This window comes from Aliivibrio sp. S2TY2, assembly GCF_028765525.1.
Classification (GTDB): domain Bacteria; phylum Pseudomonadota; class Gammaproteobacteria; order Enterobacterales; family Vibrionaceae; genus Aliivibrio; species Aliivibrio finisterrensis_A.
Genome location: NZ_JARACS010000005.1, coordinates 230,685 through 288,338 on the forward strand (window position 1 = coordinate 230,685; position 57,654 = coordinate 288,338).

Consider the following 57,654-nt stretch of genomic DNA (forward strand, 5'->3'; position numbering starts at 1 on the left):
ACGGGTTTAACCGCTTCTCGTACTTGTTTGCGAAATAACCCAGTACGAAAAACGTAATCTTTTTTAAGATCAGTGACCTCAAGAAGCGCAGTCATTCTTCTTCTCCTCAAAGTTTAGTGGGAAATGGCAGCTAAATTTGTGATCTTTCACTTTACGACCTTCAGGGACTTGCACGCATTTTCTTTGAGCATAAGGACAACGAGGACCTAAACGACAGCCAATAGGTAAATGCTGTAATGGTGGAATTGTTCCAGGCAATGATTCTAACTTGGCCTTATGGGGGATCCCATCTTTGCTAAAATCAGGCATGGCCCGTAGAAGCGCATTAGTATAAGGATGTTTTGGTGCTTCTAAAATATCTTTACGACAAGCAGACTCAACCGATTGACCGCAGTACATTACGGTGATTCTATCTACCCATTGCGTTAAAGTGATTAAGTCATGACTGATTAGCAGAATCGTGGTGTTATTAACTTGATTCATGCGGCTTAATAAACGGAATATTTGTGACTGGGTCACAGCATCCAATTCATCGGTTGGTTCATCAGCAATTAAGATACGAGGCTTATTGGCAATAGCCATAGCGATCATTACTTTTTGACATTCACCATCCGTTAACTCATATGGATAACATTTCATGATGCGTTTATGATCTTTGATCCCTACTTTATGAAGTAGAGCAATAGCGCCTTTCGTACGCCAATTCCAACGCTGCCACCAACTGCCAGTAAAGTACTTTGATGGAATTGCTTCTTTTAATTGGTTACCTACTTGCTCTGATGGATCGAGACAGGTCGACGGTTCTTGAAAGATCATCGCCATTTCACGCCCAATCACTCGGCGGCGTTCTTTTGGAGACAATGCAAGAAGGTCAATATTACCTAATCGCATTCTATCAGCACTGATCTTCCAGTTATCTTTGGTGATCCCTAAAATTGCTTTAGCGACAAGAGACTTACCTGAACCTGATTCACCTACCAACCCACGAATTTCACCTTCATTAAGTGTTAGGCTCATACGGTCGACAGCTTTTACCATACCTTGGGGCGTTTCAAGCTCAATGGTTAAGTGACGAATATCTAATAAAGGCATTACTCAGTCCCCGCATTTAGTGCACGCTGAATACCATCACCAACTAAGTTAATGATAATAACCGTAAAGGTAATGACGATACCAGGTAACGTTACTGTCCACGGAGCGGTATAAATTAACTCAATAGAGTCACCTAACATTACTCCCCATTCAGGACTTGGTGCTTGTGCGCCTAAACCGAGAAAACCCAGAGCGGTAATATCTAAAATAGCCACTGAAATCGCTAATGTCATTTCTGCGACGATAACAATGAGAATATTTGGAAGTACAGAATTCCATAAAAGGTAGAAGTCGTTCGCACCATCAAGTCGGGCAGCAAGGACATAATCTTTTTCTACCTCATTATGAACCGCAGTGTATACAGCGCGAATAAAACGAGGAATGAGAGCTAACCAGATTGCCAACAAAATATTAAATTCCCCAAACCCTAAGAAAGCAACAAAAATAATAGCGAGCAATAGGGAAGGAATAGAGAGAATGGTATCTAATAGGTGATTTAAAGCACTTGATAATAACCCTTTAGTCATACCAGCAAAAATACCAATGGTGCAGCCAACAAAGCCAGAAAATAGCGCCACAATTACAGCATAGCCAAAAGTTAATTGTGATCCCATTAATAAACGAGAGAGAATATCTCGACCTAAATCATCGGTACCCAAGAAGAACGCAACATCGCCTTCAGAACTCCATGATGGCGGCATTAATAGATTCTCTGATTGCCATTGAGGATCATAAGGACTCAGCCATGGTGAAGTGATGGTTATTATAATAATTAATAATAAACACCAAAATCCAAACATAGCTAAGGAATTCGTTCGAAAACTTAACCAAAAACGTTCCATTTGCGTTGGAATATGTTCTTCTTGATAAACACTATTTGAGAGCATAGAACTCTTTCCTTACTAATGGATTTACTGCGGCACCTAATAAATCAGACAGAATATTTGCGAATAAAATAAATGAAGCAACAGTAATTACCCCTGCTTGAACAGCAACAAAATCTTGATTAATAATAGCATCCAAAAGCCAGCGGCCAATACCTGGCCAGTTAAAAATAGATTCAGTTAAAATAGCCGCAGTAAATAGACCTGATAGTTGTATGCCTAGTTTCGGGATAATAGGCGGGAGCGCATTACGAATAATATGCTTAATCATAATTTGAAATTTAGACAGCCCTTTTGTATGAGCGACTTTAATGTAATTTTGAGTAATTACCGTAGAAACAGAAGAGCGCATCAAGCGAATGACCTCTGTCATTGGTGCAATTGAAAGTACCAACGTAGGCAATATTAAGTGCTGAATAATGTTTTCGAGCATTTCTGCACGGTACGGAGAGTTAGAAGCTAATACATCGATAAAGGCAAACCCTGTTTTAGTATCAAATTCATACAACAAACTGTAACGACCAGAAACAGGAGTAATACCAAGCTGCAAGCTAAAAAACATGAGTAAAATTAATGCTATCCAAAACAAAGGCATAGCGTAGCCAAGTAAAGCAATGGATGAAATAAAGGTATCCATTGGTTTACCTTGACGCATACCTGCAATGGTCCCAACAGGGGTCCCTATGATAAGGGCGATAAAAAAGGCAAAGAAGCACAATTCAATGGTAGCAGGGAAAACACGCAGAATTTCATCTAGCATATTTACACCGTATTCGTTCACACCAAGGTTTCCGCTAGTTAGCTGACCCAAGTAGGTGAACCACCCTGAGAAGAAAGAGGTTTGCGCCCATGCAGAGCTATCGTCAAGACGTAGAATATTGAAACCGATTAAGGTTAGGATCAATAGCGTAATAATGAATAAATTAAAACGTCGTATCGTGTAAATCCACATTATATCTCCTCCTTAATTCTGATAATTTTATGGAATGGATAGGTATTGAATGGACTTAATGTAAAACCGTGTAACGAAGATTGGTTCGCTTGATATTTTACGCCATGTGCTAATGGTATTATTGGCATTTCTTCGCTCAATAGATTTTGGATCTGACGATATAAGTTAATACGATAGCGAGGTTGATTCGTTTCTTTTGCTAAATCAAGCAAGAAATCAAACTCCTCATTACACCAATTGGCAACACCAAATCCCGCTTGTTTTGCGTCACATGAAAGCAATGGTCGAAGCATAGTATCAGGGTCTGAGCTGTTAGCATTCCAGCCTGTTAATACTAAATCGATGTTATTCTCTGCGAGTTCATTACGGTTTAACAAATCGCTAGTAATTAATTTAAGCTTAATCCCGATGTCTGAAAAATTGCTCTGAATAATTTCAGCTGACTTTTTAGGGCTTGGATTATAAGAGTTATTATCAAGAGGCACCCACATCGTCAGTTCAATTTCATCTTCTATACCAGCTTCACGTAATAATCCTTTTGCGTAATTTAGGTTATAGCGAATAAAAGAGCTGTCATTACCATAAGCCCAAGAAGCTGGAGGTAAGATCGACTTTGCCTCAATACCTGAATTATAGTAAACCGAGTTAATTAAGCTTGAACGGTCAATCGCAAAATTGAGCGCTTTACGCACGCGTTGATCTTGTAATAATGGGTTTTCTGTATTGATAGCAATAAAAGCAACGTTAGTTGCCGTTTGTGAATACAAAGTCAATTCGTCATTTTCAATAATAATAGGCAATTGACTGGATATAGGGTTTGCTACCACATCGCACTCTTGGCGCAGTAGTTTTGCTAATGAACCTGTCCCTCTACTTGATATATCAAATACCACTTGCGACATCTTAGCTTTACCTTGCCAGTAGTTGTCGTGTCGTTTTAAACGCACCATTTCACTTTTTTGAAATTGCGACAGTTTAAAAGGACCAGTACCGACAGGTAGTGAATCAATTAGGTTTTTATCGTCAGAGGCCGCAAGTTGCTGGGCATATTCTTTTGAGAGAATAACTGCGTAAGAGGTTGCTAAAGAAGATAAAAAGGTATTATCAGGTGAAGAAAGCGTGAATTGAACCTGATGCGGGTTAATGGCTTCTATTGAGGTCACTGTTTGAGGGAAATTGATACTATCAAACCATGGGTAATGCCCTGAATTGACATTGTGATATGAATTATCAGAGTTTATGATGCGCTCAAAACTAAAAACAACGTCATTTGCATTTAAAAAGCGTGTTGGTGTAAATAAGTCAGTAGTATGAAATGCAACGTTAGGTTGCAAAGTAAAAGTGTAAACCGTTCCTGTATTATCAACTTGCCATTCGCTGGCTAAATTTGGCGATGGCTTTTGCGTAACGGGATCAATAATAAGCAGGCGATCATAGATCTGAGCGCTAACGGCTTCCAGAATGCTGTTTTCATCAGAGATTTGTGGATTAAAAGAATCCAGATTTCCTGACTCACAGTAAACGAACCCTGTTTCATGGATTGTTTGTTTAATCCCCGCATCATAGCAACCAACAAGGCTAAATAATCCTGTTGCAGTTATGAGTATGCGCGCAATAATTTTCATAATGACCGCAGCTTTTTATCGATTTTAATTAATGAACCTGCCATTTTATACCCAAGTGACTGGTTCTGCACTTAAATATCTAAGATTATCCCTTGATTGTGGTCAAGAGTTGGTGCTTTTTCAATAATCCACGAAATTGATGGTAAGTAATGCCTAATTCTTCAGCGGCTTTTCGTTGATGATGTTGTGATTTTAATAGCGCTTGTTCAAGTAGTGCTTTCTCTTGCTCTATTTGAAATTGTTTTAAATTCAATGGTAGCGATATCGCTTGTTCTTCTCTTTCTTGAGCATTGAGTATAGCTGAAGGAGAAGAGGTTAACTGAGAATCTGCCCATGGAGAAACAAAAGGGTTGAGCTGAATTGACTCGATTTGAGCCTCTTCATGATTATGCTTAAACACGGCTCTTTCAATACAGTTTCTTAACTCACGGACGTTACCGGGCCAGTCATAACCTAAGATTTGATGCTGAGCATAACGTGAAAACCCTGCAAAATACGTTAAGTTCATTTCTTGGCACATTTTTATGGCAAAATGTTCAGCAAGTAACAGTACGTCTTGCTCTCGGTATCGTAGCGGGGGTAAATGAATCACATCAAAAGATAATCGATCTAATAAATCAGCTCTAAATTTATTTTCTGCTATTAAGTCTTGTGGGTTTTGGTTGGTCGCACAAATCAAGCGAACGTCTGCTTTTAGGGTTCGAGAACCACCAACGCGTTCATATTCACCATACTCAATCACTCGAAGCAACTTTTCTTGTACGGTTAAAGGCGCGGTTCCTAGTTCATCTAAAAAGAGGGAACCACCATCAGCACGTTCGAATCGACCTTGATGACGCTGCTTTGCTCCCGTAAATGAGCCAGCGTCATGACCAAAAAGCTCCGAATCTAATGTGCCAGAGCTTAAGGCGGCACAGTTTAAACTCACTAATGGCTCATCCCATCGCTTTGATAGAAAGTGAAGTCGTTGAGCAATTAACTCTTTCCCGGTTCCGCGTTCACCAAGAATGAGGATTGGTCTATCTATCGTCGCCAATTGAGATGCCTGGTCTAACGCAGATAAAAACGCATCCGATTCGCCGATTAAGCTGTCTTTTCTCATGCTTTACCTTAACTTAATTGGTCAATATTACTAAATAATGGTTATTTTAATCATAGCTTAAAATGGCATGCTCGTCGATTTGTTGTAAGCTGTTGATTTTTAATGAATGAAAACTTGGCATGTATTGTGTAATAGTCATAGTAGATTTAAAAATAGTTATCTAAATTGATATTAATTGAGAGGAATAAATTATGGGTATTTTTTCACGCTTTGCAGACATCGTTAATGCCAATGTAACTTCTTTACTGGATAAAGCCGAGAATCCAGAAAAAATGATCCGTTTAATTATTCAAGAGATGGAAGACACATTAGTTGAGGTTCGAACTGCATCCGCAAAAGCAATCGCAGATAAAAAAGAGCTGACACGCAAAATTGGTTCAATTGAAGCGCAAGTGATCGATTGGCAAGAAAAGGCAAGTTTAGCCTTAGTTAAACAACGTGAAGACTTAGCGCGTTCAGCATTGATTGAAAAACAAAAAGTACAAGACGTACTATCAAGCCTAAAAACAGAATTCATCCTTGTAGAAGAAAGCATTGAGAAGTTGACCACAGAATTAACTGAGTTAGAGACTAAACTGACAGAAACTCGTGCGCGTCAACAAGCATTAGTGATCCGTCAACAAACAGCGCAGCATCGTAACGACATTAAAGCGCATACGCATTCAGGTAAAACAGAACGTGCAATGGCAAAGTTTGAACAATATGAGCGTCGTATTGACGAATTGGACGCAAAGGCAGACACTTACTCAATGGGTAAAGCAAACTCACTAGAACAAGAATTTGCAGAGCTGCAAGCGCAAGATGAAATTGAAAAAGAATTAGAGCGCCTAAAAGAACAAATGAAGAAAGACGCATAATAGATTACAAGAATTGATCGAATTTGAATTACTAAGGAGAAAACAATGAGCGGCTTTTTTGCTTTCCCATTGGTCATATTTTTTATTTTTGTTGCACCGTTATGGCTGTTTTTACATTACCGAAGTAAAGGAAAAACAGCGCAAGGTTTGTCACAAGAAGATACACAGTTATTAAAAGCGATGACAGAGCGTGCGGATAAAATGCAACGTCGTGTTGAAACATTAGAGAAAATTCTGGATGCAGAATCCCCAAGTTGGAGGGAGCGCTAATGTCAAAAGAACTGTATAGAGATACTCGAAACGGAAAAATTGGTGGTGTTTGTGCAGGTATTGCACAGTACTTTGGTATTGAGCCGTGGATAGTACGTATTTTAGTAGTATCTGCCGCGTTATTCAGTGCGGGTTTTCTTGTTATGCTGGCGTACTTTGCAGCCATGTTGTTTTTAGATAAAGCACCAGTTGAAATGTACTACCGCACAGAAGAAAAACGTGAGCACACAGTAAAAAGTAAACCATGGCAAGCGGGTCAATCAGCATCAGAAGTGATTAAGCGTGTTGATAAAGACATGGCCAGAATGGAAGAGAAGATCCGCCGAATGGAAGGGTATGTTACTTCTTCGGAATACAAGGTTCGCCGCGAATTTCGTAACCTTTAATTAAGCAATAACTAAGACCTTGTTCATGGGGTGTTCAGATTCAGTTCTGTACACTCCATTTGTTGTTTGTAGAAAGAGAGAAATATGAATGAGTAGATTAACCAAAGAAATGAATAAATTAGTCAGCCGCAGTATGGATCGTCACGTCAAATTGGCGGTTACAGGGTTGTCGCGCGCAGGTAAGACGGCGTTTATTACCTCTTTGGTTAATCAGTGCTTACATGCCGCTTCAAGCGATAAATTACCTTTATTATCAGTGACCCGTGAAGGGCGAATGATTGGTGCGAAACGCATACCGCAATCAAATCTTTCTATTCCTAGTTTTACATATGATGAAGGGATGGATTCATTACTTGCTGAGCCGCCAACCTGGCCTGAACCTACACGGGATGTGAGTGAATTACGTTTAGCTATTAAATTTAAACCTAAATCGGGTGTGTTAAAACATTTGCAAGACAGCGCGACTTTATACGTTGATATTGTCGATTATCCGGGAGAGTGGCTATTAGATCTTCCATTACTGGATATGGATTATCTTAAATGGTCAAAGCAACAGCAGGTTAACTTAACTGGGCATAGAAAAATACTCTCTGAAGCATGGCTAAAAGAGGCGAAAAAGTTAGATCCTTTAGCGCCTGTCGATGAAAAACAAATCAGTCATATTGCAGAGTTATTTACTCAGTATCTTCATAGCTGTAAAGATTCTCAGGGTCTGCACTGGGTACAACCGGGGCGTTTTGTATTACCTGGAGAACTAGCGGGTGCACCGGTCTTGCAGTTTTTCCCATTTATGTTTTTGCATAAATACACAGAAGAAGAGCTAGCAAAAGTGAAGAAAGATTCGAATATTTCGATACTAAAAAAACGCTATAAACATTATCAACAGCACGTTGTGAAGAAGTTTTATAACGAGCATTTTAGACATTTTGATCGTCAAATTGTCTTGGTCGACTGTTTACAGCCATTAAATGCAGGTGAACAGTCATTTAATGATATGCGCCAAGCGGTTGATCAACTGATGCACAGCTTTCAATATGGTAAAAGTTCGATGTTAAAACGTCTGTTTTCGCCAAAAATTGATAAGGTACTATTTGCGGCAACCAAGGCTGATCATGTGACACCAGAGCAACACCCAAACATGGTTTTGTTACTGCAACAGATGATCCATCAAACATGGCAAGAAACGGCGTACGAAGGCATTAAAATGGAGTGCATGAGCATTGCGTCCATTCAGGCGACAACGGCCGGTATGATTGAAGATAATGGTGAGTTATGTGCTGCAATTTCTGGGATTAACAGTGAACAAAAACCATTAATGATGTTCCCGGGAGAGGTGCCAAAACGCATCCCGAGTAAAGCCTACTGGGAAACAGAGCCATTTAACTTTATGAGCTTTCAACCGTTGCACAATGAGAATGACAAACCGCTGCAACACATCCGAATGGATAAGGCGATGCAATTCTTGTTAGGGGATAAATTAGTATGAGTGAGTTAAAAAAACAGCGTATCTTTCAAGCCTCGTCTCAAGAGTTAGAGCAAGATATCGAAACCCTTGATAACCTTCAAACTCAAAAGCTATTTGAAGAGAATGTTAAATTTGTTCCTCAAGCTATCGAAGAAGAGGAATTGGATGGTGTGGATATTGAAACGCCATTAATCAAAAAGAAAACCCATTGGAGTATTAAAACATTAATTGGTGGTTTCCTTGGTTTAACGGTATGGCAAAGTGTTGATCATGTGATTACTGCCATTCAATCGGCTGATTTCTTATCGCTGGGCTGGGCTGGGTTAATTAGTCTGGCGGCTGTTATGGGAGTGACAGCGATTGGTCGTGAATTATGGATATTACATAAGCTTAAAAACCGAGCAGAAGTTCAACAGCAAGTGACTGAATTAGTCGAAGGTAATGGTATTGGGCAAGCCAAATCGTTTTGTGAAGATTTAGCGAACAAGGGCTCAACAGCAAAAACAGCTGAGTATACTCGTTGGCAAAACAGCATTGAATCTCATCACAATAACGCTGAAGTATTTGAAATGTATGACAGCATGGTGGTAGCTGAGCAAGATAAACGCGCAAGAGCTTTAATCAGTAGACACGCAGGTGAGTCAGCATTAATGGTGGCATTAAGCCCATTAGCTGTCGTTGATATGTTACTGGTTGCATGGCGTAACATTCGATTAATCGAGCAAGTTTCTCAAGTGTACGGAGTAGAGCTTGGTTACTGGGGACGTTTACGTTTGTTTAAAATGGTTTTGCAAAACATGGCTTTTGCCGGGGCAACAGAAATGGCGACCGATGTTGGTGTGGATATGTTATCAACGGGGTTGGCAGGCAAGCTCTCTACTCGTGCAGCACAAGGATTGGGGATTGGTTTATTAACGGCTCGTTTTGGATTAAGAACCATGAGTTTAATGCGTCCATTACCGTGGCAAATCGGTGAAGCTCCAAAGCTCTCGGATATGCGTAAAACTATCGTTAGTCAATTAGCGTCTAAATTGGGTTCTCAGCATAAAAATTAACCCATACAGATAACATTATTATAAAAATCATATTATCTCAAAATTAATTAGTGATAGTATGACCTCATTAGTCGGGGAGCCAATAGGCTGAGATCGCAATAGCGAACCCGTTGAACCTGATTCAGTTAGTACTGACGTAGGGAACTAATGGTCCTCTTGACTCGATCGCCTCTGATCCGTTTCTTTAGGTGAGATCTTGCGTACCAACGTAGAGATATTCTCATTCGACTGTTTTTCCTGAGCGTTAGTTAGGGAAAATAATTATGTCTACATTCGTTACTACAGCACCTTTGGCATCACCTGTTTTAAATAAGTTATCTACTATTACTCCTATTGTATTAACTATTGCAGGGTCTGATAGTGGTGGTGGCGCAGGGATCCAAGCTGATATTAAAGCCATCTCAGCAACTGGAGGCTATGCGTGCTCTGTTATTACCGCATTAACGGCTCAAAACACCCAAGGCGTTACGGGCATTTATTCAATCAGCAGTGAATTTGTAGAACAGCAGCTTGATGCCGTTTTCTCTGATCTAAATGTGATTGCCGTTAAAGTCGGAATGTTAAGTGATTCTGATGTTATTCATTCTGTCGCAAAAAAAATCAAACAATATTCTCCTCAATACGTGGTGGTTGATCCTGTAATGGTAGCCACCAGTGGCGATTTGCTACTTCAGGCATCTGCTATTGATAGCCTTAAATCTGAACTTCTTCCTCTTGCTGATGTGATCACACCAAATCTTCCTGAAGCTTCGGCATTAATTGGGGTTAAAGTTCCTAAAAATGAAGGTGAAATGACAGCCATCATTGATGAACTTCGTCAATTAGGTGCAAAATCAGTGTTACTAAAAGGAGGGCATTTAGAGGAAAGTACCAATAGTACGGATTTATTTATTGGTGCCGATTCCGTTGAGCGTTTGTCGACGGCACGTATTAATACTCATAATACACACGGGACAGGTTGCACTCTATCTTCAGCTATTGCATCTTATTTAGCTCAAGGTTATACGCTGGATGCTGCGGTTAGGCTAGGTAAGCAATATATCACCCAAGCAATTGTTCATGCAGATGAGTTAACTATTGGGAAAGGGTATGGACCAGTTAATCATTTCTTTGATAGAAATAAAGCAATTTAAATTATATAAATTCAATAGGTTGTCTGCTGTTGTACGAGGTGCTGTTGGCGGTTTTTCTTCTGTTGGGCTTTCATCTCATACATACGTTTATCTGAGTTTATAAGTGCTTCTTCTAGTCCTTCTCTTGTTGTTGATTCTATGCCATACGCAAAGGAAATTTGTTCATTCTCTAGCTGTTTACAAACACTGTTAATAAACGGCATTGAGCGATCTTTATGAGTGATGACAACAAATTCATCTCCTCCAACTCGAAGAGCCATTTCTTGCTTAATGCATGAGTTTCTCAGCACCTGAGCAAATCGAATAATCATTAGATCTCCTACTTGATGCCCTTTTAAATCATTAACTTTTTTCAAGTCATTTAGATCAAAATAAATAAGATCAAATGCATCTAATTCGATTTCAGAGAGTTTTCTTCTGTTATATAAATTAGTCAGTTCATCTTTCATGTTTTGTTTAGCCAATCTTTTCATCATATGAGTAATGCCAATAGCGATGAGTAGAAAAGCAATAAATAGAGAACCGTCGTCCAATAAAGTATCGATGATTTCGAACTTATCAGCGTGATATTCTATTTGAGGGAATTCTGTTAGTAGGTCATAAGCTTTATTAAATAGTAAAAGTGCGCCACCAGCAGTCAGAAAAGCATAAGGTGTTAAAAACTGGTAGGCCGTTAGATAGATATAGACTAATAAAATAAGTGTTAAACCTTCAAACCAAAGATCAGAAGCTGACTCAAAACCGATAACGTCATAGAGAAATGCGCAGAGAGCAAGAAGCGAAGAAAGAATAGCAACCGCAATTCGTGGCGTTGTTTTGTTCTGCATTATATTCATCCAGAGTTAATGGGACGTCATTCAGATAAGGTACTTAATTTTCAGATAAAAATAAATAGCCCTAAAGAAATAAATTAGAAGCATACGACTAAAATATAAGCAATTATGTATTAATAAGCCACTATCTCTAATATTAGATAGCAGCTTTTTATTAATATATCTTTATTGCGATTTATAACGGTTTATCAATGATCGCCTTTAAGTATTCAGTCAGTATAAAACCAAGGATTATGTTATTACCAATTACAAATTTGGCGTCATTCTTAAACCTAGTTGAGTATCAGTCAGTTCTGCTATTGTCATTAGTTTGCTCTCCCTGCATATTCAATTGCTTGCATTACATCATCACTTGTAAGAAGTACAGATAAAGGCAACCCTTGCGGTGCATTCGGCCCATAAACAACGTTAAGTGGAACCCCAAAACGTTGATGGCTTTTTAGATAATTAGTTACTTTCTCATTTGGGTGAGTCCAGTCTCCTTTCATCGCAATAACGTTTTCTTGATGCAGTGTTGAATACACAGGATCTTGTAAAATCACACCTACCTTGTTGGTTTTACAGGCAATACACCAGTCAGCAGTAACATCGACAAAGACTGTTTTCCCTTGAGCAACATATTCATTTATAGAGGGTTGATCCAAAGATTGCCAAGGGATATCGTCGACAATAGGTGTAACCCAATGCTTTGTTGTCATACTGCCAATAATCAGTAATGCGCTACTAGAGAAAACGATAATAGCTAAGATAGCAATAACGGTATTCTTGCCGTGTTTCTTACCTACTTTATATAATAAGAAAATAATTAGTAATGCAGTAATAATCCAAACAGTAGTGCTACCGAGAAAGGGAGAAAGTAAGCTAAGTAACCATAAAGTTGTTACTAGCATCATCAAACCAAAAATAATTTTGACCTTGTTCATCCACATTCCAGGCTTTGGCATAAATGAAACGAGTTCCGGAAATGAAGCGAACAGTATCCAAGGAAGAGCCATTCCAAGCCCTAGCGAAGTAAATATCCCCCACATTTCAAAAACATTAGCACCTAATGCGAAAGCAACCGCGGTACCTAAGAAAGGTGCACTACATGGAGTCGCAAGTAGTGTTGCAAACATACCCTGAACGAAGTGTCCAAGTGTTGTGTTATTGCCTTTACTCGCAATAGAGGTTGAGAATCGGCTTGGTAATTGGATCTCGAATATGCCAAATAAATTAGCGGTAAACAAGGCGGTAATGATAACCATAAAGCCAATGAATATAGGGCTTTGGAACTGGATCCCCCAACCAATGGCACTGCCTGTAAATTTTAAAATAAGCAAACCAGTCGCAAGTAACCAGAAAGACGTTAAGATCCCTGCGGCAGAAGCAAAAAACTGTAAGCGAATAGAACGTTTACTTGAGGTTGATGAAGTAACCATGCTGTTGAGTTTCATGCCTAATACAGGCAACACACACGGCATAATATTAAGAATTAATCCGCCTAAAAAAGCAAAAACAATCATGGTAATAATGCTGGTGTCTTTACTTTGGATTAGAGGTTTTGTATCGACAATCGCTGTTAATTCATGAGCAGATAAAGAAAAAGCAGACAGAAGCAACGCTGATGCCAATAGCACCGCTGAACGAAATCGAGCGATGATTTTAATTTGTTGAATTGTAAACACGGTTTTACTCCGAAAATAATTATATTAACTAAAGATATAAGTACTTACGGTGTGGTTATTCTTGGAAGGTGCAAAACGCGAGATGTCGCCGAACACCATAAGAGGTGGGCGGTTCTGTAAAAAAGTAAGTTGATCCAGCTTGTTTAAGGATCGCCGCAACAATAAGAAGGGCTAAGATAAACATCGGGATAGCAAAATCTAGATGAATGGTGTGAGCATTAACTAATTGTTCACTACTACTGCATTGTGAAGCATCATCGTTCTGAGCTTGGTCTGAATTGAGAGTGTGGATTTGCTCAATATTGTCAGGTTGAGATGATAAAGGGCAGCTTTTTGATAAACCAAGATTTTGAGAAAAACAAACAAATAGCACAATACACACTAACAATAGTGACCACGAAGCGGTACTTTGGCGCTTGTATTGTAATAATGAAAATCTCAAAGAAGTCAGCTTATTTTCAAGTGATAGGTATTTCCCATATTTTATTGATAAAAGCAAAAAGGTCAATGCAGATTTCTCAGTGAACCGGCTCTTTAAATGTAAGGGAAAATAAATAGTAGTGATGTTTTTATGAATAACTGGCATAGAAATTGATACATTAAAATAATAATAATAATTACATTTTTGATAAACGTATTAATTGAAGATATAACTTGAGCCCAGAGAGAGTAAAATGAACCTATCAATTAAAGCAAGATTGTACTTACTTGCGATTCTGCCTATTGTATTAACATCATTGTTGATAATGGCGATGACCTATAAGGAAGCCAGAGCATTAAACCAAGCTCAAGTGGACATGACACGTTCGCAGATGATGCAAATGAAGCGAGTCGAGCTGAAATCTTACTTGGATATTGTATCGTCAGAGTTAAAGCATTTTGCTGAACAAGATAAAACCAAAGAAGAAGTGTTAGAGTCATTAAAGCCAGTACAATTTGCAGATACAGGTTATTTATTTGGCTTTACCTCTAATGGTGTTCGTATTTTGCAAGGAAATACCAATGATATTGGTAATAACATGTGGAACATGAAAGATAAAAGAGGCAATTATTTTATTCAAGATATTATTACAGCGGCCAAAAAATCTTCTGGTTACTCTACGTATTATTATCCTAAATTAAATGAAACAGTGGCATTACCAAAATTGGCTTACAGTGTTTATTTTTCAAAGTGGGATCTAATCGTGGGCACTGGTTTCTACACCGATGACGTCGATGCTGTGATTAATAATATGAAAGCGTTAAGCGATAAACAGTTATCAGAGAGTATGCAAACTATTGTTTTGTTTACTCTTGTTATTATTGCGGTAGTTACGGTACTTGGCTCATTGATTAATAAAAGTATTATGGCCCCAATCCAGCAGTTTGATGCATCAATCAAATCGTTTGCTTCAGGCGATGCCGATTTAACAGCACGTATGCCTCACTTTACTGTTTCTGAGTTCAATCAATTAAGCACGAATTTTAATTTATTTGTTAAATCGCTGCATGAAATCATTACGAATGTATCGCACGTAAGCCGTGATGTCGTAGCTGAAACAACTAATATGTCAGAGCGCTCTGCTCAAGTGAATGCCGTTGTTATTAATCAGCGCTCAGAAACAGAGCAAATTGCGACGGCGATGACCGAGTTAACCACATCATCGCATGAGATTTCTTCAAATGCAGAGCAAGCGGCAAACTCAGCTCAAGATGCGGATAATAATGCTCAAGTGGCAATGCAAACCGTAAATGAAGCGTCAGAGTCAGTGAAAACATTAGCAGCAGAACTCGATGAAGCAAGCAATGTTATCTCGAAGCTAGAAGGTGATGTGCAGAACATCGCAAGCACCTTATCTGTAATTCAAGATATTGCAGAGCAAACTAACCTATTGGCTCTAAATGCGGCAATTGAAGCGGCAAGGGCAGGTGAGCAAGGGCGTGGTTTTGCCGTTGTTGCCGATGAAGTTCGTAAGTTAGCGAGTCGTACTCAAGAGAGCACTGCGCAAATACATCAGCGTATTGAGGCGTTGAAGTCAGGCTCTGATTCTGCGGTTCAAGTCATGGAATCTAGCAAAAACTTCAGTACACTGACTGTAAATAAAGCGGTGGCTGCGTCTGAATCATTAGGTCACATTTTAGTATCAGTAAATACTATTATGGAAATGAACTCATTAATTGCAACGGCTACTCAAGAGCAGAGCATTGTAGGTCAAGAGATCTCTGAGCGTATTGTTTCTGTATCAGATCAAAGTTCAGAGTCAGCAGAACTAGCGAGCCAAAACCGTGCTGGTGGTATTTTGTTGAATCAGAAAGCAAACGAGTTGTCTGAACTAGTCGCTCGATTTACTTTGTAATTACATACAGCAATAAATTGATTAAAGCACAAGAATTGAAAAGTTCTTGTGCTTTTTTATGTGCGCTAGTGGCTTATTACCATAATTTAAAGAAACGCCAATCACTTAGTGCGATAATAGTGGAGTGAACAGGTGGTGCAAACCAAAAGAGTATCGCGTTGGCTATAATAAACAAAGCAGATAAAGGTCGATTAGAAAAATCAGTTAGTTTTAAGGCTGAGCCAAAGGAACGTTTGATACGAACGTTTGCTAAATCAACACTGTAGAGCTCATCTAAAAGCAAATGAACTACCCCACCAGCGAAAACAAATGCCCCAGAAAGCCAAGCAATATGATCCCAGCCTTTAACATCATCACTCAGAATAAAACACGTAATATTCGTCGTGAATAGTCCACAAAATAACAGAAATAATAAAGAGTGACAGATGCCACGATGAATAGTCTGCCATTCAAATACATTACGGATGCCGAATTTGATAAACAGATGAATCACAACAGGTAAACCAATGAGAAGTAAAAACTGCCTTTCATCGATAGCATCACTAGTAAAGTAACGTATGCTCAATAGTACGATACAAATAGTAAATAGATTAAATATGATATCTAACGAGGTTGAATTATCAGAGTCGATATCAGGTAATAGGCCACCAATAGTGCCTAAAAACCACAACCATAATGCGGTATTAAGTTCGATGTGATTCGCTGACAATAGGGCAGCGGAAGTCACACCTGATGCCAATGCGGCAACATTTAAATGAGTACTGAAATTTGCCATAGGTTTTCTAAGAATTCTTTTGTAAAATGAAGGCTGAATTATTGAGATAAGTGATTATGTTTAAAATATTTGCATTACTGTTCATCGCGTTAGGAATTTATATTGGTATGAACTATGGCGATGAAGTTCAAAATGTTATGGATTCGGATGCCTTTGAGAAAGTACAAGAAACAATCGTTGATGGGAAAGATCTTGTTGTCGATAAAATAGAAGACGCAGTTCAATAAGAAATAGAATTTAGCCTTCAAATAAAAATCCCCCTTGATGCTTAACATCTCGGGGGATTTTTGATTCTATAACAGTAAATACTGAAAGCCAATAAATAACTGTGTTTATGTACAGTTATCTTGTAACTTTATTTTTATTAACAATTATTTAAGCGGAAGAATGGTGATTTCTACACGGCGATTACAAGCACGGCCTTGCGATGTAGAATTATCACAAACAGGGTAACGCTCACCGTAGCCACGGGCATGAACACGTCCAGCGGCTACTTTTTGTTTGATTAGGTAAGTACGAACAGAATCAGCACGTTGCTCTGATAGTGTTTGGTTTTTTGTTGCATTGCCAGAACTGTCCGTATGACCGTCAATTTGAAGAGCTGTATCTGGGTATTCAACAAGAATACGAGCCACACCATTTAATGTATTGTAAATACTAGAATCTAATTGGTAAGAGCTTGATTGAAAACCAATGCCGTTATCCATTACTAGCTTCAACTCGTTTTCACCCACACGTTCAACTTGAACACCAGAGCTTTTTAGCTCGTTACGTAATGCTTTTTCTTGGCTATCAAAGTAATAGCCAACACCGCCTCCAACCGCGCCACCAGCTGCAGCGCCAATAAGTGCATTTTTACGACGCTCTTTTGCGTTATCGCCGCTAGCAAGGCCAATAGCAACACCCGCAAGAACACCAGCAAGAGCGCCTTTGGTCGCTGAGTTTGTTTCTGTTTCACCTGTGGTTGCATTTTGACGTTGAGTAGCCTGGCAACCAGTTAAAGTGATAAGTAGTGCAAGCGCAATAGTGATTTTTTTCATTTTTTTCTCTAGTTATATACATCTGTGTCGCGCAGTGTACTCCTAGATGATCAAAAATCAATGCCTTGAAAAGCTCTTTATTGATAGAAGAGCTTATAATTGTGTGAAATAAGTCACTTAAAATTATTTTCTAGATTGGTTAGTAAGGCTTCACAAGTTGCTTTTAATTGTTGTAGCTCTTCAATCTCTAATTGGCTTTTGCAAAAAATAGCATTAGGAACAGCGAGTGCTTGCTCCTTTAACTTGACGCCTTTAGTTGTGAGAAACACTTGTCGAATACGTTCATCTTGAGTGCTGCGTTGGCGAGTAATGATTTCTTTCACTTCTAGGCGTTTTAATAAAGGTGTTAAGGTTCCTGAGTCTAGGTGCAGCTCTTGACCTAATTCTTTTACATTGATGCCATTTCTTTCCCAAATAACCATCATTGCTAAGTATTGTGGATAAGTAAGATCCAGTTTGCTTAGGAGTGGGCGGTAAGCTCTGATCATTGCGTTTGAGGCACTATAAAGAGAAAAACAAACTTGATTTTTAAGCAATAGTTGGGGGGAATCACTCTCTTCTTGAGTAGATAGTTCAAGGTTATTATTCATATTCATACCAAAAATAAAACTAGATTGTGCACAATATACTTGTTTTTTATCTTTAAATCGACTTATACTTACCGAAATAAAATTGCGCGCAATTTAATTGTGGGTAATTAAATATCTCAGTGCTATTCGATAAAAGGACATCATTATGACAACGTTATATACAACAACAGCAACCGCTTCTGCAGGGCGTAATGGTCAGGTCACAACTGACGATAACATGCTTGATCTTGCGCTAAGTTACCCAAAAGAAATGGGTGGAACCGGTGAAGCAACAAACCCTGAGCAACTGTTTGCGGCTGGTTATTCTGCGTGTTTTTCAAATGCAATTATTCACGTGGCTCGTGAGATGAAAGTCAAATTAACTCAGGCTCCTGTAACGGCTGAAGTGGGTATTGGTCCGAACGCAACGGGTGGTTTTGCATTAACGGTTGCTTTAGCGGTAACGTTAGAATTAGATGAAGAGCAAGCTCAACAATTAGTGAAAACAGCACACCAAGTCTGCCCGTACTCAAATGCCGTGAAAGGCAATATTGATGTGAAATTATCAGTGAATGGTGTTGCACTTTAATTCATAGGGATTGATTAAATGAATACTCTATTACTAACCGTAGGTCGTGTACTTCTGGCACTGTATTTCTTGGTTCCAGGTATCATGAAATTTGTGTCATGGGATATGCACATCCAATTAATGGAAAAGCATGACATGCCATTTGTTCCTGTCCTGTTAGGGCTTGCAGGTATTTTTCAAATTGGTGCTGCTATTTTATTAATAGCAAACCGTTTTACATGGATAGTTGCCTTACTACTGGCAGGATTAGTATTAGTCATTAATGTGTCGCTGCATGATTTCTGGAATTATTCAGGATTGGAAGGCGCACATGAGATGCAAAACTTCATTAAAAATCTAGGTATTTTTGCTGGTTTGTTAGTGCTTTCAGGGCATTCAATGCCGGAGTGCTGTAAAGCAAAATCAGTATCACAATGATGAAATAATATAGAGCATAAAAGCAAAAGGGATATGATGTGATTCATATCCCTTTTTTCTATTTGTTATTTAATACATTCAATTACTTTTCAGAAGTAAAGAAATCATTATAAAGCATGTAAAGGTGAGCTGAACTCCAAGAGAAGTTTGGTGCACCTTGTTGATCACCAGTGAGTGGGTTGTAGTTTTCACGGATAGGACCGTCACCAACTAGACCGTCAGCGTGATCAAAGAATGCACCTGCCATTTCAACCGCATCGTCACGATAGCCGTAGCTTTCCATGCCTTTTAGGCCAAAGTAGAACTGGTCAACCCAAACGCGCCCGCGCCAATAGATATCAGGGCCAAATGCAGGGCTAGATAGTGCGGCCGTACCTAATGGAATGTAAGTATTGAATTCAGAGGTATCCTTCATCACTTTAACAACAGCGTCAGCATTTGCTTGGGTTGCCGCTTTATTGAAGAGTGGTGACCAACCTTCAGGGCCTTTGCCACGTTCAACAATTGGCTTACCCGCACAGCCGTTTACTAATGGTTTGTCTTCAATACGGATATCGTAGAAGAAGCCAGTACCTTCATCAAACATACAAGTGTTGATGTAACTTGCTAATTTATCGGCTTTTTCACGGAACTCTTTTGCATCAGTATCTTTACCTAGAATATCAGCCATTTGAGCTAGATATTGGTTGTCACTGAACATGTAGCTTGCTTGGTCAACAGACTCTTGCAGTAGAGAATAGCCTAAAAGCGTGCCATCTTTATCTCGATTTTGTGCGAACTTCACTTCCCAATCCGAGCGTTTACCACCATTTGCAACATAAGCGTCTAATTGATCTTTATCGATAAAACCAAAAGCTGCGGCATCATCACGACCAGACTCCCAAGACGCTGCCGTTTGTGCTGGGATCTCAATGTGGTCATAGTTTCCAGATTTTATGATCTCTTGGTATTTATTTAGGCCAGCAAATTCTTCTTTCTTATCACCACGTTCAACCGTAAACAGCATATCGCCATTGTCTGTATTGTGTGCTTTATCGCGTGAAGCACCATACTCAGGAACACCGTTACCATTGTTATCACGATTACGTAACCACCAATCATGATAAGCAACTAATTTAGGGTACATTTCTTCTAACCACGCTTTATCTTCAGTGGTTTTGTATACTTCCATTACTGCCCATGCAGCAAGACTTGGTTTTGTGTTTCGCTCATTCCAGTTACCACCGTCACCACCACGCTCAGGGCTTGTGTTGTAGGCTAATAAATCAGGAATAAAACCAGCATCCCAAGGACGAACGGTATCATCTGCTTGAATTTGATACGCAAACATAGCGCGAATATTATCTTTTGCTACTTCTGGGTTAAAGTGCGCCATTGCATACGCTTGTTTCCATGTATCCCATGGCCATGTTTGGTTACCTGAGAACCAACGAGCGGTTACAGATGGTGTTACAGAGTCAAACTCCATTGCACCAGCAGCACCGCGCCAGTTACCATTAAGCGTTTCCATTGCTTTTACTGCAACGCGCTCTTGTTCAGGAGTTGCATTTGGGTTGGTTAAGCCTTTATCAAGGTATTCTTCCCAACGTTTTTCAGTCGCAACTAAGTATTGATTCGGATTTGCTAAAATGTCTGTGATTTTAGCTTGCTCTGCTTGGCTCTCTTCAGCGGTTAATACATGGGAATACGTAGTATAAATTGTGGTGGATTGCTCAATGTTTGCTTTAGAGGTAAAGCTTAAACCATTAACGGTAGTCGCCGTAGGAATTGATTTATGAACTTGGTACTCAGAGTCGCCTGATGTTAATAAAGACCAAGTAGCACGAACTTCACCAAAAGTCACTTTTAGACCATCATCTGTTGCTTCAATGTGACGATCATAATCAGGGTATGCTTCAGCAATGGTTTTATCTGATTGAGATTTTTCTTCTTTTGCGTGATTACCTTCGATTAGCTCACCATCCCAAACAAGCTCAACAGGTGAGTTGGTTGTGATTTTAGTTTCAACTAAAGAAGTGCGGTTTGTTGCAAAGCGCAGTGTCATTTCTATTTTTACGCCATCAGAGCTTAATACTTGCACTAATGCACCAGGAAGGCTGTACGCCTCCATGGTAAATTCAACTTTCTTGCCATCTTTAAATACACTTAGGCGGTCGAAATTATTTGCCATGAAATTAATGTATTCTTCGGTAAGTAAAGCTGTTCCTGGGAACCCACCCATACCATCATCGTTGTCTGGTAGTAGATGACCGTGCCAAGAGCCCATGTCAAAGAATGGGTTGAAACGTTGGTGATCATCAAAATCGTAATCACGCATATATTCAGGGGAACCCGTGCGATCAATCACGTCTTTAAATTGTGCCGCTTTAAGCTCATTAGAGTTAAGGTCTGTAGGTGATGTTTGTGCGCAGCCCATAGCAAAAAGGGCAGTAGCAACAGCAAGTGCAGAAATTTTTAAATTCATAATTAAATTCTTATAATTGATTTAGTAAAGGTTTAGTAAATTTAACTTAATGGATGTTATTGATAAATAGAACAGCTGTCCGTTAACTCAGTCTCATTTAATGAAGCTGAGTTCAGGAAGAGTGTGATGTAGTTACCAGTAATAGTACTGCATGATAAATATTTCGTTGGCTGAATCTGTCGTGTCATTGCTCATGAAAAACTTAGTATCAATCGCGGTAGCAAATTTACCATCGGCGTATTCATACCAAACACCACCATTGATGTAAGAGGTCGTTTCATCTTCGGCTGTATCAAGCTTAGTATTGGCATAGTTATATGCAGCAGAAAGGTAAACGCCCTTAGCCACTTCATAATAAGCACTGGTCATGATGCCGGTTTCTGTACCTTCACTAATGTCGTTACCTTGATCGGTATGATGCCAAACTCGAGCGGCTAAGGTTTTATATTCAGCTCCGATTAAGTACATCTCGCCATCGCCATCGGTAAATTCAGCACCACCAAGTAAGGTTAAATCTTCGGCAATATCATACTGCACATAACCATTTACAAAGGCGGCATAGCTGTATTTATTTGCGTATTCATCGTATTTACCAAAGTTAACTAAGGCATCGTCTTCAGAGAAATCAGACTCAGGAGCAGCAGAAACACTGTAACGAAGTCCCCCAACTTCATTCCGGATCTTAATACCTACATTTACATCTCGTGTGTTAGGTAAGGTGTAACCATTTTCTGGAGTTGCATCACCCCACCATTGAATATCATCTAAAGAGGAGTCAATGCGACCCGCAATAAATTCAGTTCCGGAATCTGTTCTATAACCTGCATAAAAGCGGTTGATACCACCTTCAAAGCCTCCCCAACCGTGGCCAGTAGCCCAAGCATTGCCTTCGTCATCGGCTTGTACTGTCCAGCCTTCGCCGTAAATTAGACCAAACCAGTTGCCTTCTTTAATAGCAAGGCCTCCTTCAATATAAGTACCATCGCTATAACGGCCTTTATCATCACCATCAAAGAAGGTGCGACCACCAATTCCCATTTCTCCGTAAAAGTCGGTTTCAATAGCGTGAACATTAGCTGCTAAAAGTAGAGTTGAAAGTAATGACAGCTTTGCAAAAGTAGGTTTCATAATTAGAGTTTCTCACTGTAATAGAAAAATTATTGTTATTGTTTGATAGGAAAGAACCGAAACTAGGTATCTACGGAGTAACTTATCAATAAGAAAAGGATAGCTAGAAATTAGGGGCTGGAATAGAGGAGTAAGAGATAAGTGTGAGCGAGAGAAAACGATTTTTACCTATATTTACCTAAAGTTTTACTTATAAAAAGTTCTAATTTACACGTGTTTTTTAGAAAAGAATTGAGATAAGTAATCTTATTCTCAACGTAATTTTAGAGACAAAAAAGGCACTGGGGGTATCAGTGCCTTTGTATTATTTAGAGAAACTAAATGCTAATTTGATTTCTACCTATTTTACTGTAGCTGTTTTTGGTTCAATGGCTTTTGCTTGCTTCTTTTCAAAGCGAGAGATCCACCAGTATGCAAGAGCGGAGAATACCATCGTCATAAATACATTAATGAAGAATGCTTGAACTAAATCAACACCCGTTGGGAAAGCTGATGCTGTCATACTTACCACAAAGATAGTGATAAGTATTGATACCACACCCATGCCTACTTTACGCGAGCCCATACGGAAATCACGAGGGGTATCATCATGCTTCAAGCGGAAAACAAAGTAAGCAACCATGATGAAGATTGGTGGAAGCATTGCTGTTCCGGCTGTTAGGTTAATAGCCGTGCTCATCATTTCTTGTACTGATTCAGAACCAAAGCCGTTAACAACTAGCATCACAACTACAAAAGCAAACTGCCACCATGCTGCACGAACAGGAACACCGTGTTCATTTAGTTCTGTCGTTTTTTCACCGTATACACCTTGAGGGATTTCAGAGAAGTGAATTTTAACAGGCGCTGCAGTCCACATCATCATAGAACCAAACATTGCGATGAAAAGAACAATACCCACAAAGCGACCAACTAATGATTCAGAGATATTGAAGTATTGAGCCATACCCGTAAATATTTCAACCATACCGCCTGCGTAGGTTAGGCTTTCGCGTGGTACGAATACGTTGACAAGTAAAGAGCCTACAGCGTACATAGCACCAATTAAGATACCTGCTGCGATGATAACTTTAATAAACGTCTTTTGACCGCCTTTTACATCTTTCAAATAAGCAGCGGCAGTTTCTGCACCACCGGCGGCTTGGAAAATCCAACACATAATACCCAGTGTTGCCCAGTTAATCGTTGGGGTCATGGCTTCCATTGTGATTGGTTGAGCTGGAGTATGATCGCCTCCTAGTGCCATTAGTGCACCGATAACGTAAATACCAAATAGAGCAAAGACACCATAAGCAACCATTTCAGATATCTTACCTAACCAAGATGCACCTTTGGTGGAGATATGCGTCGCAGCTGCAAATAAAATAATCGAGATAACAGAAGTGACAACAGGAGAGAAAGCATACTCATAACCTAACATTGCATAAGAAGCATAAGCAATTACGTTAGGAAGTAGAGAGACAAACCAGAATAGATTTACAAACCAATAAAGGAACGAGCCTAGGTAAGCCATTTTGGTACCAAGAGGTTGCTTTAACCAATCGTACATTCCAGATTCTGAGTTTTTATTGGCAGACACAAATTCTGCAATGATAAAAACAAAAGGGATAAAGTAAACTAACGTTGCGAATAAAAAGATAGGAGCAGAGCTTAATCCTAGCTCAATATTGTTATTAACAATGTTACGAACGTTGAATACCGCCGCCATTGTCATCGACAGCAAGGCAAATTTGCCAATTGTCCCTCGTAAAGAATCAGACATAATAATTGTATCCCTAGTATGTTTGCGTTTGGGTTATGAGTTTATAATTTTAGTTAATAAAATTTGGATGTTTTTAGTAAAATTATAGTAATAAGTTTTACCAATGGTTACTGTGAGATATGTCATTAAATCAAGATTAAGAAAACAGCAAAATGTGATGGTGATCTATGCTAGCGCAGAGAGTCGTGACCAGTAAAAAATAAAAGGAATAATTTGCTCCTATATTTACAGGTACAAAGAAGTAAAACATAGCGAAGTGTGGGAGGTTATTTAGAGTTGTAGTACTCAATAAGCCAGAAAGCAGTGCGAATACGATTAGCTTAGATAATTATGAATATCAACGTTATCGCACTGTTCTGGCTTTAAGTGTGCTTCTGCATATTTACTATAAAGACCTGAGGTTAAAAATAGATTAAATAGATCTTTGTCGATGTGTTTATCTTTAACCATGAAGCTCATGATTTTTAAAGATTCCGTTAATGTTTTTGCCTTTTTATATGGTCGGTCATGGCTGGTAAGTGCTTCAAAAATATCAGCAATAGCCATTGCTCGTGCAGTGAGTGGCATTTCTTCTGCTTTAAGTCCCATAGGGTAACCTGTGCCATCTACTTTTTCATGATGACCACCTGCTATTTTTGGTACATCTTTCATTGTTTTTGGAAACGGGAGAGCTTCTAGCATTTTAATGGTCTGAATAATATGATCATTTATTGTAAATCGTTCTTCATTATTTAATGTACCGCGCTGAATCGATAAATTATAGGCCTCACCAATGTTATTTTTGTGTTCTGGAGGCTGTAATGTAAAGCGTGGATCTTGATCAGCATTGCTTTCCCTAGGAATTAGGTGAGATTGATTGTCTTGTAGTAGAGTCACCGTCATAGGCAATGGGGTGTTATTCGAATTATTCAGGCGTGCTTTTTCTTCCCACGCAAGACCAAGGCTATTATCTAAGGTTTGTATCCATGTTTGTTGACCAATTTTTTGTATTTGTTCTGCGTCTTGTGCGGATAAAAACTCATCTCCAACGTTTATTTTAGCAATAAAGGCAAACTCTTCATCTAATCGTAGCCATTCTTGTTTTAATCTCTCTTTATGTTCAATGGGTAATGAATGGCTAAATGCTTCCTTCCATTGGTTTATTTCAGCATCGCGTTTTAATACTTCAAATCTTGTTCTTATTTCATGAATTCGATTATAAATAGTTTCTAGTTTTGTTGCTTTATCAACGACGTACTCTGGCGTGGTTATTTTTCCGCAATCATGTAACCACGAAGCAATTCTTAACTCCTCTTGTTGTGTGGAGCTCAGTTTGAAATCGTTAAATGGTGGAGTAGAAGAATTACTCGCCACTTGAGAGAGCCATTGGGTTAATAACGGTACTTTCTGGCAATGGTTTCCGGTATAGGGTGATTTTGTATCAATCGTACTTGCCATTATTTGAATAAAGGAGTCGAGTAAATCTTTTTGATTTTGTTGCATTTTTCTTCCATCTAGAGCAATGGCAGTATAATTAATTAATGATTCAAAGTAGTGAAATTGAGTATTACGAATGTATTCACTCTCTTTCACATCAAACACTAATATCATTGCCCCTATGGTTTGTTTTTCCCTAGAAAACAAAGGGAAGGTGATAGACCATATTTGCTCACTGTCTAAACCCAATTTATTCTGTTCCTGTTTGTCGAATTTATTAATATTCAGGTTTTCAAAGGGTTTCTTTTTGACCATTATCTGTTCAATGGTTTTTGCTATTTTTTCATCATTTAGAGCAAAGCTTTCTAATTGACTAATGTCTTCATTTTGTGTGGTGGCTCTCCATGCAAATTGAGGCTCTATGTGCGTTTCTGCGTCATTGATAAGGTAAAGATAAGCCGCGTTTGCTTTTGTTGCTTTGGCAGTGCTACGACCAATAAGTTTTATTAATTCATCAAAATTATTCTCTTTTGATATTGAATTCGTTAGATTGAAGTAGTTTTCTATTGCTGATTTCATACTAGAAATAGATCTCGTTAGATTTGCTATTTCAAGTATTTTGGTTGGCGTGTGATCGATAGATGAGAAATCAAATGTGGATATTAACCGTGCTTGCTCTGTGGCCTGCTGGATTGGCTTTGATATTCTTTGTGATACAAAATAGACACAAGGAATCGACAGAATAAGAATAGCGAAAGACCACCAAATGGTTTTTTGTTGAATAATATGTGCGCCAGATAATAGGTCTGATTTTTTTACTGCTATCAATAAATTTAATGATCGCTCTGTATTAATTGGAATCGAAAATATTTTTCCATACCAACTTTCGCCATTACTTTGATATTGTTCGATTTTTTGGTCTGAATTAATATGATTAATGGTATCTAGCACCTCGGCGCTAAATAAGTTACTCAAATTAATGATTTTACTTTCTTCTTTTTTTATTAAAGCGAGCTTAAGGGCATTACTTGCGTAAACAATATTTTTTTCATCATAAAGCACTCTAAGAGAGGAGGGATGGATAGTCGTACTTTTTAATACGTGACTGAGTTTGTCCATTAAAATATCAGCACTTACAACAACGTTATTTTCTGCTTTCTTATGAATAGTTAAACCAAACTGCTGTAATCCTGGAAAGTAACGAGGTTTGGATAAAACGATTTTCTCCTTGGTCGAATTTTTAAACCAATTCTCATTTCTTGGGTCATATTGATGCTCCTTAAGTTTATCTGAACGGATAAAACGAGATTGATCATCATAGAAAAAAACAGTCGTTTTATTTTCGATGGCAGAGACATGATTGATGAAGAAATAGTAGGCATTTTCTGGAGTATTTAGTTTTGTTCTAAATGAGGAGTGGCCTAATATACCAACGCCAAACCAATCGCCATTTGGAAAGGAAATACGATAAGTTGAGACGTGTTTATGTAAATCTAATAGCATTGCTAATTCGGTAAAGTAAGCGTTGCGCTGTTCTACTGTTTCGGCGTGGACGATATCTCTTCTGGATAGCTTAGCTATTGCGTTAAATGCAGGTCTATATTCGCTTCTTATTGAGGATCTGGTATCGGTTGATATTCGGTCAAAAATGGTTGAGGTAGCTTCAAGTAAAAGTTGATTGATGCCTTTGTTGGTTATGTATATTTGTACCGAACAGATTACGACGATCATTACAATAAATAACATCGATATATGAATGTGCAGTGGAAATAACAACTTCTCTTTTATTTTTTTTATTCGAGATATCATAACGCACCATTTATTTTTATTATCTAGAATAAACGTAGTGCACAAACGGTAAAAAATCGATATCTATGTATGCTTAAGGTGTTAATTAAAATAAAAAACCGAGAGTAGCTATACTCTCGGTTTAGTTTTACTTAATTAAAAACTGGTGAATTATTGAACCGCAGGTTTCGATTCCTCAATAAGCTCTTCTTTGCTTAGTGATTTCTCGTATTGGCTGTATTTCCACCATGCGTAACCAAGGAAGATAACAATGCCGCCAACGTTGTAGAAGATAATCGTCATGACATCTGCACCAGTTGGGAAGGTTGACGCAAAGAAACCTACCGTGAAAATACTAATTAGAATAGAAACAATTGTGATACCAGTAAGGCGAGAGCCCATTCTAAAATCACGCTCTAGGTGATCTAATTTTAAACGTAGATTCAAATATGCAATCATGATGAACAGTGGTGGAAGCATAGAAGCTGCCGCTGTCATATTGATTATTGTGCTCATTAAATCTTGTACCGTATCAGACGCTAATGTAGGAATAAACATCAGTGGAATAACGATTAAGAACTGAATCCATGCTGCACGCTCAGGCACACCTTGTTTGTTTAGTGCAACCGTCTTTTCACCGAAGATGCCTTTTGGAATTTCAGAGAAGAAGATCTTAACCGGAGTTGCAGTCCACATTAGAAGAGAGCCAAGCATTGCCGTAAATGAAACCACACCAACAAAACGGTTCATTAAGATTTCAGATAAACCATAGTGTCTTGCTAAACCTTCAAATACTTGTACTGAGCCACCTGTAAATTTCAATACTTCACGAGGGACAAATACGTTCGCTAAGATAGATCCCACAGAGTAAAGCGCACCAATGAAGATACCCGCAATGATGATAACCTTCACGAAAGACTTGTGACCGCCTTTAATGTCGTTTACATAAACCGCTACCGATTCTGCACCCCCAGCCGCCATGAAGATCCACGTGATTACGCCAAGGAACGCCCAGTTAAATGATGGGGTCATTGCTTCGATTGTGATTGGATCTGCTGGCTCAATACCACCAATTAACGCGCCGCCTGATAACAGAATGTAAGAAAGAGTAAGCAGAAGCATTAATGATGAGGTTAGCGAGGTAATTGGACCTAGTAATTTCGCACCATTGTTTGATACATGAGTCGCTACCGCAAACAGTAGGGTACTTAATACCGCAGTGGTTAATGGTGTAAATATGTACTCGAACCCTAAGAACGCATAAGAGGCATAAGCGATGATTCTTGGTAGCAAAGAGGTAAAGAAGAATAGATTAACGAACCAGTAAGTATACGCGGTGATGAATGCCCAACGACCGCCTAATGAGCTTTTTACCCAAGCATAAACGCCAGCCTCAGAGCTTTTATTAAGCGATACAAATTCAGCAACAATTAAACAGAATGGAACAAAGTAGAACAGGGTAGCCAAGAAGAACATAGGTGCAGAAGATAGCCCGATTTCAATATTATTATTGATGATATTATTGAAGCTATAAACTGCAGCAAAAGTCATAGACAGTAAGGCGAACTTGCCTATTGTGCCTCGAGTTGATGTAGACATAAGGTACTCCGATGAATCACATATTGTAGGGTAGGAGGGGTTTGGTCGGTTAAGATCCAACCCCTCTCATAGTTTTTTATTTCAGGTATTACTTATTTATTCAGGAAGTAGCCATCTTCGATAGTGACCTTTAGAACCACTTTACGAACACGACTATCGCCATGGAATTTGTAGGCTTTGCTGTTATCAAATACCGCGACTTGACCTTCACATAGTTGGTGTATTTGCCCATTACCGTTTAGATGCTCACGGTCGGTTTCATCTGAATACGCTTGCACGCTTTCTAGCTCAGATTTATTCGCAACCTCTACGGTTTCACGGCCTTCTAGGTAGTAATGAATATCAAAGTATCGGCGGTTACCAACAAAGGTTTCTGTGTTTTTAGCCACGCCATCTTCAATCATGTACACCAGAGAATCACCAATTGAATACATGATCCCATCTCTTAGGTTGCCAATGTTTTCAATCGCTTCAACACAACGGTTCCATTTACGCCCGTCACGATATACCACTTTAAATTGTTCTAGGTTGTCTAAAATGATCATTACTTTTCTCCGCCTTCAATTGTTGTTTTTGAAGTGAATGCTGTGTTTGAGATGAATGTGTGATTCGCCAATGTTTTTGGTGAACAGCCACCTTGTTGAAATGGAACCAAAGTCAGTGCGTATTGGAATTTATCCATGTAAACACGGTATGAATCCAACACCTCAGAGCCCCAAGAGTTTGAGCCTAAGCCCATTAGTTTATGGTCAAGGTTAAGTGTGATGTAACCACTCTTCTCAAGTTCAATCGTGTGCTGTGCTTCATGAATGTTTTGGCTCGTGTAGAACCAAGCGCTAAAGTTAATCTCTTGCTCAGGCTTAACAAATAGACCAGAACCGTGACGATTAGCTAACGATGCCCAACGAACGTGCTGACGGTTACCATTGTTTTGTGGGAACGGGTAGTTCTCAAACATATCAGCAACGGTGGTTTGGTATACATCAATCATGTTTGCTTGTTGGCTGTCTTGATAATTCTCTTCTGGGCCACGACCATAATATTGAACTTGGTCAAACTCATTGTTGATGCCTAAATCTAAACCAATCACAGGGATAACATGAGGGTAATCACCGTAACGCTCACCAGAGAGTTGGATGTTTAGCTGACCTTCTTTGTTGATCTCATACACGTAAGTACAGCGCATACCAAAATCAAACACAGGTGGCGCAATAATGCTGGTTACCGTGAAAATGGCTTTACCGTTTGAGGCATCAAGGTCGATAGAGCGGAAGTGCTCTTGCATGATTTGAAGATGCGCAGGCTCCCATAGACCTTCATGCTCTTGCTTATGGTTATCCACCATTGGTTTGAAGAAGTTCAGTTTAGGTGCGCTGGCAATTAACTCATCACCGTTTACAACCCATGAGGTTAATTTACCGTTCACTTTTGAGAAAGTAAGCGCAAAGTTCAACCCTTTTACCACATAATCTAAACGAGATGCTGTGATATCAAGTGCGATTGCATTGCTGTTAGAGAACACTGGAAGATGCTCTGTGTTTTCTTTTAACTGAACTTGATAAACTGCAATATCGTGATTCGCTTCGCTATACAGAGTGCGAGAATCTTTACGAACAGTGAAGTTAATGAAGGCTTCACGGCCGTCTAGCTCTGGTAATGTAATTTCAATGTCACGGCTTGAGTTTTCAGTTAAGCCTTCTACTTTGAATGTTGTGCTTTGCAGTGTTTCGCCTTCAGCACGGATCTCAGCGGTAATGGTGTAGTCATCAAGATTAGAGAACCATAGTTTGTTATCTACCGTGAAAACACCGTTTGCTGCATCTTTAGCTTGGATCTTAACCGGTGCGATAACTTGCTTGTATTCTTTTAAGCCTGGACCTGGAGTTTGATCTGAGTAAACCAAACCATCCATACAGAAGTTGTAATTGTTTGGATAATCGCCGTAATCGCCACCGTACTTTAAGAATTCAGTGCCGTTTTCGTCTTTCGCTAGGATGCCGTGATCACACCATTCCCAAACATAATGCCCTTGAATTGAGTCATGTTTGTAGAACACGTTTTGGTATTCAGTTAACCCGCCAGGACCGTTACCCATAGCGTGTGCGTATTCACAGATGATGCGTGGTTTATTATGCGGATGCTCACCAAAGGCATTCATTAGTTGAGCACGAGAGTACATAGTACTGATGATATCAACCACTTCAGCATCACGATCTTCTTCATAATGAACCAGACGCGTGTCATCAATTGCTTTTGCTGCATCATACATAGATTTGATGTTACAGCCGTAACCCGATTCGTTACCTAGCGACCACATGATGATAGAAGCGTGGTTTTTCTGAGCATGAATATGACGTTCAATACGCTCTACAAAGACGTGTTCCCATGCAGGATCATTGGTGATGCGGCTTAAATCACCGACGTTAGCAAAGCCGTGCGTTTCTACATCAGTTTCACCCATAACAAACAGACCGTAAACGTCACACAGTTCATAAAAGCGTGGGTCATTAGGGTAGTGAGCAGTACGTACCGAGTTGATGTTGTGTTGCTTCATCAAAACGATGTCTTTCTCAACACGGTCCATACCCACAGCGCGACCTTTTAAATGATCGTTATCGTGGCGGTTCACACCATGAAGCATGACGTATTTATTGTTGATGTAGAACAGGCCATCTCGCACTTTAATATCACGGAAACCAACACGGTTCGGGATGATTTCTAATGTTTTACCATTCTCATCTTTTAGAGTCAGGATAAGTTGGTACAGGTAAGGATTTTCTGCCGTCCAATGCGTTGGGTTTTCCATATCAATCTTGATATCTACACGATGGTTTGCATCAAAAGTGAGTGAATTTACGGTACCTTCAGAAACAACAGCCTTACCATCAAATAGTGCATAATCAAGTGAATAATTAGATACTGAGTTGTTTGTTAGGTTTTCTAAATCTGCCTTGCAAGACAGTGTCGCGCTTTGGTAATTTGCATCAAAATCAGTGCGGATAGTAATGTCTTGAACATGAACTTGCTCTTTACCAACGAGGTAAACATCACGGAAGATACCGCCAGTCCACCACATGTCTTGGTCTTCAATGTAAGTTGAATCAGCCCATTGCATTACACGAACAGAAAGCAGGTTTTCACCTTGTTGTGCAAATTCAGATATATCAAATTCAGCAGTTAAACGGCTACCTTTACTAAAACCAACGTAGCTACCGTTTACGTACACTTCAAAGTATGTTTCTACGCCATCAAATTTAATAATGGTTTGTTTGTTGTTCCAAGTTTCGCCTAACGTGAAGGTTCGTTGATAAGCGCCAGTAGGGTTGTCACTTGGTACAAAAGGAACATCGATAGGAAAAGGAAAGCCTTCATCTGTGTATTGAAGATCGCCATGACCTTCCATTTGCCACATGTTTGGAACGGTAATGTTGCCCCAATCGCTCATGTGCTCAGAGTAGAACTCATCAGGTACAAGCAGTGGGTTAGTGAAGAAGTTGAAAGTCCATTGGCCACTTAATAACTGGTAGTGGCTGCTTAATTCACGTTGGAATGTCTTTGCAGACTGAACTGAATCGTATGAGAAAAAGTAAGCACGCGGTGCCATTCTGTTTTCATTAAGGCGGAAGAAGTTTTCCCAATTGTTCACGTGTAGCCTCCCGGACGATGCCGATAGTTCTTATAAATAGGTAATTAATAACTCTCTGGTAAAAGATATTAACTAAAGTTTTAGTAAAACAAATCGGTAAATTGTTTTACTTTTAACTTGGTCACATATTGAACTGAGCTTTGTGAGCTTGGTAACGTTAATAAGAGTTGTAGAAACAATTCATTAACCTTAATTGATTAATAAATAGATAAAATAATCGTGAAGTGATGGTGTATTGTGCAGAAATAGAAAAGAGTAGAGTAAATCGTTAAAATTTAGGTGCAAAAAAAGCAGCGTGATAAACGCTGCTTTTATTAAAATAAAAAAAGTTTTTAGTTATTTTTTAGTGGTATCACGCAAGCGTAATTTACTTGGAATATACACACGAACAGGGATCACTCGCTCATCACGACGGCGTTCAAGCAATAAGTTAACACCTTGGCTTCCCATTAGCTCTGAATGAATGCGAACGGTAGAGAGTGACGGGAAGGTAAACTTGGCAGTTGGTATGTCATTGACACTGATTAAAGCAATGTCTTCAGGAATGCGTAACCCTTTTTCATGAATCGCACGCAATACACCAATAGCTATAGAGTCTGAAGCAATAAACAGCGCATTTGCATGGTCGGTTTCTAGCATTGCTTTAGCCAGTTTATAACCTGATGAGCTGGAGAAGTCACCACGGTAGAGATCGGATTCTGAAACCACGCCTTTTAGTTGGCCGTATTCTGCAAACACTTCTTCACGAATATCAGAACAATCAATATCATCTTGACCACCAATAAAACCAATGCGTTGATAACCTTGGTTCATGAAGTAGTTGATGACTTCTTTACTGATACGAGCAAGATCAATATCGACAGAATCAAAGTTTTGATCGTGATCGGTATAATCAATATAAACAATGTTTTTGCTGATCTTTTGAATTGCTTTTAGTTGTTCTTTTGTTTGACGGCCAACCAGTAAAATACCATCTACCTTTGGGTTCTTTATCTCTAGGCTGCTTTCATAACTGTTGGTTAATGTGATATCAAATTTATCACATTGAGTTTCAATACCATGACGAATCGCAAGGTAGTAAGGATCATTCACTTCAGTTTCTTGTTTGTAATTATATAAAGCAAGGAAGTGCAGTTGTTCTTTTGCTACTTGAGGTAAAGCACTGGCCAGTTTACGGGTCGAACTGGTTTTGTACTCAAGCTTTTCTGCTATCTCGAAAATACGTCGCTTGGTTTCTTCTTTTACACTTAGTGTTGGATCTTCGTTTAATACACGAGATACCGTTGCCAATGAAACTTCAGCTTCGCTGGCTATTTCCTTTAACGTTGCCATTCATCCTCCAGCCAAAACGTCTTGTTATTTGTTCTGTAGTTATAGTACTGAATTAACACTTGCTACGATACTCAAATTATAACTAATTTAGTAAAACTTTTAGTATTTAGAAACAATCGTCGCATTTTATCGAAAATCTTTTGGGTTTGTTGGCTTAATGGTTTTTATTTTGATGAAATACAACCAACAGAAGAGCGACGAACTAAAATTGGAATAAATAATTTATGCTCTGTTTGTTCTTCTGTATCGCGACTGGCTAACTTGAGAGATAAGTTTACCGCTTGGTTTGCCATGATTTGGATAGGATAACGGATAGTCGTTAATCGAGGATAAATATAGCGAGCAATATGACCATCATCAAAACCAATGACTGACATGTCTTCAGGGATACGAATTCCGTTTTCTTGCAATAATGCCATACATCCTGCCGCCATATAATCGTTATAAGTAGCGATAGCTGTAATGGGGGTGTTCTTAGCAATCAAATTGATTACGGCTTGTTCTCCGCCTTCTTCATCGGGTTCGCCATATTCAATATATTCTTCTTTTACTTTAATATTATTATCTTCTAATGCTTGTAAGTAACCGGCTTTACGATCATAAGCATCATCAATCTCATGACTTGAGCAGATATAACCGATGTGTTGGTGCCCTTGGCGGATCAAGTGCTCTGTTGCAAGGTAAGAGCCCTTGTAATTATCAAGTGCAATGCAGCGAGAGGAAATTTCAGGAATAAAGCGATTAATAAGAACCATTCCTGGAACTTCATCCGCTAATTTAATCAGAACGTCATTACTTAACCCTTTACTGTGCACCACTAATGATTCACAACGGCTATTAATTAGTAAATCAATGGCGTTTTTTTCTTTGGTTGCATCATGATACCCATTACCAATAAGAACCTGTTTTCCTTGTTCGTTAGCAACCGTATCAATGGCTTTTACCATAGAGCCAAAGAAAGGAGCAGAAACGTCATTTACTAACACGCCAATGGTATTTGATGTTTTACTTACTAAAGCACGAGCGTTTGAATTGGGGCGATAACCTAAGGTTTCCATGGCTTTTTTGACTGCAACAATCGCTTTCTCACTGGTGTGTGGGGCATTGTTGATGACTCGTGATGTCGTCGCAATCGATACGCCTGCTTCTTTTGCTACGTCTTTAATGGTCGCCATAGAAATCTCTTATTCTTATTTGTGCTGTAGGGTGTATTGGTTTGTTATGAAGTAACTTGTTTAATATAAAGGATTTTATCTTTAAATAAAGCAATGTAATTAACATAGCGATAAGAAAAACAAAAAAAATCCTCAGAACGGCGATTCTGAGGATTTGATTTGAGAGTAGTGAGTTTACTGCGTTTTAGGTTTAAAACTTAATTGATAACGGTAAGATTTATCGGTTAACTGATATTCCTTATGAACACTTGGGCTCCATGAGTCATCGCCGCCAACGCCCATGTGCTTATGATCGATTCGTAAATAGACCGTATCTTCTTCATACAAATCATTAGTGTGTTTGGCTTTTGTTAGTTGAGCTAAGCTGTATTGACTGACATTGAATTGATAGTCTCCCATAATTTCAATATCACCTGCTTGCAACCACTTAGTATCGCAGCGTAACCCACTGTCTGTAGGGAAAATATACGGTGTATGCATCGTTTCTAATGATTGAGTGTAGTGACCAAAACGGGCAGCGGCTAAGCGGTCAGGGTAGTTCTCAAATGGCCCTAATCCTTTCCATGAAATGTTGGTATTATTATGTTTTAGTGGCAACTCAAGCTCTAGCCCAATACGTGGCATTGGTGGTAAGTGATCTGCCAATGTTACTGAGATATCAAGCGACATTTCACCATCATCACAGAAGGTATAATTCCAAACAGAGAGTGCTTGAATTTGATTGTTGTGTTGGTATGCAAACGTTGAACTCACCAGAACAGAATCAGATGTGGCATTGGCATGACACTTTATACACTCTTGCTTCCAGTGACCTATACCGGCTTCTTCCCAGCGACATACCCACGCATTTGGGTCGACAAAATCGACTTCACTCACACCAATGTCATTATCTAATGGTGCACGGAAAAAGTTATCTTTTGGTGATGCTAAAAACTGAGGCTCACCGTTGACTTGCCAATCAGTTAGAAGGCCCGTCGCACGGTTCAATTGCCATTGATGCACTTCGTTATGACTGGTAATAAATATGTGATTGTCATCTTCTGTTAATAAAGGAGCAATAAGAGCATTTGTAGCAGGAAGCGTTAACCCATTTGGATTGGTTAATACAAACTGCTCAGTTGTCATCACATGACCTGTGGATGCCCATGGCGTATCGCTGAGTAACGTCACATCGATGGATAAGTGGTACTGCGCTTGTGGTTTTGTGGTGAATTCAAGGTCTAGATTAACGGTTTCGTTATCGTTAGCCTCGATACTTAATACGTGATCACCGGTTAATACAGCAACGCCATTTTCTAATAAACGCCATTGCAATACTTCATTATCAGCCGCACGGAAAAGGTGCTCATTATGAATGCGTAAAGTGCATTGATTTGATGTTTGATTTATCAATTCAATGTTGATCATTCGTTGGCTGTATTTTGCTTCTTCTAGCGTAGGGTGTGGTGTTCTGTCTGGGAACATCAATCCATTAATACAGAATTGACGATCATTAATGACATCACCAAAATCACCACCATAAGCCCAGAAGTGTTGTCCATTTTCATCGTGTTGAGTGATCCCTTGATCAACCCAATCCCAAATGAAACCACCTTGAAGGCGAGGGTATTCGCGGAAGGCTTTCCAATAGTCATCAAAACTACCTAGGCTATTTCCCATCGCATGTGCGTATTCACATAAGATCAATGGGCGTTGTTCATTAGGTAATGAAACCCATTTTTTTATAGGCCATTTCGGAACAGCTTCATCTTCAATGGTGGTATCTACACGGGCGTACATTGGGCAAATGATGTCAGTAGCTGTGCTATTTGCACCACCGCCTTCGTATTGCACAGGACGAGAGGGATCAAACTGTTTTGACCAAGCGTACATCGCATTGTGAGTACTGCCATGGCCTGATTCATTACCCAGCGACCATAAAATAATAGAGGCGTGGTTTTTATCTCGCATCACCATTTGTGTATAACGACTCATGTAGGCGTGGGTCCACTGAGGATCGGTTGATAAGCGGTTCATTGGGATCATGCCATGCGTTTCAATATTGGCTTCATCGCACACATACAAACCGTATTGATCACACAGTTCATACCATCGAGGGTGGTTAGGATAGTGTGCGGTACGTACGGCATTAAAGTTGTATTGTTTCATCAAACAGATATCGCGGATCATGTCTTCTTCTGTCATGACATGTCCAAGCTCTGGGTGGTGTTCATGACGGTTCACCCCACGGATCAACAAAGGCTGGCCATTTAGCTTTAGCTGACTATCGTGGATTTCGACTTTACGAAAACCAACGTGATAGGCTTCACTTTCAATATGTTGTCCATTTTCATCTAATAATGAAACAACAAGACGGTATAGATTAGGGGTTTCTGAGGTCCACTTCTTTGGATCACGAACTGACAGTGTTTGGAAAATAACATTATCGTACGAGCCACGCTCATCAATGCGTCGGTTATGTGGCGAAGCGATGATAGGATCAGTAACGGCACCGTTTTCATCAAAAAGCTGAGTTTGAATTTGTGATGTCACTGGAGCATTAATGGTCGTGACAATCGATAAGCTGCCATCACGATAACAGGCATCTAAATCAGGGGTAATAAATACGTCTTCAATGCACTGTTTTGGTTTTGATAATAAAGTGACATCGCGGAATATTCCACTTAGCCACCACATGTCCTGATCTTCTAAATAGCTGCCATCACTCCAACGGATCACCATGACAGATAAGGTATTGCTACCAACATGAAGGTGTTCTGTTAGGTCAAATTCAGTAGGTAAACGGCTGTCTTGGCTATAACCAATCCACACACCGTTACACCACAAATGAAAAGCCGAATTAACGCCATCAAAAATAATACGCTGTGTTTCTGTAAGATTTTCTTCTGTTAATGACAGTGTTGTTCGGTAGCAACCTGTTGGGTTCTCTTGTGGAACATAAGGAGGATTGACATCAAATGGGTATTTTACATTGGCATAAATAGGTTTGTCATAACCCTGAAGTTGCCAATTTGAAGGCACGGTAATGTCATTCCATGTCGTATCATCAAATTCAGGTTGAATGAATTCACCATTGACGGTTTCTGGTGCCGAAAATAAGTGAAATTTCCATTGTCCGTTTAATGAAGTGCGTTGAGAACGCTGATTTTCTTGTGCGTCAGCAAGAGAGCGAAAGCTGGCTAATGGACTGTGTGCTTTTAAGCAATGAATATTAACCGACTGTGGGTTTTCCCAATCGCGTCGTTGCAAAATGGCTGAAAATTCCATCGTGATATTCCTACGTACTGATTTAATGAGGGTGCGAAATAAGCAACAAAAGGGGGAAATCGTTACCCTTCGCACTAATATGAAGGCAGTGTAAATAATTTCTGGAAACGTTTACATGACGGAGTCGTCATTTTTAATTTATCTTCCTTTTTATCCTGTTAATCGTGATCTTTATCACATTAAATGCTTTGTTTTATCTGTTTTTTATCCGATTTACTGGGTTTAAAAGTGAAATTTTATTTTCTGTAAACGTTTCCATAAGTTTGCAGTAATTCACAGAAAGATTCATTTTTTTCTTTATTATAGAGGGCAATTAAAGCTGCTTACGGTTTATCTCATGACGCAAAAAGAAATCATTGTATTAACGGGTACAAATAGCCAAGTGATTATTGACGTTGGTGAATGTGCAGAGATCCTACATTGGGGGAAGCCTGTAAGTGGTGATATCACTTCTTTCTGTTCTTCACTTTTGCGTCCAGTTCCTTACGGTCGTTTGGATAATGATGTTGCAATGACGCTGGCTCCAGAGTTAGGCCGAGGCGTATTCAGCAGTCCATGCCTTGAAGGGCATCGCAATGGTGCGGATTGGGCTCCTGTATTTGTAATCACAGAGGTTGAGTCAAATGCACACAGCGTCACTCTAACAAGTGAAGATGCACTTGCAGGATTACGAATGATAACGGAGCTGAGTTTAGATAAACAAGATGTAATCAAAACGCGTCACTCTCTTATTAATATAAAATCAACACCTTACCAAGTTAATCGATTAGCAAATACTTTACCGTTACCCGTTCGTGCTGCGGAGCTAATGACGTATTACGGTCGCTGGGTTCATGAATTTCAAACGGTTCGTCAGCCATTACAACAAGGTGGATACCAACAAGAAAACCGTCGTGGACGTACCTCTCATGAGCATTACCCGGCATTAGTTGCAGGCACCCGTCACTTTGATGAAATGCAAGGCGATGTGTATGGATTTCATTTTGCATGGAGTGGTAATCACCGTTTGCGTGTTGATGTAAAAGCCGATGGCCGTCGTTATATGCAGGCCGAAGTGATATATCTTCCGGGTGAAATTAGCTTGCAACAAGGTGAGGAATTAACAACACCGTGGTTATATGCAAGTTACAGTAATCAAGGATTGAATGGCATGAGTCATCAATTTCACTCTCATGTCAGAGAATCAATTCTTGATAAGCAAATCATAAATACGGCACGACCAATTCACCTTAATACGTGGGAAGGGATCTATTTTGAGCATGATCCTGACTACATTATGGAAATGGCAACGCAATCGGCTCAAATGGGCGTCGAGCGTTTCATTATTGATGATGGTTGGTTCAAAGGTCGAAATGGCGATAAAGCCGCGTTGGGAGATTGGTTTTTAGATGCAGATAAATACCCAAATGGATTAGCACCAATTATTGATCATGTACGCGAATTAGGAATGGAGTTTGGTCTCTGGTTTGAACCTGAAATGATCAATAAAGATTCTGATTTATATCGTCAACACCCTGATTGGTTGCTGGCAGTTGAAGGTTATGATCAGCCAACAGGACGTAACCAATACGTTATTAACCTGCAAAATGATGACGCGTTTAACTATCTTTATGAACGATTAGATCATTTCTTAACCCAATATGCCATTGATTATATTAAATGGGACATGAACCGTGAGGTGGTGCAGCCAGCTCATAATGGTCATGCTGCTGGGCATCAACAAGTGGTGCGTTACTATCAATTGGTCGATAAGATCCGTACGGCACATCCAAAGGTTGATATTGAATCATGTGCGGCAGGTGGTGGGCGTATTGATTTTGAAGTGTTAAAGCGTACGCATCGTTTTTGGCCATCGGATAATAATGACGCGTTAGAGCGACAACGTATTCAACGAGGCATGAGTTATTTCTTCCCTCCTGAAGTGATGGGCAGTCACATTGGTTCAAGCCATTGTCACAGCACTCGTCGTCGCCATAGCATTGAGTTTAGAGGGTTAACGGCGATATTCGGACACATGGGTATTGAGCTTGATCCGGTTAAAGAGCTGCAAGAGGAAAAACAAGGGTTTGAGCGCTACATTCAATTGCATAAAACATTACGTCCGTTATTGCATACAGGTCGAACATGGCGAATTCCATCGGATGATGAGGCACATCAAATTCATGCGGTAGTGGCGAATGATCACTCTGAAGCCATCGTTTTGTTGGCACAATTAGCAATGCCAACCAATTCGCTAAGTGGACATTTACGTATTCCCGGCTTAGATCGTAGTGCGATATATCAGGTGAGCATTTTAGATAAACCCGCCAATTATAATGAGATTGTAAATTATCAGCCTTTTTGGACAGAATCCGATTGCCAGTTATCAGGTGAATGGTGCGAAGACGTGGGGCTGACTATGCCCATTCTAGATGCTGAAAGTGCTATGTTAATCAAATTAAAAAAACTGTAAACGCTAACAATAAAGCGTCATGTGCTAGATAAGCCTTTGTTTATTTGTAATTTATTTGCATTTAAATAAAGGTTTTTTTTATCTTTAAAAATAACAAGATGGGGTAGATCAGCGTTAAGATCTCATTTTTGGAATATAACTGGAAACGTTTCCATAAAGTAGTTTTTGGTCACGGAATAATGGTTGCGGAGTGGGTAGCATGGCATCATCAATTAAGTAGGAATGAATCTCTAGTTAAAAAGAGAACTTCCACCATCGGAAAGGAATATAAGATGTCTGAAAAAATTACTCTACAAACTAAACTTTCTTACGGTCTTGGTGCATTAGGAAAAGATTTTGCCTGTGCGCCGATTTATATATTTTTAATGTTTTATTTTACCGACGTGGCGGGCTTATCTGCGGCGTTTGTGGGAACGATCTTTTTAGCTGCCCGTATTATTGATGCTATTACTGATCCGATGATGGGCGTTATTGTTGATAATACCCGTTCTAAATTTGGTAAGTTTCGCCCTTGGATTGTGATTGGCACGCTCTTAAATGCAGTTGTCCTTGTTGGTCTTTTTAGTACACACATGTTTGAAGGCACTACGTTATACATTTATGCAGCAGCCGCTTATATCCTTTGGGGTTTAACTTACACCATTATGGATATTCCTTATTGGTCAATGATCCCTGCGTTATCTAGTTCTCGTCAAGAACGTGAAAAGTTGGTGGTATGGCCTCGCTTGTTTGCAAGCCTTGCATGGTTTATTACCGGCACTTATGGCCTACATATTGTGGGTGAGTTAGGTAAAGGCAACCAAGGTGATGGTTTCTTTAATGTTGCGATGTTAATTGCGGTTTTATTTGTATTAAGTGCCTTCTTAATTGCTCGTAATGTAAAAGAACCAGTTCGAGAAACAAGCGTTAAAGCAGAGAAATTTAGCTTTAAAGATGTACTGATTATCATTGGTAAAAACGATCAATTAAAAGCGTTGATTGGTACGGTATTATCTTTTCAAATTGCGAATTTATTAGTCGGCGGTTTTGCTATTTACTACTTCACTTACGCGTTGGGTAATCCTGAACTATTTCCGATTTATATGATGGTTGCAGGTATTGCTGAAGTGGCTGGTGTCTTTTTATTCCCACGTTTAGCGACACTTTTCCCTCGTAAATATTTATGGTTAATGGCGTGTGGTTTCCCTGTAGTGTCTTGTGTGCTTCTAATTGTTATGGGTATTGTTTCTCCTGGTAATGCTTTATTAATTGGTTGTGCTGGTGCAGCAATTAAGTTTGGTGTGGGTATTGCAAATGCTTTGCAAACCGTAATGCTAGCGGATGTGGTTGATTACGGTGAATATAAAACCGGTCGCCGCAGTGAGAGTGTTATTTTCTCAGTTCAAACAATGCTTGTGAAATTTGCAGGTGCAGCAGGTGGCTTTATCGTTGGTATGGGGTTATCGATTGTAGGTTACATTCCAAACGTAGCGCAATCAGCAGAAACTATCATGGGACTTCACTTTATGATGGCAGGTGTTCCGGCGATACTTATGACAGTGAGTGGCTTGGTGTATCAGCGTTATTACCGTTTACATGATGGCTTTAATCCTGAATTTATTGAGAGTGAAGATACAGTGAAGACTACTACTCAAAAATCTGTTACAGCTTAATCATTAAGTAATCTAAAAATTAAAGAAGGTCGCTACTGTCAAAGGTGCGGCCTTTTTTGTTATTAGAAGAGTGTGTAAATAGCGTATGATTTAATTTAGTGTAAACGTTTACATTTATTTGAAAGTGATCACGATATTATTTTAAATGCACTGGTAAACTTTACTAAAATCTAGCAGGAAGAGTTAATCATGAAAGTATTAGTAACAGGCGGAATGGGCTATATCGGTAGCCACACATGTATTCAAATGATTGAAGCAGGCATTGAGCCTATCATTTTGGATAACTTGGGAAACAGCAAAGTCGCAGTGCTTGATCGCATTGAAGCGTTAACTCAAGTTCGTCCTGTCTTTTATCAGGGAGACATTCGTGATGAAGCCTTTTTAGATAGTATTTTTGCTGAACACACTATTTCATCGGTTATTCACTTTGCGGGATTAAAAGCCGTCGGTGAGTCTGTTGCTAAACCTCTAGAGTATTACGACAACAACGTTAACGGCTCATTGGTTTTAGCTCGCTCAATGCGAAAAGCGAATGTAAAAAGCATCGTATTTAGCTCATCGGCAACCGTCTATGGCGATCCTGCTGTTGTTCCTATTACTGAGAACTCACCAACTGGCGCAACCACAAATCCTTATGGTCGCAGTAAATACATGGTTGAAGAGTGTTTCTCTGATCTGTTTGATGCAGAGAACGATTGGAGCATTACCTTACTTCGCTATTTCAACCCAGTAGGCGCGCATCCATCAGGCACTATGGGCGAAGATCCTCAAGGTATTCCAAATAACCTAATGCCATTTATCGCACAAGTTGCGGTGGGCCGTCGTGAATCATTATCTGTATTTGGTAATGATTATCCAACACCAGATGGCACCGGCGTTCGTGATTATATTCATGTGATGGACTTAGCGGATGGACACATTGCCGCATTAAAAGCGGTGGGTGAAAAATCAGGCCTTCATATTTACAACTTAGGCACAGGTAAAGGCTCAAGTGTTTTAGAAATGGTTGAGGCATTTGCTGAAGCATCAGGAAAGCCAGTTCCTTATACCTTGTGTCCACGTCGTGCGGGTGACATTGCTGAATGCTGGGCAAGCACAGAAAAAGCAGAGAAAGAATTAGGCTGGAAAGCGACTCGCAATGTAATGGAAATGAGTGCGGATACATGGCGCTGGCAGTCGAATAATCCAAAGGGTTATTAAGAGCTAAAAGATTAAGAGTTCAGAATTCAGATCAGTCGCAAGCTCCTTGGCAGAGTTCAGAGAAAAGCATGGTTAGAGCGACAAATATAAGTATCTGGGTTCATCTGTATTTTATTAAAAAGAATTGAGTATAAAAATTATGTCAAATGTTGAGTTTAACCCAGTAGATCATCCGCATCGCCGTTATAACCCATTAACGGGTCAGTGGATTTTAGTATCACCACATCGTGCGAAACGTCCGTGGAGTGGTCAAGATGAAAAACCATCAACGGCTGAATTACCACAATACGACAAAGGCTGTTTCTTATGCCCAACCAATGATCGTATCTCTGGTGACACCAACCCAGATTACAAAGGCACTTACGTATTCAGTAATGACTTTGCCGCACTAATGACAGATTCACCAGAAGCACCGCAATCGTCTAATCCGCTATTTAAAACACAAGGGGTTCGAGGATTAAGCCGAGTGATTTGCTTCTCGCCAGATCACAGCAAAACCTTACCAGAGCTGCCAGTTGGTCAAATTCGTAATGTGATTGATACATGGAACGATCAAATTGAAGAGCTAGGTAAAGAGTACGTTTGGGTTCAAGCATTTGAGAACAAAGGCGAGACAATGGGGTGTTCTCAACCGCATCCACACGGTCAAATCTGGGCAAACAGTTTCCTACCCAATGAGATTGAGCGCAAAGAAAAACATTTAAAAGAGTATTACCAAGAACACGGTTCAAACTTGTTAGTTGATTATGTTGAATCAGAATTAAAAGATGGCGAACGTACGGTAGTAGAAACAGAACATTGGATTGCTGTTGTCCCTTATTGGGCTGCATGGCCGTTTGAAACCATGCTATTACCAAAAACACACATTCGCCGCATGAGTGAATTAACGGACGAGCAACGTGATGATTTGGCGTTAGCAATCAAAAAGCTAACCAGCCGTTACGACAACTTGTTCCAATGCTCATTTCCATACTCAATGGGTTGGCATTATGCGCCTTTCTTTGAAGAGGGTACTGATATTGAACATTGGCAATTACACGCACTGTTTTATCCGCCACTGCTTCGTTCTGCATCGGTTCGTAAATTCATGGTGGGTTATGAAATGTTAGCCGAAAGCCAACGAGATTTAACCGCAGAGCAAGCCGCGCAAAAACTGCGTGATGTGAGTGATGTGCATTATAAAGATTAAAAGCAGGGCGCTTTGCTTAAGGACGCTTCGCTAAAGGATTCAGGGGTATTTGTTGTGACTATGGTGGTTTAATGAATGTAACCCTGAAACCTGCAAGGGAGCTTGCGACCGACCTGAAACCTAAAGATAGAAATCCCTACAAAATTTTGAGAACAAGATTATGACAAACTTAATTAAAAACGTAAAAGACGCATTTAACTCAGTACTTTCTTACGCTCCAACACACATTGTTCAAGCGCCGGGCCGTGTGAACTTAATTGGTGAACACACCGATTACAACGATGGTTTTGTATTGCCTTGTGCGATTAACTACCAAACGGTCGTTGCAGCTGCAAAGCGTGATGACAATATTGTTCGTGTCGTATCGGTAGATTATGGTAATGAAACCGACGAGTTTGATATTACTCAAGAGATCACATTCCAAGAAAACAAAATGTGGTCGAATTACATTCGTGGCGTGGTGAAATGTTTAATCGGTCGTGGTTTTGAATTCAAAGGGGCAGATATTTCAGTTTCGGGTAATGTTCCTCAAGGTGCAGGTCTTAGCTCATCAGCTGCATTAGAAGTGGTTATCGGACAAACCTTTAAAGAGCTGTATAACCTAAACATCAGCCAAGCAGAAATCGCGCTAAATGGTCAACAAGCAGAGAACGAATTTGTTGGTTGTAACTGCGGCATTATGGATCAAATGGTTTCAGCGGAAGGTAACGAAAACCACGCAATGTTACTCGATTGTCGCTCACTAGAAACCACAGCGGTATCCATGCCAGAAGATATGTCGGTAGTGATTATTAACTCAAACAAAAAACGTGGTTTAGTTGATTCAGAATACAACACTCGCCGTGAACAATGTGAAGAAGCCGCACGTATCTTTGGTGTAAAAGCACTGCGCGATGTAAGCATTGAAAAGTTCAACGCAAAAGTACATGAATTGGATGAAATGGTCGCAAAACGTGCGCGTCACGTGATTACAGAAAATGATCGTACCGAAGAAGCGGCAAAAGTGTTAGCGTCAGGGGATATGAAACGCATGGCTGTTCTTATGGCTGAATCTCATGCCTCGATGCGTGATGATTTTGAAATCACAGTAAAAGAAGTCGATACCTTGGTTGATATCGTTAAAAACGTGATTGGTACAGAAGGCGGCGTTCGTATGACAGGTGGTGGTTTTGGTGGCTGTATCGTGGCTTTGGTTCCGCCAGTATTAGTGGATGAAGTTAAAGCGGCGGTTGAAGAACTGTATGAAGCGGCAACAGGCCTAAAAGAATCAATTTATGTGTGCCAAGCAAAAAATGGTGCAGGTTTAGTAGAAGTGCTGTAAGGAATACACATGACAGAACAATCAACATTGTTCGAAACCATGACAAAGGAGGCGGCCAGCGATGGTCGCCTTGCTCAGTTATTCGAACTCAAAAATGAAAACGGAATGCGCGCTGTGTTTATGGACATCGGCGCAACCTGGTTAAGCTGTAAAGTGCCAGTAAAAGGTAAACTACGTGAAGTCTTACTGGGTCAATCAACAATGGCTGGTTTTAAAAAACAAGCAAGTTATATGGGTGTTACTGTAGGTCGCTATGCCAATCGAATTGCGAATGGTCAGTTTAAAATTGATGGCACTAAATACCAAGTAGATACCAATCAAGCAGGCAATACTTTACACGGTGGTACAGAAGGGTTTGATAAGCGACGTTGGTCAGTCGTAAAAGAAACGACAAACAGCGTTGAATTTAGCTTAATTTCACCTGATGGCGACCAAGGTTTTCCGGGGGAGCTAACGGTTTCTGTTACCTACCAACTGACTGATGATAATCAAATCGTGATCAGTTATAACGGACAAGCGACTAAATCAACCCCGGTTAATTTGACCAATCATGCTTATTTCAATTTACTTGGTGCAGATACTGAACATCTGAGTTTAGATCATATCTTAAGCGTTAATGCTAATGAGTACGTACCAACGACTGACGTAGGCATTCCAAAAGGCGCATGGAAAAAAGTAAAAGACACCAACTTCGATTTCACCGATCCTAAAGTGGTCTCACAAGATTTTATGCTAGACAAAGACCAAGATAACGCCAAAGGTTATGACCACTCATTTGTGTTAGATAAAGCGTGTGCAAAAGGGGAGTGTGCAGCAAGCCTAACCTCTCCTGATAGCTTAGTTACAATGCATGTAGTGACCACAAAACCTGCAATACAGTTGTATACAGGAAACTGGTTAGCAGGCACACCAAATCGTATCGATGGTGAGTATCAAGACTATTCAGGCGTGGCATTAGAAACGCAATTCTTGCCAGATGCGCCAAATCACCCTGAATGGCCTCAGCCAAGCACTATTCTGTCACCGAGTGATACCTATCAGCATGAGACTCGATATCAATTTATTGTCTAGATAGCGTGTGGCTAGTAGCATAATAATAGAATCCCTACTCATTCATTGGTTAGGGATTTTTTGTTTTAGAAATTAATGCGGAGTAGATCATAAATTAATATGACTTCTCAGCTAAATCTACCTATGCTGATTATAGTTAATTAATAAATCAAGAAGATAAGTGGCTAGGTTCTGTATGGCGAATAACATGTCTCTCAAGAAAAAAAGCATGCTTGCATTGGGATGCTACGTTTGTTTCTTAATTACCATTATCGGTAGTGTTACTTATTATGTTGTTCAATCTCCTATTCGTACAAACTTAGAGAATAATCTTGATTTAAGAACTCAGCTTCTGTCACGAGAAATAGATGCACCCCTGAATCATTCCCTTTCTACATTGCATGCGTTGGTAGGTGTTGCTGTTAGTGGCAATACGCCAGAGAACATTCAAAACATGCTTTCTTCCGTTCTCAAAGAAAGCGATGACATTATTATTAGTGGTGGTATATGGCCAGAGCCAAACACTTTTATCCCATCTAAGACTCTCGCTAGTTTGTTTTTTTCTCGTGATGAAGAGGGCAAAATTGCACTGATCAATGATTACAACATTCCAAGTGAATCGCCTTATCAAAACGAGTCTTGGTATGTCTCTGTAGCCCATGAAAATAGCACTAATCATATTTCATGGGCTGATGTTTATATTGACCCCTTCACGAAACAAAAAATGATCACAGCTTCTCAACCCTATTTTAATCAAGGGCAGTTCGTTGGGGTGGCAACCATAGACATTTCTTTAAAAGGGCTAATCAGTGTCATTGAAGCGCAAGCAGAAAAGAATAAATTAGGCATCGTCATTAACAATGGCGACACCATGATTGCGGATTATAAGTTTAATGTACAAGAAGACATGTATGTTGTGACGCATCAGATGGAAGCCTTTAACTGGCAGATAAAAGTAATTAATTCTTATCGAACCGTGTCAGATGAAATCTACGCTCAAATTATCAATATAGAATTAGGGATAGTTCCTATTTTATTATTGTGTGTAATTATAGCTTATTACTTTATTAACCGAAGTTTGATTAATCCTATTGCATTGATTTCAAAGCAAATTGATGAGAGTGTGTCTAACAAAAAAATAGACATCAATTACGAATACAATGACGAGATAGGGTCTTTGATCTCGTCATTTAATAAGAAAACAGAATCTCTTGAAATCGAGAAAGTTAAAGCGGAATCATCCACTAAAGCCAAAAGCTCTTTCTTAGCGAACATGTCTCATGAGATCCGAACACCGCTAAACGGCATCATAGGTATGTCTGATATTTTAGCCGAAACGGATCTAAACCCAGTTCAATCTGAATATTTGAGTACCATAGAAACGTCTTCTCAGGCGTTGCTCTTACTTATCAATGACATTCTTGATTTATCTAAAATAGAATCAGGTAATCTTGTGTTAGTACCACAGCAATCTCATGTAGCTGAAGTTGCTTACGACACATTAACCGTCGTATTAAGTAAAGCCTCTGATAAAGGGCTGGCTTTGCAAATAGAACTGGCCCCAAACCTTCCAGATACGGTAATGCTAGATGAGCACCGCTTACGCCAAGTATTGATGAATTTAATGTCTAATGCCGTTAAGTTTACTCAAAATGGGGCGGTTATTTTATCAATTAATTATGAAGAAGAAACGAAGACTAGAGGTAAATTACTCTTCTCGGTAAAAGATACTGGCATCGGTATTCATAAAGATAAACTCCAACAGATATTTGAACCATTTACTCAAGAAGATAGCTCAATTACTCGTCAGTTTGGTGGTACCGGGCTAGGGCTTGCAATTTGCCACCAGTTAGTGAAATTACTTGGCGGTGAGATTAAGGTCGATTCACAAAAAGACTTTGGTAGTAAATTTTATTTTATGCTGGATGTTGACGTGCTGGGATCAGCCGCGTCAAAAGTTACTAAATACAACGGAACTCAGTGTTTAATCATTAGCAACAATAAAGCGTATGCGTCTCAATTAAATACGGAATGTAATCAGCTAGGCCTGTCGACGACAATACGTGAGAATAGCGATGAGCTTGAATCTCAAGCATTAAATTATGATGTGATCATATATTGTCAGCACTCATTGGTTCTAACGCATAACGATATCAATAGAATTAATGCCTTATCTCAGAAACCGGGATTGGTTATTTGTCGAAAACACGGAGATGAAAAAGCCGATTTTAATCATACTATTGATGGGCTCGTGATTTACCCTCTGCTAGGTAATCGTTTCTGTAATGCAATAAATCAGGCTCTAAAATCAAATAAGAACAAGCATGAAGCGGTATTACCTCTCGACTGTCTTGATGATGTGCCTATGAGCACTCAAGAGGAAAATGCAGAAACCAAAACCATTCTGATTGTTGAAGATAATTTAGTGAATCAAAAAGTGGCTTCTTTACTATTGAAAAAAGAAGGGTTTAATGTCGATTTAGCCAATGATGGCCAAGAAGCCGTGAATATGGTGACAGCGAAAACCACAGTATATTCACTAATATTAATGGATTGTATGATGCCAGTGATGGATGGATTTGCTGCAACAGAAGCAATAAGAGCGTGGGAGCAAGAGCAAATGGTTGCACGTTTGCCAATCATTGCCTTAACCGCCAGCGTATTTGTTGAAGATATCGATAAGTGTTATCAATCTGGCATGGATGATTACGTAGCAAAACCGTTCAAGAAAGAGTTGATGTTAGAAAAGTTGGAAGCGTATACATAAGCAACTTACTGCGATTACATATGATTAAGTAATCACAGTAAGTTGATTGGAAAGGGATCGAGATTAAGAATCAGGGTTCTCTTGCTTTATTACCGACGAACGCTCAATTAAAGACGCTTGGAAAATGGTGCCTTTAGTCATGCTTGAATTACCAGACACTAGTGCTAATGAAAGTTCAGCCGCTTGTTTTGCCATGGTTTGGATAGGGTAATCAATTGTACTGAGCTTTGGATGTAAATATTTAGCAATTAAACCATTATCAAACCCCATTAAAGAGATGTCTTTAGGAACCGCAATCTCTTGTTTCTCAAGCGCGGATAACGCCCCTGCGGCCATATAATCGTTATAGCAAACCACCGCCGTAATAGGTAAATTACGAGATAATAGGTCAATCATTGCTTGCTCACCGCCTTCATCCGTTGGCTGTGCTTCGGCGCAATACTCTTCATTAAAATTGATCCCATGAGCGTGCAATGCTTGCTGATAGCCGGCTTTACGGTGATGGCTATCATCAATATCATGTTCAGAATTAATATAAGCAATTTTCGTATGGCCTTGAGCTATTAAATGCTCTGTCGCTAAGTTTGCACCGTGTTGGTTATCTAATGAGATACAACGGTCGGCCATTTCAGGGATATGGCGATTAATAATAACCAATCCTGGAACTTCTTTCGCAAATTGCAGCAGCTCTTGATCACTTAACCCTTTTGAGTGGATCACCAGAGACTCACAACGGTTATTAATTAAAAGATCGATAGCTTCTTTCTCTGTGGTCGCATCGTGATAGCCATTGCCAATCAGTAAGTGTTTTTGATGCGCTTGAGCAACGGTATCAACGGCTTTAAGCAGTGATCCAAAAAAGGGATCAGACACATCACCCACCATTACGCCAATCGTATTGGTACTCTTACTGACCAATGCTCGAGCGTTTGCATTTGGGCGATATCCCAGTTTTTGCATCGCCGCATTAACCGATTCGATAGCTGCTTTGCTTGCTTTTGGTGATTTATTTACCACTCTAGAAACCGTGGCAACCGATACCCCTGCTTCTTTTGCAACGTCTTTAATGGTTGCCATAATAAGTTCAATCCTGTGATGTGGTCGAGATAAAATAGTTGATCGAGTTAAAGTTTTAGTAAATATTTAATTGCTGCTTACTTGTTCCATAGCGTATTGTTGATAATGTAAACGTTAACACTAACTTAGAGCTAAGGATAAAGTAAAATGGAAACAATTGCATACGGTGATTTCGCAAAATTAGATATTCGTGTTGGTAAAATCACAGACGTTAAACGTCATGAAAATGCAGACAAACTTTACATTGTTCAAATCAATGTAGGAGAGCAGAGCCTTCAAACCGTTACGAGTTTGGTTCCTTATTACACTGAAGACGAGCTTTTGGGTAAGCAAGTGGTTGTGCTGTGTAATTTAGCAAAAGCAAAAATGCGCGGTGAAACCTCAGAGTGCATGTTGCTGTGTGCAGAAACAGAAGATGAAAGCGAAAGCGTATTATTAACTCCAGAGCGCTTGATGCCTGCTGGCGTTAAAATTGTCTAATTTGCTTAAGTAAGCAAAAACATAAGCCAAGTTTACCTTCTTTTTGGTGAGCTTGGTTTATTTATTAACCATTTATTATGCCATATAAAAATATAAATTGGAGTGGATTAATTGGTCATACCTTCCTAAGTTAGTTAATGATTAACTAATAATATAAAAGGTTGGCTATATATGGATTTTAAAAATGGTTCTTCAAAGGAAGTGAGATATCCACCAAGTTATAATTTACTCTCTGTCACCAAACCAAGCAGTCATATCACTTATGCCAGTAAAGAGTTTTGCGAAGTAGCAGGTTACACGCAAGAAGAGTTGATAGGACAGCCTCATAATATGGTAAGGCATCCAGACATGCCTAAAGCTGCATTTGCCAATATGTGGGGACACTTACAAAGTAATAATTCATGGATGGGAATGGTAAAAAATCGTTGTGCTAATGGCGATTATTATTGGGTTGATGCGTTTGTTTCACCAATTTCAGAGAATGGACAAGTCATTGAGTATCAATCTGTTCGAACTTGTCCTAAAAGAGATTATGTTGATAATGCAGAAAAGATATACGCTCAACTTAACGCAGGAAAAACCCCACTTAAATTAAAACTGCCCAGAACTCGCTTATGGCAACGTGCTGCTATTGCGCTTATTATTCCCGCTATTTGTGCTTTTGCTCTTGAGCAATTTGTTCCTAACGCCGGCGTTCCATCATTATTCCTTTTTGCAATAACTTCTTTTTATATGATGACTCGCCGATTAGAAGCGTTAAGCAAAACAGCACGGGGTATCTTTAATAATCCATTAATGGAGCTTGTCTATAATAAAAAGGTTGATGATATTTCAGAAATAGCACTTGCAATGAAAATGTGTCACTCAGAAACAAATGCGGTTTCTGGGCGTATCCAAGATTCGAATGAGCAAGTGACTGCTGCAATGGAAGAGTCATTCCAAAATCTGGATACCATGTCAACACAGCTTGATTCGCAATCGATGGAAGTAGAGCAAGTCGCTGCTGCCATTAATGAAATGCATTCAACTGCGCATGAAGTAGCAAGAAATGCACAAAATACCGCATCAACAACCGATGAAGCGAAAGTTGCCGCACAAGAGGGCATGGTAGAAGTAAAATCTACATTACATGCCGTTGATGTGTTAGCAAATCAGTTAGATGAAACGTCAGTATCTGTTAGAGAGCTTGAAGCAAATACTAATACCATTGAAAGTGTACTCACCATAATACAAGGTGTGGCAGAGCAGACCAACTTGTTAGCCCTTAATGCTGCAATTGAAGCTGCACGAGCAGGTGAGCAAGGGCGAGGTTTTGCAGTGGTTGCAGATGAAGTTCGTCAACTTGCACAGAAAAGTCACGATTCAACCACAGAGATTCAAACCGTTATTAATTTAATTCGTACAGGAACACATACCGTTGTGGAATCTATGAGAGAGGGAGAGAAGCTTTCGGCGGATTGTATTGAGAGTGCGAAGATCTCAGCTGATAAGTTGGAGCAATTATTGACAGAAATCACCGATATATCCGATCAAAACTCTCAAATAGCCACGGCAGTTGAAGAGATGAGCAATGTATCAGAAGACATGAATAATAACGTTCAATCTATTAGCCAATCGACTCAAGAATTATCGATATCAACAGCGGCTTTAGTTCAAGAGAGTCAGGCTGACAATGGAGGCTTGATGGATAATTTACTTTCTCAAAGTAAGTTAGCAGAGCAGTTTAGACATACTGGGTAATAGGACAAAATATAGTTTTTTGAATACCAACACAAAGCATTGTTATTTTTCATCTTGTTGGTGCTTTGTATTGCACCTATCAATGTAAATTGAAATATAGTGCTTTGATTCACACTTTTCTATCTTTCAGAAAGGATATTGTTAACTTGTTGTTAAATCTTGCTGTATGGTTGGTTAAATAAAAAATCAATCCATAAACTAAAAAGGATTTTATATGCAAGGTATCGTTGATTTTCTCAATGGCATAATTTGGAGCCCAGTATTGATTTATCTCTGCTTGGGCTCTGGTTTGTTTTATTCTATACAAACTCGTTTTGTACAAGTTCGTCACTTTAAAGAAATGTGTCGTTTGCTGGTATCAAACAAAGAATCAAGTAAGGGGATCAGCTCATTCCAAGCGTTGGCGGTATCACTGTCTGGACGTGTAGGTACGGGTAACATTGCTGGGGTTGCGGCAGCCATTGGCTTTGGTGGTCCGGGAGCCGTCTTTTGGATGTGGGTCGTGGCTTTCTTAGGGGCAGCAACCGCTTATGCTGAATCAACCTTAGCGCAAATCTATAAAGAAGAAGACGAAGGCCAGTTCCGTGGTGGTCCGGCTTACTATATTGAAAAAGCGATGGGTCAAAAATGGTATGCGTGGATCTTTGCCATTGCGACTATCTTTGCTTGTGGTGTGTTACTTCCGGGTGTGCAATCAAACAGTATCGGTAATGCAGTAGAAACAGCATTTGGTACTGGCGGCATGATTGATACTGGCTTAGGCGTATTTAGTTTTGCGAAGATCTTAACGGGTTCAGTGATTTCTATCATCCTTGGCTTTATCATCTTTGGTGGTGTTAAACGAATTGCTCACTTTACTCAAATTGTGGTGCCGTTTATGGCATTGGCATACATCATTCTTGCATTCGTTATTATCCTACTTAACATCTCAGAAGTACCTACTATCTTTAGTATGATCATCGGCGATGCATTCACACCGATGGCAGGCTTTGGTGCTGCAATTGGTTGGGGTGTAAAGCGTGGTGTTTACTCAAACGAAGCCGGTCAAGGTACGGGTCCTCATGCCGCGGCGGCAGCAAGTGTTGATCACCCAGCACAACAAGGTTTGGTTCAATCATTCTCTATCTACATTGATACCTTACTGGTTTGTTCTGCTACCGCGTTTATGATCCTTATCACAGGTGCTTATAACGTTCACGGCAGTGGCGAAGAGGTATTCTTAGTACAGAACCTTGCAGCAACCGTTGGCGCGAATGGTCCAATGTTTACGCAAATGGCAATTGAAAGCACACTGCCGGGCATTGGTAAAATCTTCATTGCTTTTGCACTGTTCTTCTTTGCTTTTACTACCATTCTTGCTTACTACTACATTGCAGAGACAAACATTGCTTATATCCGTCGAACTCTAAAAATCGATGGCATGATGTTTATTCTTAAAGTAGTTCTAATGTCAGCGGTGTTCTACGGCACCATTAAAACCGCCAACCTTGCGTGGGCAATGGGTGATGTTGGTGTTGGTTTAATGGCGTGGTTAAACATTGTCGGTATTTTGATCATCTTCTTTATGTCTAAGCCAGCACTAAAAGCGCTAAAAGATTATGAAGATCAGCAAAAACGCGGTGTAACCAACTACACGTTTGATCCAGTAAAATTGGGTATTAAAGGGGCAACGTATTGGGAAGGCAAGCTAGAGCGAAACAAAAATAAATCAAAAGAGAAGTAATCACCTAGTTTGATAACCAATAAAATAACGCCATCCTTTGTGATGGCGTTTTTTATAGATATAGAGGGTGCAAATTATATAGATCTGAATTACGTGCTATGTTGATATACAAGTATGAGCATAAAAGGAGAATAATATGTATCAAGAAGTCATAAGTTTCTGGTTTAACGAGCTTGAACCGCCGCAGTGGTGGCAAAAAGACGAAGCGTTAGATGCAATCATTAAGGTCCGTTTTAGCTCATTGCATCAACAAGCAAAAGCAGGTGAACTCTCTGAATGGCGTACAACGGCATTGGGAAGTCTTGCTGAAATTATCCTGATTGATCAGTTCTCTCGTAATATTTATCGCGATACGCCTGACTCATTTGCGAATGATCCTCTCGGTTTGGCGCTTGCCCAATTTGCGATATCAAAAGGCTTTGATGCTGAGTTATCTCAAACTGAGCGTGGTTTTATGTATCTGTCATTTATGCACAGTGAATCTCAGGCGATTCATATTGAGGCGGTAAAGTTATATGAGAAGCTCGGTAATCCATACAACTTAGAGTTTGAGCATAAACATAAAGATATTATTGACCGTTTTGGCCGCTACCCACATCGAAATGCCATTTTGGGTCGAACATCAACCGATGAAGAAATTGAGTTTTTACAACAACCAAACTCTAGCTTTTAAACCAGTACTATAAACGTTAGTTTGTGCAATCTATGTACTAAATTAATTACAGAACTATCAATAAATTAAGCGCTAAGTAGACATAAACTGCTTGGCGTTTTTTTTGGTGGATTTATAAAGAAAGTATAACGAAATAAGACAGCGTTCTGGTATGCTGTGTGGCATAGAAATACGAACCACTTTCTGGTTATTGATTGGTTATATCCACTTGTTTTTTTTGGGTATAGGGGAAAGTGATGGGTATATTTAAATGTTATATTTTTTATTAGGATAGGGGGCTGTCCTTAAATTCTATCACAATAGAACTATGTTTATAGTATTAGTTTAGAGGGTTATTTAAGTAAAATGATACCCTCTGATTTACATCTTTTAAAAAAACATCTTTAATTATAGTAATCCTTTCTGATGATTTATTTGTCCATTACTTAGTTTAAGAGAGATATAGTTAATACTATTTATATCTTTGTCTTCTAAAAGAGCATAAATAATATTGCATGCTTTTATTTTAAACGATCTTTTGCTATGGAAATATTTAATTGATGAAGCAGATGTCAAATCTAACTCATATAGTTTTTTTGATATATAGAATTCATTTGTTAATCTATACTGTAGGTTGATTTCACTAATTAAATGGCAGGCTTCCAGAGCTAGAGATAAAGATTCATTGAATGATTTTGGTTCAGTCATGTAATGTGATGAACTTGTTAACTTAGTGAAGCTAGATAAGAGATTATATTTTTGTGTTTCAGTTAATGTTGGTACTAAAGGTAAAATAATTTCTCTTTTTGATAAGTGGCAAATGCTAAGGAGTAAGTCTCGTATCCCATTCAAATTTCGTAAAATATCAAAAATATCAAAAATATCAAAAATATTAAAAAGAATATTAGAATCATTGTTTGTGTAATGTGTGCCTTTATAAATTAAATCACCAAACTCAAGTTTTTTTATACTTTTAACTTGACAGTTATTCAATAACAAACGTACTGAAGAACATAATGTATATATACTAAAGTCCTCTGAACCTACATTCTTTATTTCATTTAACGTGGTATTGAAATTATTAATTAGTATAAATAATTCAGAACTTTCCATTTTTGAGTCTAAAGTATCAGAACCATTAGGGTACGTTAGCTCAAATAGAGCATTTTGATTAAAGCATTTTAATGTAGGATTAGCTATTTCAAATTTATCAACAATCTTACTAAATACTTCCGATAATTCAGCTCGTTTTTGTATAGATAGTGCCGCTTTTTGTTCTTTCCACATTTGTTGTTGTTTTTTTTCAAGTTTCTCGCGCCGAAAGCGTTCTTCTTTAAGCTCTTTTTGTTGTTTTATTTCTTCTTCTTTTCGCTCTTGTTTTTCGTTCTTTTGTTCCTTTCTTAGTTGGTGATTTTGTCTAATCGCAAAAGCTAGTGTGGATATTGTACCGATTGAAGCAACCCAAGTAGCTATGTCACCTGTTTCCATTTTATTATTTATGAGTAAGTTTATGATATGCCCGAACAAAATGCATCCAATAAAAACACCACAAAAGCCAGCAAAAATGAAAAGTAAGTAGTTCACACCGATAGCCTATAGAGAATAAAAAAAGATATTATATAGGCGTAAAGCTTCAGTGTAACCTAACTATTTAGTTTTATCGTTAATTTGATATATGCAACTAACTTGTTGTTATTAAATATGTAACTTGAAAGCAAAAATATAACAAA

Annotated in this window: 45 protein-coding genes and 1 riboswitch (1 of these 46 cut by a window edge); of the genes, 21 read left to right on the top strand and 24 right to left on the bottom strand. The window is 39.3% G+C overall.

The genetic code is table 11. The annotated features are described in order from the left end of the window. From PVK63_RS10640 to pspF, 6 genes are all read right to left on the bottom strand, one after another. Positions 1 to 95, bottom strand: partial view of a peptide ABC transporter ATP-binding protein gene (locus tag PVK63_RS10640; protein WP_130047636.1) — the 5' end (the start) only. The gene continues 730 nt to the left of window position 1, outside the view; 95 of the gene's 825 nt are visible here — the first part of the coding sequence; its start codon is at positions 93 to 95; the stop codon falls past the left edge of the window. Beyond that, entirely contained in the window at positions 79 to 1,092 is a 1,014-nt protein-coding gene (locus PVK63_RS10645) for a peptide ABC transporter ATP-binding protein (protein WP_130086473.1), read from the bottom strand. The genes PVK63_RS10640 and PVK63_RS10645 overlap by 17 nt, the downstream gene beginning before the upstream one ends. Continuing rightward, positions 1,092 to 1,979: a putrescine export ABC transporter permease SapC gene (gene sapC / locus PVK63_RS10650; protein WP_130047637.1), complete on the bottom strand. Its 888-nt coding sequence runs from the start codon at positions 1,977 to 1,979 to the stop codon at positions 1,092 to 1,094. Before sapC ends, PVK63_RS10645 begins: the two co-directional genes overlap by 1 nt. Beyond that, complete coding sequence (locus PVK63_RS10655) at positions 1,966 to 2,928, bottom strand: ABC transporter permease (RefSeq protein ID WP_130045390.1); 963 nt, start codon at positions 2,926 to 2,928, stop codon at positions 1,966 to 1,968. Before PVK63_RS10655 ends, sapC begins: the two co-directional genes overlap by 14 nt. Continuing rightward, positions 2,928 to 4,553: an ABC transporter substrate-binding protein SapA gene (gene sapA, locus PVK63_RS10660; protein WP_130086472.1), complete on the bottom strand. Its 1,626-nt coding sequence runs from the start codon at positions 4,551 to 4,553 to the stop codon at positions 2,928 to 2,930. The genes PVK63_RS10655 and sapA overlap by 1 nt, the downstream gene beginning before the upstream one ends. 85 nt (positions 4,554 to 4,638) lie before the next feature. Next, positions 4,639 to 5,655 carry a phage shock protein operon transcriptional activator gene (gene pspF / locus PVK63_RS10665; RefSeq protein ID WP_130086471.1) on the bottom strand — a complete coding sequence of 339 codons (1,017 nt, stop codon included), beginning with the start codon at positions 5,653 to 5,655 and terminating at the stop codon, positions 4,639 to 4,641. 191 nt (positions 5,656 to 5,846) lie between these two features. Here pspF and pspA point away from each other — a divergent pair, with 191 nt between their 5' ends. The 6 genes from pspA to thiD all read left to right on the top strand — a co-directional run bounded on the left by pspA (position 5,847) and on the right by thiD (position 10,821). Then, complete coding sequence (pspA, locus tag PVK63_RS10670) at positions 5,847 to 6,512, top strand: phage shock protein PspA (protein WP_130047640.1); 666 nt, start codon at positions 5,847 to 5,849, stop codon at positions 6,510 to 6,512. Positions 6,513 to 6,557: 45 nt separating this feature from the next. Beyond that, on the top strand, positions 6,558 to 6,782 hold the full coding sequence (gene pspB / locus PVK63_RS10675) for an envelope stress response membrane protein PspB (RefSeq protein ID WP_130045394.1): 225 nt from the start codon (positions 6,558 to 6,560) through the stop codon (positions 6,780 to 6,782). Next, complete coding sequence (gene pspC, locus PVK63_RS10680; protein WP_130047641.1) at positions 6,782 to 7,168, top strand: envelope stress response membrane protein PspC; 387 nt, start codon at positions 6,782 to 6,784, stop codon at positions 7,166 to 7,168. The genes pspB and pspC overlap by 1 nt, the downstream gene beginning before the upstream one ends. A gap of 88 nt (positions 7,169 to 7,256) precedes the next feature. Next, complete coding sequence (locus PVK63_RS10685; RefSeq protein ID WP_130086470.1) at positions 7,257 to 8,654, top strand: YcjX family protein; 1,398 nt, start codon at positions 7,257 to 7,259, stop codon at positions 8,652 to 8,654. Next, entirely contained in the window at positions 8,651 to 9,688 is a 1,038-nt protein-coding gene (locus PVK63_RS10690; protein WP_130086469.1) for a YcjF family protein, read from the top strand. The genes PVK63_RS10685 and PVK63_RS10690 overlap by 4 nt, the downstream gene beginning before the upstream one ends. Before the next feature lie 62 nt (positions 9,689 to 9,750). Continuing rightward, positions 9,751 to 9,848, top strand: a riboswitch (TPP riboswitch). Between the two features lie 103 nt (positions 9,849 to 9,951). Beyond that, positions 9,952 to 10,821, top strand: coding sequence for a bifunctional hydroxymethylpyrimidine kinase/phosphomethylpyrimidine kinase (thiD, locus tag PVK63_RS10695; protein WP_130086468.1), 870 nt, complete (start codon positions 9,952 to 9,954; stop codon positions 10,819 to 10,821). Positions 10,822 to 10,832: 11 nt separating this feature from the next. Here thiD and PVK63_RS10700 read toward each other — a convergent pair whose 3' ends face one another. The 3 genes from PVK63_RS10700 to PVK63_RS10710 form a co-directional block, all read right to left on the bottom strand. Further along, the gene (locus tag PVK63_RS10700; RefSeq protein ID WP_130086467.1) at positions 10,833 to 11,648 is read right to left on the bottom strand and encodes a GGDEF domain-containing protein; all 816 of its coding nucleotides are present in this window, start codon (positions 11,646 to 11,648) and stop codon (positions 10,833 to 10,835) included. A gap of 311 nt (positions 11,649 to 11,959) precedes the next feature. Then, complete coding sequence (locus tag PVK63_RS10705) at positions 11,960 to 13,318, bottom strand: protein-disulfide reductase DsbD family protein (RefSeq protein WP_242511046.1); 1,359 nt, start codon at positions 13,316 to 13,318, stop codon at positions 11,960 to 11,962. Between the two features lie 55 nt (positions 13,319 to 13,373). Further along, entirely contained in the window at positions 13,374 to 13,904 is a 531-nt protein-coding gene (locus PVK63_RS10710) for a hypothetical protein (RefSeq protein ID WP_242511045.1), read from the bottom strand. 88 nt (positions 13,905 to 13,992) lie between these two features. Here PVK63_RS10710 and PVK63_RS10715 point away from each other — a divergent pair, with 88 nt between their 5' ends. Continuing rightward, positions 13,993 to 15,654: a methyl-accepting chemotaxis protein gene (locus tag PVK63_RS10715; RefSeq protein ID WP_130086466.1), complete on the top strand. Its 1,662-nt coding sequence runs from the start codon at positions 13,993 to 13,995 to the stop codon at positions 15,652 to 15,654. A gap of 76 nt (positions 15,655 to 15,730) precedes the next feature. On the opposite strand, the gene PVK63_RS10720 is transcribed toward PVK63_RS10715, so the two are convergent. Further along, the gene (locus tag PVK63_RS10720; protein WP_130048287.1) at positions 15,731 to 16,429 is read right to left on the bottom strand and encodes a metal-dependent hydrolase; all 699 of its coding nucleotides are present in this window, start codon (positions 16,427 to 16,429) and stop codon (positions 15,731 to 15,733) included. A 56-nt stretch (positions 16,430 to 16,485) separates the two neighbouring features. On the opposite strand from PVK63_RS10720, the gene PVK63_RS10725 reads away from it, so the two are divergent. Continuing rightward, entirely contained in the window at positions 16,486 to 16,656 is a 171-nt protein-coding gene (locus PVK63_RS10725) for a hypothetical protein (RefSeq protein WP_122032018.1), read from the top strand. Positions 16,657 to 16,800: 144 nt separating this feature from the next. On the opposite strand, the gene PVK63_RS10730 is transcribed toward PVK63_RS10725, so the two are convergent. Beyond that, the gene (locus PVK63_RS10730; RefSeq protein WP_130045401.1) at positions 16,801 to 17,469 is read right to left on the bottom strand and encodes an OmpA family protein; all 669 of its coding nucleotides are present in this window, start codon (positions 17,467 to 17,469) and stop codon (positions 16,801 to 16,803) included. A gap of 113 nt (positions 17,470 to 17,582) precedes the next feature. Then, positions 17,583 to 18,059, bottom strand: coding sequence for a MarR family winged helix-turn-helix transcriptional regulator (locus PVK63_RS10735; RefSeq protein WP_130086465.1), 477 nt, complete (start codon positions 18,057 to 18,059; stop codon positions 17,583 to 17,585). 145 nt (positions 18,060 to 18,204) lie between these two features. Between PVK63_RS10735 and PVK63_RS10740 the strand changes: the two genes are divergently transcribed. Both PVK63_RS10740 and PVK63_RS10745 read left to right on the top strand, forming a co-directional pair. Beyond that, on the top strand, positions 18,205 to 18,627 hold the full coding sequence (locus PVK63_RS10740) for an organic hydroperoxide resistance protein (protein WP_130086464.1): 423 nt from the start codon (positions 18,205 to 18,207) through the stop codon (positions 18,625 to 18,627). 18 nt (positions 18,628 to 18,645) lie between these two features. Then, on the top strand, positions 18,646 to 19,044 hold the full coding sequence (locus PVK63_RS10745; RefSeq protein WP_130048290.1) for a DoxX family protein: 399 nt from the start codon (positions 18,646 to 18,648) through the stop codon (positions 19,042 to 19,044). A gap of 82 nt (positions 19,045 to 19,126) precedes the next feature. On the opposite strand, the gene ygjK is transcribed toward PVK63_RS10745, so the two are convergent. The 10 genes from ygjK to PVK63_RS10795 form a co-directional block, all read right to left on the bottom strand. Continuing rightward, positions 19,127 to 21,508 (bottom strand): alpha-glucosidase, encoded by a 2,382-nt coding sequence (gene ygjK, locus PVK63_RS10750; protein ID WP_130086463.1) that lies wholly within the window; start codon positions 21,506 to 21,508, stop codon positions 19,127 to 19,129. 132 nt (positions 21,509 to 21,640) lie between these two features. Then, on the bottom strand, positions 21,641 to 22,636 hold the full coding sequence (gene ygjJ / locus PVK63_RS10755; RefSeq protein WP_130086462.1) for a protein YgjJ: 996 nt from the start codon (positions 22,634 to 22,636) through the stop codon (positions 21,641 to 21,643). A gap of 340 nt (positions 22,637 to 22,976) precedes the next feature. Beyond that, positions 22,977 to 24,398, bottom strand: coding sequence for an amino acid permease (locus PVK63_RS10760; RefSeq protein ID WP_130086461.1), 1,422 nt, complete (start codon positions 24,396 to 24,398; stop codon positions 22,977 to 22,979). Positions 24,399 to 24,713: 315 nt separating this feature from the next. Beyond that, positions 24,714 to 27,623 (bottom strand): HD domain-containing phosphohydrolase, encoded by a 2,910-nt coding sequence (locus PVK63_RS10765; protein WP_207215655.1) that lies wholly within the window; start codon positions 27,621 to 27,623, stop codon positions 24,714 to 24,716. Between the two features lie 150 nt (positions 27,624 to 27,773). Next, positions 27,774 to 29,201, bottom strand: a complete 1,428-nt coding sequence (locus PVK63_RS10770) for an amino acid permease (protein WP_130086460.1) — start codon at positions 29,199 to 29,201, stop codon at positions 27,774 to 27,776. A gap of 92 nt (positions 29,202 to 29,293) precedes the next feature. Further along, the gene (locus PVK63_RS10775) at positions 29,294 to 29,746 is read right to left on the bottom strand and encodes a beta-galactosidase subunit beta (protein WP_130048294.1); all 453 of its coding nucleotides are present in this window, start codon (positions 29,744 to 29,746) and stop codon (positions 29,294 to 29,296) included. Then, positions 29,746 to 32,847, bottom strand: coding sequence for a beta-galactosidase subunit alpha (gene ebgA, locus PVK63_RS10780; RefSeq protein ID WP_274440439.1), 3,102 nt, complete (start codon positions 32,845 to 32,847; stop codon positions 29,746 to 29,748). The genes PVK63_RS10775 and ebgA overlap by 1 nt, the downstream gene beginning before the upstream one ends. A gap of 336 nt (positions 32,848 to 33,183) precedes the next feature. Beyond that, on the bottom strand, positions 33,184 to 34,179 hold the full coding sequence (gene ebgR, locus PVK63_RS10785; RefSeq protein ID WP_130086458.1) for a transcriptional regulator EbgR: 996 nt from the start codon (positions 34,177 to 34,179) through the stop codon (positions 33,184 to 33,186). A gap of 164 nt (positions 34,180 to 34,343) precedes the next feature. Next, positions 34,344 to 35,354, bottom strand: a complete 1,011-nt coding sequence (locus PVK63_RS10790) for a substrate-binding domain-containing protein (RefSeq protein ID WP_130048297.1) — start codon at positions 35,352 to 35,354, stop codon at positions 34,344 to 34,346. Between the two features lie 174 nt (positions 35,355 to 35,528). Beyond that, entirely contained in the window at positions 35,529 to 38,621 is a 3,093-nt protein-coding gene (locus PVK63_RS10795) for a beta-galactosidase (protein WP_274440440.1), read from the bottom strand. 337 nt (positions 38,622 to 38,958) lie between these two features. On the opposite strand from PVK63_RS10795, the gene PVK63_RS10800 reads away from it, so the two are divergent. The 7 genes from PVK63_RS10800 to PVK63_RS10830 all read left to right on the top strand — a co-directional run bounded on the left by PVK63_RS10800 (position 38,959) and on the right by PVK63_RS10830 (position 50,252). After that, a complete protein-coding gene (locus tag PVK63_RS10800) occupies positions 38,959 to 41,073 on the top strand; it encodes an alpha-galactosidase (protein WP_274440441.1) in 2,115 nt (704 codons plus the stop codon). 272 nt (positions 41,074 to 41,345) lie between these two features. Further along, positions 41,346 to 42,725 (top strand): melibiose:sodium transporter MelB, encoded by a 1,380-nt coding sequence (melB, locus tag PVK63_RS10805; RefSeq protein ID WP_274440442.1) that lies wholly within the window; start codon positions 41,346 to 41,348, stop codon positions 42,723 to 42,725. A 189-nt stretch (positions 42,726 to 42,914) separates the two neighbouring features. After that, positions 42,915 to 43,925, top strand: coding sequence for a UDP-glucose 4-epimerase GalE (gene galE / locus PVK63_RS10810; protein ID WP_274440443.1), 1,011 nt, complete (start codon positions 42,915 to 42,917; stop codon positions 43,923 to 43,925). Positions 43,926 to 44,064: 139 nt separating this feature from the next. Next, positions 44,065 to 45,114, top strand: coding sequence for a UDP-glucose--hexose-1-phosphate uridylyltransferase (locus tag PVK63_RS10815; RefSeq protein ID WP_155686286.1), 1,050 nt, complete (start codon positions 44,065 to 44,067; stop codon positions 45,112 to 45,114). 160 nt (positions 45,115 to 45,274) lie between these two features. After that, a complete protein-coding gene (galK, locus tag PVK63_RS10820) occupies positions 45,275 to 46,435 on the top strand; it encodes a galactokinase (protein ID WP_274440444.1) in 1,161 nt (386 codons plus the stop codon). Positions 46,436 to 46,444: 9 nt separating this feature from the next. Continuing rightward, a complete protein-coding gene (gene galM, locus PVK63_RS10825; protein WP_274440445.1) occupies positions 46,445 to 47,506 on the top strand; it encodes a galactose-1-epimerase in 1,062 nt (353 codons plus the stop codon). A gap of 187 nt (positions 47,507 to 47,693) precedes the next feature. After that, a complete protein-coding gene (locus PVK63_RS10830; RefSeq protein ID WP_274440446.1) occupies positions 47,694 to 50,252 on the top strand; it encodes a sensor histidine kinase in 2,559 nt (852 codons plus the stop codon). Positions 50,253 to 50,315: 63 nt separating this feature from the next. Here the strand turns inward: PVK63_RS10830 and PVK63_RS10835 are convergent, their stop codons facing one another. Beyond that, positions 50,316 to 51,329 (bottom strand): substrate-binding domain-containing protein, encoded by a 1,014-nt coding sequence (locus PVK63_RS10835; RefSeq protein WP_274440447.1) that lies wholly within the window; start codon positions 51,327 to 51,329, stop codon positions 50,316 to 50,318. 147 nt (positions 51,330 to 51,476) lie between these two features. Between PVK63_RS10835 and PVK63_RS10840 the strand changes: the two genes are divergently transcribed. The 4 genes from PVK63_RS10840 to PVK63_RS10855 all read left to right on the top strand — a co-directional run bounded on the left by PVK63_RS10840 (position 51,477) and on the right by PVK63_RS10855 (position 55,945). Then, positions 51,477 to 51,809, top strand: coding sequence for a tRNA-binding protein (locus tag PVK63_RS10840; RefSeq protein ID WP_130045420.1), 333 nt, complete (start codon positions 51,477 to 51,479; stop codon positions 51,807 to 51,809). Between the two features lie 171 nt (positions 51,810 to 51,980). Continuing rightward, a complete protein-coding gene (locus PVK63_RS10845) occupies positions 51,981 to 53,549 on the top strand; it encodes a methyl-accepting chemotaxis protein (RefSeq protein ID WP_274440448.1) in 1,569 nt (522 codons plus the stop codon). A gap of 214 nt (positions 53,550 to 53,763) precedes the next feature. Next, entirely contained in the window at positions 53,764 to 55,272 is a 1,509-nt protein-coding gene (locus PVK63_RS10850) for an alanine/glycine:cation symporter family protein (protein ID WP_130048306.1), read from the top strand. Between the two features lie 136 nt (positions 55,273 to 55,408). Then, complete coding sequence (locus tag PVK63_RS10855) at positions 55,409 to 55,945, top strand: DUF924 family protein (RefSeq protein WP_274440449.1); 537 nt, start codon at positions 55,409 to 55,411, stop codon at positions 55,943 to 55,945. Positions 55,946 to 56,332: 387 nt separating this feature from the next. Here the strand turns inward: PVK63_RS10855 and PVK63_RS10860 are convergent, their stop codons facing one another. Further along, positions 56,333 to 57,508, bottom strand: a complete 1,176-nt coding sequence (locus PVK63_RS10860; RefSeq protein ID WP_274440450.1) for a hypothetical protein — start codon at positions 57,506 to 57,508, stop codon at positions 56,333 to 56,335. Positions 57,509 to 57,654: the final 146 nt, after the last annotated feature.

What these genes read in the sequence shown, in the direction of transcription:
- PVK63_RS10645 (WP_130086473.1), bottom strand. Translation starts at nt 1,092, where the DNA reads ATGCCTTTATTAGATATTCGTCACTTAACCATTGAGCTTGAAACGCCC.
- sapC (WP_130047637.1), bottom strand. Translation starts at nt 1,979, where the DNA reads ATGCTCTCAAATAGTGTTTATCAAGAAGAACATATTCCAACGCAAATG.
- PVK63_RS10655 (WP_130045390.1), bottom strand. Translation starts at nt 2,928, where the DNA reads ATGTGGATTTACACGATACGACGTTTTAATTTATTCATTATTACGCTA.
- sapA (WP_130086472.1), bottom strand. Translation starts at nt 4,553, where the DNA reads ATGAAAATTATTGCGCGCATACTCATAACTGCAACAGGATTATTTAGC.
- pspF (WP_130086471.1), bottom strand. Translation starts at nt 5,655, where the DNA reads ATGAGAAAAGACAGCTTAATCGGCGAATCGGATGCGTTTTTATCTGCG.
- pspA (WP_130047640.1), top strand. Translation starts at nt 5,847, where the DNA reads ATGGGTATTTTTTCACGCTTTGCAGACATCGTTAATGCCAATGTAACT.
- pspB (WP_130045394.1), top strand. Translation starts at nt 6,558, where the DNA reads ATGAGCGGCTTTTTTGCTTTCCCATTGGTCATATTTTTTATTTTTGTT.
- pspC (WP_130047641.1), top strand. Translation starts at nt 6,782, where the DNA reads ATGTCAAAAGAACTGTATAGAGATACTCGAAACGGAAAAATTGGTGGT.
- PVK63_RS10685 (WP_130086470.1), top strand. Translation starts at nt 7,257, where the DNA reads ATGAGTAGATTAACCAAAGAAATGAATAAATTAGTCAGCCGCAGTATG.
- PVK63_RS10690 (WP_130086469.1), top strand. Translation starts at nt 8,651, where the DNA reads ATGAGTGAGTTAAAAAAACAGCGTATCTTTCAAGCCTCGTCTCAAGAG.
- thiD (WP_130086468.1), top strand. Translation starts at nt 9,952, where the DNA reads ATGTCTACATTCGTTACTACAGCACCTTTGGCATCACCTGTTTTAAAT.
- PVK63_RS10700 (WP_130086467.1), bottom strand. Translation starts at nt 11,648, where the DNA reads ATGCAGAACAAAACAACGCCACGAATTGCGGTTGCTATTCTTTCTTCG.
- PVK63_RS10710 (WP_242511045.1), bottom strand. Translation starts at nt 13,904, where the DNA reads ATGCCAGTTATTCATAAAAACATCACTACTATTTATTTTCCCTTACAT.
- PVK63_RS10715 (WP_130086466.1), top strand. Translation starts at nt 13,993, where the DNA reads ATGAACCTATCAATTAAAGCAAGATTGTACTTACTTGCGATTCTGCCT.
- PVK63_RS10720 (WP_130048287.1), bottom strand. Translation starts at nt 16,429, where the DNA reads ATGGCAAATTTCAGTACTCATTTAAATGTTGCCGCATTGGCATCAGGT.
- PVK63_RS10725 (WP_122032018.1), top strand. Translation starts at nt 16,486, where the DNA reads ATGTTTAAAATATTTGCATTACTGTTCATCGCGTTAGGAATTTATATT.
- PVK63_RS10730 (WP_130045401.1), bottom strand. Translation starts at nt 17,469, where the DNA reads ATGAAAAAAATCACTATTGCGCTTGCACTACTTATCACTTTAACTGGT.
- PVK63_RS10735 (WP_130086465.1), bottom strand. Translation starts at nt 18,059, where the DNA reads ATGAATAATAACCTTGAACTATCTACTCAAGAAGAGAGTGATTCCCCC.
- PVK63_RS10740 (WP_130086464.1), top strand. Translation starts at nt 18,205, where the DNA reads ATGACAACGTTATATACAACAACAGCAACCGCTTCTGCAGGGCGTAAT.
- PVK63_RS10745 (WP_130048290.1), top strand. Translation starts at nt 18,646, where the DNA reads ATGAATACTCTATTACTAACCGTAGGTCGTGTACTTCTGGCACTGTAT.
- ygjK (WP_130086463.1), bottom strand. Translation starts at nt 21,508, where the DNA reads ATGAATTTAAAAATTTCTGCACTTGCTGTTGCTACTGCCCTTTTTGCT.
- ygjJ (WP_130086462.1), bottom strand. Translation starts at nt 22,636, where the DNA reads ATGAAACCTACTTTTGCAAAGCTGTCATTACTTTCAACTCTACTTTTA.
- PVK63_RS10760 (WP_130086461.1), bottom strand. Translation starts at nt 24,398, where the DNA reads ATGTCTGATTCTTTACGAGGGACAATTGGCAAATTTGCCTTGCTGTCG.
- PVK63_RS10765 (WP_207215655.1), bottom strand. Translation starts at nt 27,623, where the DNA reads ATGATATCTCGAATAAAAAAAATAAAAGAGAAGTTGTTATTTCCACTG.
- PVK63_RS10770 (WP_130086460.1), bottom strand. Translation starts at nt 29,201, where the DNA reads ATGTCTACATCAACTCGAGGCACAATAGGCAAGTTCGCCTTACTGTCT.
- PVK63_RS10775 (WP_130048294.1), bottom strand. Translation starts at nt 29,746, where the DNA reads ATGATCATTTTAGACAACCTAGAACAATTTAAAGTGGTATATCGTGAC.
- ebgR (WP_130086458.1), bottom strand. Translation starts at nt 34,179, where the DNA reads ATGGCAACGTTAAAGGAAATAGCCAGCGAAGCTGAAGTTTCATTGGCA.
- PVK63_RS10790 (WP_130048297.1), bottom strand. Translation starts at nt 35,354, where the DNA reads ATGGCGACCATTAAAGACGTAGCAAAAGAAGCAGGCGTATCGATTGCG.
- PVK63_RS10795 (WP_274440440.1), bottom strand. Translation starts at nt 38,621, where the DNA reads ATGGAATTTTCAGCCATTTTGCAACGACGCGATTGGGAAAACCCACAG.
- PVK63_RS10800 (WP_274440441.1), top strand. Translation starts at nt 38,959, where the DNA reads ATGACGCAAAAAGAAATCATTGTATTAACGGGTACAAATAGCCAAGTG.
- melB (WP_274440442.1), top strand. Translation starts at nt 41,346, where the DNA reads ATGTCTGAAAAAATTACTCTACAAACTAAACTTTCTTACGGTCTTGGT.
- galE (WP_274440443.1), top strand. Translation starts at nt 42,915, where the DNA reads ATGAAAGTATTAGTAACAGGCGGAATGGGCTATATCGGTAGCCACACA.
- PVK63_RS10815 (WP_155686286.1), top strand. Translation starts at nt 44,065, where the DNA reads ATGTCAAATGTTGAGTTTAACCCAGTAGATCATCCGCATCGCCGTTAT.
- galK (WP_274440444.1), top strand. Translation starts at nt 45,275, where the DNA reads ATGACAAACTTAATTAAAAACGTAAAAGACGCATTTAACTCAGTACTT.
- galM (WP_274440445.1), top strand. Translation starts at nt 46,445, where the DNA reads ATGACAGAACAATCAACATTGTTCGAAACCATGACAAAGGAGGCGGCC.
- PVK63_RS10830 (WP_274440446.1), top strand. Translation starts at nt 47,694, where the DNA reads ATGTCTCTCAAGAAAAAAAGCATGCTTGCATTGGGATGCTACGTTTGT.
- PVK63_RS10835 (WP_274440447.1), bottom strand. Translation starts at nt 51,329, where the DNA reads ATGGCAACCATTAAAGACGTTGCAAAAGAAGCAGGGGTATCGGTTGCC.
- PVK63_RS10840 (WP_130045420.1), top strand. Translation starts at nt 51,477, where the DNA reads ATGGAAACAATTGCATACGGTGATTTCGCAAAATTAGATATTCGTGTT.
- PVK63_RS10845 (WP_274440448.1), top strand. Translation starts at nt 51,981, where the DNA reads ATGGATTTTAAAAATGGTTCTTCAAAGGAAGTGAGATATCCACCAAGT.
- PVK63_RS10850 (WP_130048306.1), top strand. Translation starts at nt 53,764, where the DNA reads ATGCAAGGTATCGTTGATTTTCTCAATGGCATAATTTGGAGCCCAGTA.
- PVK63_RS10855 (WP_274440449.1), top strand. Translation starts at nt 55,409, where the DNA reads ATGTATCAAGAAGTCATAAGTTTCTGGTTTAACGAGCTTGAACCGCCG.